The following is a 44,235-nucleotide window of genomic DNA, read 5'->3' as shown; positions in this document are numbered from 1 at the left end:
ACGCTCGCGTGGCCGAGCCCGCCGGGGCCATGGGTGTCGTCGGCGTACATCGCCTCCTGCACCAGCGGATGCTCCGCACCCCGGGCGATCGGCGCGTCGAGGCCGAGCGACTCGGCGAGGACCAGGGCGTTGCGATGCACGAGGCCCACCTCGACGTTGCCGCCGGTGGCGATGAGGCCGGCGACCTCGACGTCCGGATGCGCGGCGAGATAGCTCAGCGCGATCGCGTCGTCGATGCCGGGATCGAAGTCGACCAGGAGGGGGAGCGATGCCATGCCTCCAGCGTACGGCCGCCGGGGGTGGCGCTCTCCACGACGCTGCAGGAGGATCGGGGCATGGCGCATCCGAAGATGTTCGACGACGACGACCCGGTGCTCGCGCAGGTGCGGGCGATCGCGCTGGCCTTGCCCGGGGCGCAGGAGAAGATCAGCCACGGCCGTCCCGCCTTCTTCACCACCAGGGTCCACTGCTACTACGGAGGCTCGGTGAGGATCGAGGGAGAGTGGCAGGCGCACGATCAGGCCGTGGTGCTCCACCTGCCGCCTGCCGAGACCGAGGCGCTGCGGCAGGACCCGCGCTGCTTCGTCCCGGCCTACCTCGGCCCCTCCGGCTGGATCGGCGTGGATCTGGACCAGCGCACGGACGCCCGGGAGCTCGGCGAGCTGATCGAGGAGTCCCATCGCATGGTGGCGCCGAAGCGACGTGTCGCCCGGCTCGGCGGCACCGGCTGAGGACGTCGCTCGGATCCACCGGGTGCTGGTCCACCGGGAGCTCGGTCTGGCGCTCGCGCAGATCGGAGGGATCCTCGATGACCCCCGAGGAGCAGGCCCGCAGCGTCGGCACCGACGGGGACCCCGCCTGCCAGGACGAGGCCCGCGAGCGCTGGGGCGGAACCGATGCCTGGACGCAGTCCGCCGCCCGGGGTCGGCAGTGGGACGCCGAGCAGTGGCAGGAGAAGAAGGACGGGCTCGAGGAGCTCGAGGCCGCGCTCGCCGAGGCGCTCGGACGGGGTGCCCTGCCGGGCGGTGAGGAGGCGAACCTGCTCGCCGAACGCCGCCGCGCCTCCATCGACCGTCACGACGACTGCAGCCGGGACGGCTCCTGCCCGGCGTGACCAGAGGTGCCGGGAAACCGGCACCTCTGGTCAGGGTGCGGGTCGATGGGTCACGGGCCGGTCGGCCCACCCGGGTCGAGCTCTCCGTACGCCTCGAGCAACGGCATGATCCTGCCGCCCATCTCGACCTGGGTGAGCAGCAGGCCGAGCGTCCCGTCGGGGTCGACGAAGAAGTCGGTGCCGGCCCCGCCGGACCACCCCCAGCGGCCGCGGTGCGTCCCGTCGGCGACCACGCAGACGCCGAATCCCCAGCCGGTGTGCTCCCAGAACCCCGGGAAGAACGCGTCGGGGGCCTTCGCGGCGGCGGGCACCTGATCGCGGCGCAGCATCGCCAGGTGCTCCGGTCCCAGCAGGTCCCCGTCGCGCAGGGCGCGCAGGAACCGGAGGTAGTCGTCGGCGGTCGAGAGCAGCTCCCCGTGCTCCATCGGGAACGGCGGCGGGCCCACGTGGAAGCCGCCGCCGGCGGGCTCCCGCTCGACGAGCTCGTCGCCCTCGACCGCGTAGGAGGCCGGGAGCCGGTGGGCCTTCTCCCGCGGCACGGAGTATCCGGTGTCGGTCATGCCGAGCGGGGCGAACAGCGACTGCTCGAGGAGCTCCCCGGTCGTCGCCGGGCCGAGCCGGGACAGCAGGATCCCCAGCACACCGAAGGAGTGGTGGTATCGCCAGACCTCCCCGGGCTGCCCGACCAGGGGGAGGGAGGCGAGCGCGCCGAGCCAGTCGTCCGCCCCGAGCGTCTGCGGCAGGGGACCGGCATCGGTGGCGCTGTCCCGCATCGCCCGCTGCAGGGGCGAGTCCGCGAGGATCATGCCGTACCCGGAGGTGTTGGTCAGCAGGTGGCGCAGGGTGATCGGACGGCGAGCCGGCACCGTGTCCGAGAGCTCCGCCGACGGGTGCGCGAGCACGCGCGGCTCGGCGAGCTCGGGCAGCCAGTGCGCCACGGGGGAGTCGAGGCCGAGCTCGTCCTGCTCCACCAGCTGCAGGACCGCGACGGTGGTGACCAGCTTGGTCATCGACTGGATGCGGAAGATCGCGTCGGTCCTCAGAGGATCTCCTCCCACCGCCATCGCGCCGGCCGCGTACGGGCGCGGGTCGTGCCCGACGGCGATGACTCCGCCGGGGATGCGGCCCGACGCGACGAAGCGATCGAGCAGGTCGTCAGGGGCGGAGGTCGGCGTCGACATGCGGCCAGCGTACGGGCGCGGCCCGCTCCGGAGAAGAGCGACGACCTACACTCGGGCCATGAGCTCCTTCGACGATTTCGTGCGGCTGGAGCCGCGGGAGGTGCCGCTCGGCGGGCCGCGCGGGATGACCGTCCACCGCACCCTGCCCGCCCGGGCGACCTCGCTGATCGGAGCCTGGTGCTTCGTGGACCATTTCGGGCCCGACGACGTCTCCGCCGGTGACGGCATGCGGGTGGCGCGCCATCCGCACACCGGGCTCTCGACGGTGTCCTGGCTGTTCGACGGCGCGATCACCCACCGCGACTCGATCGGCAGCCATGCCCTGGTGCGCCCCGGGGACGTGGACATGATGGTCGCCGGTGCCGGCATCACCCATTCGGAGTACTCCGCCGCGGACACCACGATCCTGCACGGAGTCCAGCTCTGGTATGCCCTGCCGGATCGCACGCGCTTCGGGGCGCAGCGCTTCGAGGTCTCCACCCCGCCGGTGATCGGGAACGACGAGGCCCGCGCCCGGGTGGGCCTGGGCAGCTTCCGCGCCGAGCTCGCGGACGGCACCGTGCTCGAGGACCGCAGCGGCGTCGCCACGGACACCGCGCTGAGCATGGTCCAGCTCGACCTGCGCGCCGGCAGCACCCTGCTCATCGCGCTGGACCCCGGCCACGAGTACGGGCTGCTCGTGGACCGCGGCGGCGCGCAGCTCACCGCCGGGCGTCCCTCAGGCTGCGGGGCGGCGGACGGGCTGCTCGGCGAGAGCCGCGGCCTCCGCGCCGCCGAGCGGGAACTGCTGGTGCTGCCCGACGGCGCCGCCGCGCTCGAGATCCGGGCCGAGGAGGGGGAGGACCTCCGCGCGATGCTCCTCGGCGGCGAGCCGCTGGGCGAGGACATCCTGATGTGGTGGAACTTCGTGGGCCGCAGCCACGAGGAGATCGTGGAGTTCCGGGCCCGCTACCAGGCGGAGATCGGCGCGGAGGGTACGCTCGCCGAGGCTCCGATCAACCCGGACGCCCGCTCGCGGGGCGGCCTGGCGGCCGATGCCGAGCAGTTCGGCCCCTTCGCCCCGCAGACTCCCGCGGCACTGCCCGCTCCCACGCTCCCGAACGGCCGCTTGCGATCGCGCGGCCGCGTCGGCCTCCCGAAGGATTGAACACTGTGCCCCAGAACCCCGCCGCAGCGCCAGATGACGCGGACCCCTTCGAGGACCCCTTCTCCCTGGAACCGCTCGACGGCGTCGACGCGCCGCCGGTCGCCCAGACGCCCCAGGGCCCGGATCAGACGGACCGCGTGATCATCGCCGCGGCCGAGGAGCTCGGCACCGGCTGCCCCTGCGACCTGATCGTGGTCGACGACTCGACCGGTGAGCTCACCGCCTTCGCCCTCGCCTCCGTCGCCGAGCATCCGGACGCGGTGGTGCTGAGCTGGACCTCCACCCTCCCGCTCGCGACCGCGCTGCGGGAGCGCTTCGCCGAGCAGATCGAGGCCGGCCGTCTGCACGTCCCCGCAGGTCCTGACATCCTCCCGCTCGAGCAGGCCGCCGCGGAGGTCGAGGGGCACCTGCTGGTGCTCATGCGGCTGCCCAAGGCCGTCCACGCCCTCGAGGACCGCGCCCGACGGCTCGCCGCGGCGGTCCGCACGAGCGGTCAGAGCGGTCTCGAGATCATCGCGGGCGGGCGCGTGAAGCACATGACGCGCACGCAGAACGATGCGCTCGCCACGGTCTTCTCCGAGGTCCGCGCAAGCCGCGGCATCGGCAAGTCCCGAGCGCTCATCGCGACCGGGCTGCGGGAGTCCGTCGCGGCCCCGGCCGCACTCGAGAGCTCGGCACGGGTCACTGTGCGCGGGCAGCAGCGCACGATCGCGCTGCGCGGGCTGGGCGCCGTCTTCGGCGGAGCATCGGCCGACGCCGGCAGCCGCCTGCTCCTGGACACCCTCGACCGCTCGCTGGCCGCGGGAGAGCTCGCCGCGCCCGACGCGAACGCCGCTCCCGACGCGAACGCCGCTCCGGACGCCCCGGTCGCCGCCTCCGTGCCCGGCGCTCCGGTCGCCGCCTCCGCGGTCAGCGCCGCCGCCGCCGCCCCGGTCGCCGCCGCCGCAGATCTCGGATGCGGCAACGGGCTGATGACTGCCTACCTCGCCGCGGCCCTGCCCGAAACGCGGGTCCTGGGCAGCGACGCGGACGCGGATGCCGTCGCCTCCACCCGTGCGACTCTCGCGGCGAACGGCCTCGAGCGGGATGGCGTCGAGGTGAGCTGGGACGACGCCCTCTCGCAGGTCGCCGATTCGAGCGTGGACCTGGTGCTGCTGAACCCGCCCTTCCACGAGGGCACGGCCGTCGACGCGACCCTCGTCCAGGGCCTTCTCGACACCGTCGCGCGAGTGCTGCGTCCCGGCGGGCAGCTGTGGTTCGTGCACAACTCGCATCTGCGCTACCGCACCGAGGTGGAGCGCCGCGTCGGCACCGTCCGCCAGCGCGCCCGCGACCGGCGCTTCACCGTGCTCAGCGCGGTGCGCTGAGGACGCGGCGACGATCCACTGACCGCGCTTCACAGCGCCCACCGACGCGCGCGCCCACGGCCGTGACGCCGTGCCTGCAGCCGTGACACCGAGTCGGTGGCCGTGACACCGAGTCCGCGGCCGAGGATTGCTTCGTTCTGAACCAGAATCCTCACGAATACGGTTCAGAACGAAGCAATCCTCAGCCGTCGTGGCGCAGCATAGTGCGGTGCGGTGCGGTGCGGTGCGGTGCGGTGCGGTGCGGTGCGGTGCGGTGCGGTGCAGCGTGGCGCGACGTCAGGCGCCGCGGCGCAGCTCACCAGGCGGCGCCGCAGGTGGCGCCGAGCTGTGGTCAGCTCACCATGCTGCGCAGGACCGAGGTGAACATGGCCAGGCCGTCGATGCCGGTCCGGGTGCCCTCGCCGGGCCGGTCCGGGCCGAAGCCGGCCTCGATCGCGTGCTCCGGGTGCGGCATCAGGCCCACCACGTTGCCCTCGGCGTTGGTGATGCCGGCGATGTCATGGCGCGAGCCGTTGGGGTTCGCCTCGAAACCGGCCGGCCCGTGGGTGGCTCCGGCGGCGTAGCGGAACACCACGCGGCCCTCGCCCTCGAGCTCGGCGAGGGTGCGCTCGTCGGCGACGTACTGGCCGTCCTGGTTCTTCAGCGGGATCCGGATGACCTGCCCGGCCTCGTACCCGGTGGTCCAGGCGGTGCGGTTGTTCTCGACCGCGAGCGGCTGGTCGCGGCACAGGAACGAGCGGTGCGCGTTCTTGATCATCGCTCCGGGGAGCAGATGGGTCTCGCAGAGGATCTGGAACCCGTTGCAGATGCCCAGCACCGGCATCCCGCCCTTCGCGGCGTCCACGACCTTCTCCATCACGGGGGCGAAACCGCTGATGGCACCGGCACGCAGGTAGTCACCGTAGGAGAAGCCGCCGGGCAGCACGACCGCCTCGACGTCCTTCAGATCGTCCTCGCCGTGCCACAGCGCGACGGGCTCGGCGCCGGCGATCCGCACGGCACGCAGCGCGTCCCGGTCATCCAGCGTGCCCGGGAAGGTCACCACACCGATGCGCATCAGGCCTGCGCCTTCCCGTCGGCCGCGTCCTCCACGTCGATCGAGACGACGTCCTCGATCACGGGGTTGGACAGCAGGGTCTCCGCAGCCTCGCGCAGGGAGGTGAGCACCTGTTCGGTGACCTCGCCCTCGACCTCGAGCTCGAACCGCTTGCCCTGGCGCACGGAGGCGATGCCCTCGAAGCCCAGGCGCGGCAGCGCGGCGGCGACGGCCTTGCCCTGCGGGTCGAGGATCTCCGGCTTGGGCATGACGTGGACCACGACACGTGGCATGGGTGCTCTCCTGGGGACGATGGCCGCGGGGCGGGCCGGACGGGTGGATGCGGCAGGCCGGCCCGGGGTCGGCGCACGGAGCGGCCGACGGGGCGGACCCGACCGGGACATCGTACCGAGAACCGGCGGGGCAGCGCGGGAGTGCCCATCGTCGGGAGACGCGGGCAGGAGGCCCGCCACCGGGTGCGCGGAGGTGCTGCCGCCGTGGACCGGGTGGTCCGCGTCGCTGGGCAGGAGCCGCCTCCGGCGATAGGTTCGAGGCATGCCCCTCTCCCGACCTCGGAGGAACCGATGAAGATCCGCCACCTCGTCCATTCCTGCCTGCTCGTCGAGATCGCCGGCCGCCGCCTGCTGATCGATCCGGGGGGCTTCAGCGTCGAGGCGGTGCGAGGCCTCGGCCCCGAGGTGCTCGCCGGGATCGACGCGGTGCTGCTCACCCACCAGCATCCCGACCACCTGGACCGGTCGCTGCTGGAGGAGGTGCTCGGCCACGCCCCTGGCGCCGAGGTGATCGCCGAACCGGAGACCGCCGCGCTGCTCGCCGAGCCCTCGGACGACGCCGCTCCGCTGCCCGCCGAGAAGGTGCTGACGCTGAGCGCAGGCCACGAGCACGAGCTGCCCGCGCTCGACGGGGAGTCGCCGGTCCGTCTCCGCGCCGTCGGCGGCCGCCACGCGATCATCCACCCCGACATCCCCCGGGTGGGCAACTGCGGGCTCACGATCACCGCCGGGGACGGCCCGCGGCTCGGCGTCACCGGGGACTCGCTCGAGCCGGTCCAGGAGTTCCACGGCATCGACGTGCTCGCCTTCGCCGTGGCCGCGCCCTGGTCGAAGATGCTCGAGACCATCGACTTCCTGCGCGCCGTGAACCCGGTGCTCGCGCTGCCGGTGCACGATGCGATCGCGAGCGATGCGGGCCGTCCGATCTTCCTGCGCCAGTCCACGCACCTCGCCCCCGAGGGCACCGAGGTGAGGGACTGGCCGGCCGATGGACTGGTCGAGATCACCGAGGGCTGAGACGCCCGGTCACCCCTGGACCGGGAGCCGGTTAGGGTGGTCTCGTGCACGGGAGTCCGGTAGGCCGGGCTGAGAGGGAGTACTCGAACTCCGACCGTAGAACCTGATCCGGATCATGCCGGCGCAGGGAGCTCCGCCGAGCGATCGTCGCCGCGCGCCCGTGCCCTTCGTGAAAGGCACGGCTCGTGAACCCTCCGCTTCCAGGCACCTCCGCACCCGTCATCACCCCTGTTCAGGTCCCTGATCCCGCTGCGACCCCGCTCGGCTTCGGCGTCGGCGCGAGGGTGACGGCGGCCGTCATGACCGAGGACTACGCCCGTGTGCTCGTCGGCATCCTCTCCCGCCTGGACGAGACCGGCCTGGTGCGCGAGGTCGGTGACGTCTCCACCTACGTCGGCGGCCATGAGACGCACCTGCAGCGGTATCTCGTCGACCTCGCCGAGGACCTCGCCCGCACCGAGCACCACGCGAGCCTCTCGGTGACCTTCTCCCGCGGCTGCCCCGGCGAGGTGGTGTGCGAGCGGCCGGACGGCGCCGGCCCGCGCCGCACCGAGGTCCCTGCGCCCCGCCGCACCGGCCGGTACGCCTCGGCGGAGTGGGCGCTGTACCCCCTGGCGGACCAGGTCGCCGCGGACGGCACCGCCCCCGACCACATGCGCGACATCTACGCCGCCATCGATCATGCCCGTGACCTGGGAACCTTTCGCGGCTCCTCCCATTTCGTCACCCGCCTCGAGGGTGACATCGGCGAGGTGATCGCGACCGCCGTCGCCGGCTGGCTGCTGGTGGGACGTGGAGTCCAGCATGTCACCAGCCACCTCACGCTCTCGCTGAACAGCCCCTCCCACGACGTGCGAGAGCTGGGGCGGCCGGAGCGGCCAGCGCAGCCGGGGCGGCCGGAGCGGCCGGAGCAGCCGGGGCAGGACACGCAGCCCGTGAGCACGGGGGAGTCCCGATGAACGCTGTGCAGACCGCCCCCGCTCCCTCCCGCCCCCGCCTGGGCCTGCGCGAGATCGTGCTGATCGTGGTGCTCGGCGTGGTGTTCGGTTTCCTGTACTGGGTGTTCGTGCAGGCCTGGAACGGCCTCGCGATCGCGATGGGACCGGCCGGGGATCTCGCGCAGCACGTGCTGTTCGGATCGTGGCTGCTGGTGGGCCCGATCGCGATCGCGATCCTGCGCCGCCCCGGCGTGGGCATCCTCGCCGAGATGCTCGCCGCGATCATCGAGGTGGTGTTCCTGGGCAGCCCCGTCGGCCCGCTGCTCGTGCTCGCCGCCGCTCTGCAGGGCATCGGCAGCGAGCTGCCTTTCGCCCTGACCCGTTACCGCCGCTACGGCTGGGGCGTCTTCGCCGCCTCGGGAGCGCTGGGCGCGGGGCTGGTGTTCTTCTGGACCGCGTATCGGATGGGCTGGTACGGCCAGGATCTGCTCACCCTCCGCCTCGGGATGCAGGTGCTCTCCGGGATCCTGCTCGGCGGCCTGCTGGCCCTGGTGATCGTCCGGGCGCTGGAGCGCACCGGGGTGCTCGCGAACTTCGCGATCGGGATGGCGCAGGGCGCGAGCATCCCGGAGCGTCGTGTCCGCTGAGCTTCGCGGGGCCCGGGCCGACGCATCGAGCGCCACGGCGACCGCCGCTCCCGTCCTCGAGGCGAGGGAGCTCGAGGTGGTGCTGCCCTCGGGCGCCGGCGTCGGCCCCTGGACCGGCACCGTGCACGCGGGGGAGCAGGTGCTGCTGCTGGGCCCCAGCGGCAGCGGCAAGTCCACGCTGCTGCGCGCGCTCGCCGGCGCGATCCCCTCCCACCAGCGCGGCCGCGTGACCGGGACGCTGCAGGTGGACGGCCTCGATCCTGTCGCCGGCGGCGTCCTCGCCGCTTCGGCGGCGGTCGGGTTCCTCGGGCAGGATCCGGTCGACGGGGTGTGCCTCCCGCAGGTGGCGGACGACGTCGCCCTGCCGCTCGAGAGCCGCTGCGTTCCGCCGGCGCAGATCGGCCGGCGCGTGCAGGGCGCCCTGGACCGCGCCGGGATCGGCGGCCTGGGGGAGCGCTCCGCCGCGACGCTGTCGGGCGGACAGCTGCAACGTGCAGGTCTGGCCGCAGCACTGGTCGCCCGTCCGCGCCTGCTGCTGCTGGACGAGCCCACCGCGATGCTCGATGCCGACGGGGTCCAGGCGGTGCGCGAGGCCGTCGCCGCGGCGACCGCGGGCGGCGAGATCGCCGTGGTGCTGGTCGAGCATCGGCTCGACGACTGGGCGGGGGAGCGCGGCGTGGCGGGACTGCCGCCGCGCACCATCGCACTGGACTCCTCCGGTCGGGTGCTCGCCGACGGACCGACCCAGGTCGTCCTCGGGCAGCACGGCGCCGCACTGCGCGAGGCCGGCTGCTGGCTGCCGAGGGAGCTCGAGCAGCGTCTCGGCGACGGATCCGAGAACGCGCTGGCGAGGCCGACGACCCCGGAGGAGGGCGAGCAGCTGCTCCGAGTGGAAGGAGCCGATCTCGGGCACGCGGGCCGCGCCGTGCTCACCGGAGTGGACCTCGCCGTGCAGGCGGGGCGGATGCTCGCCGTGGTCGGTCGCAACGGCGCGGGGAAGTCCACGCTGCTGGGCGCCCTCTCCCGGCTGGACCCGCCGCTGCGCGGGCGGGTCGACGGCGCCGCGACGGGCCTGGTGTTCCAGCGCCCCGAGTCCCAGTTCATCGCTGACACCGTCCACGACGAGCTCGCGGCCTCCGGCGCGGAACCCGCGGCGGTCGACGCGATGCTGCAGCGGCTGGGCCTCCAGGAACAGCGGGAGGCGAGCCCGTTCTCGCTCTCCGGCGGTCAGCAGCGCAGGCTCTCGATCGGGGCCATGCTGCTGGCGCCGCGGCCGGTGCTGCTGGCGGATGAGCCCGGATACGGCCTGGACCGGGCGGCCTGCCGCACCGTCCTCGCGCAGCTGCGCGAAGCGGCCGAGGAGGGGCGAGGGGTGGTCGTCGCGACCCACGACCTGCGCACGGTGCAGGCGGCGGACGAGGTGGTGGTGATCGCCGACGGACATCTGCACGGCCCGATGTCGCCGGCCGCGCTGCGGGGGGACGAGGAGCTGCTGCGCCGGTCCGGTCTCGTCGCCGACCCCCGTGCCGCTCCTGGTGCCGACCCCGGTGCCGCTCCCCTCGCCGATCACGGTGCAGATACTGGTGCAGAGACTGGTGCCGATCCCGGGTCCGATCCCGATCCCGATCCCGGGCCCGGCTCGATCGGCGGAACGGAGACCGGGCCCCGTGGCCCGCTCTCCCGGCGGAATCCCACCGTGCTGCTGGCCCTGCTGACCGGCCTGAGCATCGTGTGCATCGCCCTGACCGATCCGGCGCCGCTGCTGGTGCTCTACCTCCTGCTCGGTGCCGGCGCGATGCTGGGCTGCCGGAACGGGCCGCTGCAGCTGCTGCGCGCGCAGCTGCCCTTCGCGGTGTTCGCGAGCGGGGTCTTCCTGGTCAACGTGCTCAGCCGGCCCGGCCACGAGCCCTGGCCGGAGCTGCCGGTGCGGGTCACTGAGGAGGGGATCGTGCTCGGCGCGGCTCTGGCCCTGCGAGCCCTGGTCATCGGTCTCGGTGCCCTTGCCGTGGCACGGGCCACCGATCCGAGGAGCACGATGGTGAGCCTGCACCAGCACGCTCGTCTGCCCGCGAGGTACGCCAGCGCCCTGCTCGCCGGGCGGCGACTGCTCGATGACCTCCCGCGGCGGTGGGAGACGATCAGCCGCGCCCAACGGGTGCGTCTGCCGCTGAGGGCCGACGGCCAGGTGGCTCGGCTGCGGCCACGTCACCTGCTGCGCTGTGCCTTCGCTCTGCTCGTGGATGCCGTGCGCAGCGCCGACCGGATCTCCTTCGCGCTCGAGTCACGAGGGCTGGGCGACGGGCCCCGCACGCTGTGGCGGCCGGTCCCGCTCACCCGGAGCGATGCGGTGCTGGCCCTCGGCGTCGCCGCGGCCATCACGCTCGTGCTGATGCTGTCCTGAGGTCAGAAGCTCTGGCCGGTGAGACGCTCGTAGGCCGTGACGTACCGTGCGCGGGTCTGCTCGACCACCTCGGCCGGGAGCGTCGGCGGCGCCGTCGTGGAGCCCTTGGACCAGCCGGAGGCGGCGGAGGTGAGCCAGTCGCGCACGAACTGCTTGTCCAGGCTCGGCGGAGTGCGCCCCGCCTCGTAGGTGTCGGCGGACCAGAAGCGGCTGGAGTCCGGGGTGAGCACCTCGTCACCGAGGGTGAGGGTGCCGTCCACGCGGGAGCGGCCGAACTCGAGCTTCGTGTCGGCGAGGATGATGCCGCGCTCGTCCGCGATCCGCCGGGCCCGCTCGAACACGGCGAGGGTCAGGGACTCGAGCTGATCGGCGAGCTCCTCGCCCACGAGCTCTCGGGCCTGGGCGACGGTGATGTTCTCATCGTGCTCGCCCGGACCGGCCTTCGTGGAGGGGGTGAAGATCGCCGGCTGCAGGCGTGAGGCCTCGACCAGCCCGGCGGGCAGCACGTGACCGCCCACGGAGCCGCCGGCGCGGTAGTCGGCCAGACCCGAGCCGGTGAGGTGGCCGCGGGCGATGCACTCCAGCTCCACCATGTCCAGGCCGCGGCAGCGCAGGGCCCGCCCCGCCACCTCGGTCGGCACGTCGGTGGCCGAGAGCACGTGGTGGGGGACGATGTCCGCCAGCTGCTCGAACCAGAACAGGCTGATCCCCGTGAGCAGACGGCCCTTGTCGGGGATGCCGGGATTCAGGGAGTGGTCGTAGGCGCTGACGCGGTCGGTGGCCAGCACCAGCACCTCGTCCGCGGTCGAGGGGTCCACGCCGGCGGGGACGTACAGCTCGCGGACCTTGCCGGAGACGACGTGGTCCCAGCCCGGCAGCTCCGGGGCCTGGATCAGAGGGGTCGTGGCGGTGCTCATGCGGTCTCCTCCGGTGCCCCATGGGTGGTGGGCGCGGTGGCTGCGTCGGGCGCTGGGTCGGGGGTGGCGTCGGGCGCTAGTTCCGCAGCGCGGGGCGCCTCGGCGGCGCGGGCTGCCTCGGCCGCGGCGCGGCGGGCGATGTCGGTGCGGTGGTGGCTGCCCGGGAGGTCGATCTCCTCGGTGGCCGCGAGCGCCCGGGAACGGGCCTGCTCGAGATCGGCGCCCGTGGCGACGACCGACAGGACGCGGCCGCCGGCGCTGACCAGGGTTCCGTCCGCGCTGGCGGTGCCGGCGTGGATGACGTGAGCGCCGAGCGCCTCGCACGCCTCGATGCCGGTGATCGGGTCACCCGAGCGGGCGGAGGAGGGATAGCCGGCGGAGGCGACGACCACGGTCACCGCGGAGTCCTCGCTCCAGGTCGGTGCGGAGTCCTCTGCCAGCTCGCCGCGCGCCGCGGCCAGCAGCAGCGGAGCGAAGGGGGAGGTGAGCCGTTCGAGGACCACCTGGGTCTCGGGATCGCCGAAGCGGGCGTTGAACTCCACCACCCGCATTCCGCGGGAGGTGAGCGCGAGGCCGCAGTAGAGAACTCCCACGAAGGGGGTGTTCCGCGCGGCGAGCTCGGCGATGGTCGGTCGGGCGACCGTCGTCAGCACCTGGTCGACCAGGCCCGCGGGGGCCCAGGGGAGGGGGGAGTAGGCGCCCATGCCGCCGGTGTTGGGGCCTTCGTCGTCATCCAGTGCGCGCTTGAAGTCCTGCGCCGGGGCGAGCGGCACCACCCGGGTGCCGTCGCTCACGCAGAACAGGGAGACCTCGGGGCCGTCGAGGTACTCCTCGAGCACCACCTGGCCGCCGGCGGTCAGCACCGACTCGGCGTGGAGGATCGCCGCCTCCCGATCGGAGGTGACCACGACGCCCTTGCCGGCGGCGAGACCGTCGGCCTTGACCACGAAGGGCACATCGCCCAGGGGGTTGACCCGGTCGAGCCCCGACGTGAGCTGGGCGAGCTCGGTGACGGTCACGGAGGCGGCGGTGGGGACCCCGGCCGCGGCCATGATCTCTTTCGCCCAGGACTTGGAGCCCTCGAGGTGCGCGGCGGCGGCCGACGGACCGAACACCACGAACCCGGCCTCTCGCAGGCGGTCCGCGGAGCCGGCGACCAGCGGGGCCTCGGGGCCGATCACGACGAGGTCGGGCCGGAGCTCCTGGGCCAGGCTCACCTGGCCGTCGAGGTCGCCGACGGGGACGTCGTGACAGGTCGCGAGCTGTGCGATGCCGGGGTTGCCGGGCGCGGCGTGCAGCTCAGGGGCGGGATGGTCTGCGGCGAGACGCCGGAGGATCGCGTGTTCGCGACCACCGGAGCCGATGACGAGGATCTTCACGCCGTCAGGGTACCGAGAGCGCCGCGGGTCCCGAGGTCCTGCCCACACTGCGGAGGGATCGGCCGGGGTCAGCCTCCGGCGTGCGACGTTACGATCGCTCCCATGCCCGTCGACCTCCCGCACGTGTCCGCGCCCGCACCGGCCTCTGCCGCGCGCAGGCGCGGCGTGACCCGGCTGCGACTGGACCTCTCCTACGACGGCACCGGCTTCCACGGCTGGGCGGACCAGCCCGGGCAGCGGACGGTCCAGGGGGAGCTCGAGAAGGCGCTGGGCAGGATCTGTCGCGTCCCCGCCCGGGTCACGGTCGCCGGCCGCACGGACGCCGGCGTCCACGCGCGCGGGCAGGTCTGCCACCTGGATCTGCCCGATGACGCGCTGGCCACCCTCCCCGGTCGCTCCGACCGCGACCCTGCCGCGGCGCTCGTCGCCCGGCTCGCCGGGGTGCTGCCCGAGGACATGGTGGTGCACATGGCGCGCGAGGTGACCGGGGACTTCGACGCCCGCTTCGGGGCGCAGTGGCGCCGCTATCGCTACCGGATCTCCGACGGCCCTGCCGCTCACGACCCTCTGCGCCGTGACGTGCTGCGTCACCGTCGTCCGCTGGACGTCGCCGCGATGTCCCGCGCCTCGACAGCGCTGCTGGGCGAGCACGACTTCCTCTCCTTCTGCAAGCCGCGCGAGGGGGCGACCACGATCCGCGAGCTGCGGGAGCTGCACTGGGGGCGGCCAGGGGAGGGGCGGGTCGACGAGGGCCTGATCGTCGCGACCGTCGTCGCCGACGCCTTCTGCCACCACATGGTCCGGTCGCTGGTCGGCGCGCTGATCGGGGTGGGGGAGGGGAGGCGCCCCGAGTCCTGGCCCGCCGAGGTGCTCGCCGCCCGCACCCGGGTCTCGCCGACCCGCGACGGCGCCGGTTCCGCGCCGCTCTGCCCGCCGCAGGGTCTCACCCTCGACCACGTCGCCTATCCGCCGGACGAGGAGCTCGCCGCCTGGGCCGCCCGTGCCCGCACACTGCGCAGCCCGTTGCCCGCGGATCCGCCTCTCCCGGCGGAGTGGGCCTGAGCCGGCCGGGTCGCGGAGCACACCGGGCCGGCATCGTGGCGATGCGACCGGGACCGGGCGCAGATCACACCGCGAACAGCCGCTTCGCGTTGACGCTCCACTCGGGCGCCCCGTAGGATGAGCGGTCGTTGTGCCTCGATGTGTGCCCGACTCCGCTGCCGTCCCTCACGGGACGGCGCGATCGGGACCTCACCCACATCCAGGGCCGCCGTCGCATCGTCTGCGGAGCGGTCCGGGCGCAGCCATAGGGGCCATGCTTTTACCCGAAGGAAGCGTGCCCACGGTCCATCGAACCGTGCCTGGTCGGCGTCCTGCCGCCCGGGCACTACTACGAGAGAAGAAGGCACGAGTGCGTACGTTCACCCCGAAGCCCGACGATGTCGAGCGTTCCTGGTACGTCATTGACGCAAACGATGTCGTCCTCGGCCGGCTCGCTTCCCAGGCTGCCCAGCTCCTGCGGGGAAAGCACAAGCCGGTCTTCGCACCCCATGTGGATGCAGGCGACTTCGTGATCATCATCAACGCTGACAAGGTCGCGCTGACCGGAAACAAGCGGGAGTCGAAGCTCGCCTACCGCCACTCCGGCTACCCCGGCGGCCTCCGCGGCGTCCCCTACTCCGAGCTGCTCGAGAAGAACCCCGAGCGCGCAGTGGAGAAGGCCATCCGCGGCATGCTCCCCAAGAACAAGCTCGCTGATCAGCAGATCAAGAAGCTGAAGATCTACTCGGGCTCCGAGCACCCGCACGCCGCTCAGCAGCCCGTTCCCTTCACCATCGATCAGGTGGCGCAGTAAGCGGGTGCCCCGCCACTCCGCCCTGCCACACGGACGACCCAAGGAGAACCGTGACTGAGACCACCCCCGATACCACCGAGAACCTCGAGGCCGTGACCGACGAGTCGGCACCCACGAGCTTCACCACCGAGTCCACCGGCGAAGCTGCCGTCGGCGCCGGCCAGTCCGCGATCGAGCCGGGCTACGGCACCGGCCGTCGCAAGCGCGCGATCGCTCGCGTGCGCCTGGTCCCCGGCTCCGGCCAGTGGACCCTGAACGGCCGCAGCCTCGAGGACTACTTCCCGAACAAGCTGCACCAGCAGGAGGTCAACGATCCGTTCACGGCTCTCGACCTCCAGGGCCGCTTCGACGTCATCGTCCGCCTCACCGGCGGCGGCCCGTCCGGACAGGCCGGGGCCGTGCGCCTCGGTGTGTCCCGCGCGCTGAACCAGATCGACGAAGAGGCCAACCGCGCGACCCTCAAGAAGGCAGGCTTCCTGCGCCGCGATGATCGCATCATCGAGCGCAAGAAGGCCGGTCTCAAGAAAGCCCGCAAGGCGCCCCAGTACTCCAAGCGCTGATCGGCCGCGGAGCACTGCTCCGCACCGTCCACGCTGTACGCGCGATGCCCTCGACCTCCGGGTCGAGGGCATCGTCGCGTTCGGGGTGCGGTGAAGGTGGGTGCGCGAAACGGTCCTGTCAGCCCTCCCGTGGGCATCCGCTCGTCGACCCCCGTCAGCGCCCTCCGCGTCGTCGGCCCTCGGGCGGAGGTCGACTGCTGGCGCGTGGGCGATGGGCAGGGCGTCATCGGCATGGTCATCGCGAAGGCGCAAGAACCTGACGGGTGTGGTGGTGCTGGCGCTACTCTCGGACCATGATGTCTTCGCCGCCGCGCTGGTGGGGCGGGCCGCTCGATGCCGAGCAGCTCGCCCGCACCGCCGTGCACCGGGTGCGGGACGCCGCCGCCGAGCTCGTGGCCGCCCGCGGCCTGACGACGGAGGTCGCGACCACGGACGCCCTGATCGCCGCCTCGTTCGCCGCGATCGAGCACCTGCGCATCGACGGCCGCTCCCCGCAGCCCTGGGGCGAGCTCTCCGGCGTCGTCCGGGCCCGCGACGGCTGGGTGCGTCTGCACGCGAACTATCCCCACCACGCCGCGGTGCTCCGCGAGGTGCTGACGGTGGAGCACCGGCCAGATCTCGAGCGGGTGATCGGCCGCTGTGACGCCGCCGAGGTCGAGGAGCGGGTCGGCGCCGCCGGGGGGATCGCGGTCGCCGTGCGCACGCCGGAGCAGTGGCGCGAGCATCCGCACGCGATAGCGACTGCGCAGGACCCCTGGTCGCAGGTGCAGGACCGCGGCGAGCGGCCGGTGCCGGGCCCCGTCGGCCGCCGCGGCGAGCGGGCGCTGGCCGGATCGGCGCCGCTGGCGGGTGTGCGGGTGCTCGACCTGACCCGAGTGATCGCCGGCCCCACCTGCACGCAGCTGCTCGCGTGCCTGGGCGCGGACGTGCTCCGCATCGATCCGCCGCACCGCCCCGAGCTCCTCGACCAGCATCTCTCCACCGGAATGGGCAAGCGCTCCGCCGTGGCGGATCTGCGCCGCCAGGAGATCGCGGGGCGGCTGCGGTCGCTGGCCGCCGGCGCCGATGTCATCCTCGATGGCTACCGTCCCGGAGCCCTCGCCCGGCACGGCCTGGGCCTCGACGACCTCGAGCAGCTCGCGCCGCAGGCCGTGATCGCCTCCCTCTCCGCCTGGGGCGAGCGTGGACCCTGGGGCGGACGCGCCGGCTTCGACTCGATCGTGCAGGCCGCGACCGGGATCGCGGTGCGCTGCGAGGCCTCGGGGAGTCCCGGGGCGCTCGCGGTGCAGGCCCTCGACCACTCCACGGGCCACCTCCTGGCCGCGCACATCCTCGAGGCGCTCGCCCACGGCCGTGCCGTGACGATGCGGGCGAGCCTGCTCGGCGCCGCCCGGACCCTGCTGGACCTGCCGACGCCGACGCCGACGGCTGAGGTCGCAGAGCCGGGCGTGACCCGCGTCCAGGTGAGGGGAGGGGCGAGCCGGCTCGAGACGGTCCCGCCGCCGCTGACGCTCGCAGGACGCACCCTCGAGCGCGACGTCGGCCGCTACGGCGCGGCCCGTGCACGATGGATCGCCTGAGCGGCGGCGCGACCGCTGACCTGAGCGGCGCCGGGCCGGTGCCGCGGTGCCCGGCGCGATGCCGCCCGGCCGTCAGCTGAGCAGCTCGCGCAGGTCCTCGGCGGTGACGGCGGAGCGGAAGGCGTCGCCGCCGTCGGTGAGGGCGTCGAACAGCTCGGCCTTGCGGCGCTGCAGAGCGAGCACCTTCTCCTCGATCGTGTCCTCGGCGATCATCCGGTACACCATCACCTGCCGTTCCTGACCGATGCGGTGGGCGCGGTCCACGGCCTGGTTCTCCGCGGCCGGGTTCCACCACGGATCCAGCAGGAACACATAGTCCGCCTCGGTGAGGGTGAGGCCGAAGCCGCCCGCCTTCAGCGAGATCAGGAACACCGGCGCGTCGCCCTCGCGGAAGCCGGTCACGGCCGCATCGCGGTCCCGTGTCGAACCGTCCAGGTGCGAGTACCGCACCCCGCGCCGGTCCAGCTCGGCCGCGACCCGGTCCAGATAGGAGGTGAACTGGCTGAACAGCAGCACCCGGTGCCCGTCGCTGATCACCTCGTCCAGCCGGTCGAACAGCGCCTCGAGCTTGGAGCCGGGCACGTCCGCGTACTCCTCGGCGTCCACCAGCGACGGGTCCAGCGCCAGCATCCGCAGCAGGGTCAGGGAGCGGAACACGATGAAGCGGCTGCGGTCCAGGTCCGTGTCGATCAGGCCCAGCACCTTCTTCCGCTCCCGCTGCAGCACCGAGTCATAGACCGCACGGTGCTCCGGCGAGAGGGTCACCGTGAGCACCTGCTCACGCTTCTCCGGCAGCTCGGCGGCGACCAGCTCCTTGGTGCGGCGCAGCAGGAACGGCCGCACTCGGCGGCGCAGCAGCTCCATCCGGGTGGGGTGATCGCCGGTCTCGATCGGCAGGGTGTACCGCTTGCGGAATCCGGTCGCGGTGCCCAGCAGGCCGGGCGCGACCAGTTCGAAGATCGCCCACAGATCATCCAGCGAGTTCTCCATCGGCGTGCCCGTGATGGCGAGGCGGAAGTCCGCGCGCACGCCCTTCGCGGCGCGATGGGTGCGGGAGCGGCGGTTCTTCACGAACTGCGCCTCATCCAGCACGAAGCCCTGGAAGCTGGTGCCGGCGAAGTCCTCCTCGTCGATCCGCAGCACCGAATAGCTGGTGATCACGATGTCCGCGCCGAGGGTCGCGGAGGCGAGGTCCGTTCCGCGGGAGGCTGCGGTGCGGTCCAGCACCGTCACCGTCAGTCCCGGGGTGAAGCGCTCGGCCTCGCGCCGCCACACCGGCAGCACGGAGGCCGGCGCGACCACGAGGAACGGTGCAGCCTGCGGATCCCGCTGCCGGGCGAGGGCGATCAGGGCGAGGGTCTGGACCGTCTTGCCCAGGCCCATGTCATCGGCGAGCACCCCGCCCAGCCGGTGGGTCAGCAGGAACGCCAGCCAGGCGAAGCCCTCCAGCTGGTAGGGACGCAGCTCCGCCTGCACGGAGCGCGGCAGCGGAGGCGGCGGGGTCTGCTCCAGATCACGCAGCGACAGGGCGGTGCGGCTCCACTCCTCGCTGGCGACGGTCTCGTCGGCGACCTCCTGCAGGTCATCCCACATGTCCACCTGGAAGCGGGAGATCTGCTGCTGCTCCGGCTCCCACTCCGCGAGCGCCTCTCCCTCGCGGATCAGCTCACGCAGCGCGTCGAAGGCCGGATGGTCAAGGGAGAAGTAGGTGCGATCCGGCATCAGCAGCTTCGCCCGACCCTGGGCGAGGGCCACGAACAGGCTCGGGAACGGGATCTGCCGCCCCTCGATGGTGATCTCGAAGCCGAGGTCGAACCAGTCGTTCTTGCCGGGGGAGGCCTGCTGGGTGACGCGCACCCGCGGTGCGCCGTCCAGCTCCCGGTAGGCGTGACGGGTGCCGGTGACCGCCACCTCGACGTGGTCCAGTGCTGCGAGGTCGTCGAGCACGTGCTCGGTGAAATGGGCGGTGTCGGTGCCGCTGAGCAGCTCGGGGGTGTCGCGCGGGGCGTGCGGCCACAGGCTCATCGCCTCGGCGATCACCGCCTCCTCGTGCGCCAGATCGCGGTGCGCGCCGTGGCGCTGATCCATCGGCAGCTGCCGATCGGGGTCGTGATACCGCCAGGCCCAGCGCAGCGAGAGCCGATCGCCGGAGGCATAGCCGGCCTCGAGATGCAGGGTGGGCCGGCGCGCCGCTGGCAGGTCGACGCTGTCGTCCTCGCTGGTGATGGTGGTCAGGGAGCGCAGCTGAGGGTAGGCGACCTCGAGGAACGCCTCCCTGTCCTCTGCCGGGATCACCAGGGGCTGCCGACGGTGCAGCAGGGACCGCAGCGCCCGCGGCACGGAGGCGCCGAGCGGCGCGATGCGGGCCAGGAGCTGCTGGTCGGCGAGCTCCTCGACATCGAGCACCCCCGACGCACCCAGCAGCCGTCCCTGCTCCCGCGGGGAGCCGTCGATGCTGAGGCGCGGGGCGACCTGCAGCTCCTGCGCGGGGCCGCCGCTGCGCAGATCCACGGTGGCCTCGGCGCGGTCCAGCAGCTCGATCGCGGCGAGCCCGGCGCCGGGCAGGAACTCGACCCCGGCGGCCCGGGCATGCTCGAGGGTCTGCCACAGCAGGGGAGAGGTGATGGAGTTCAGCCACAGGTGCTCGATCCCGCCGCTGGAATAGGAGCGCTCGACCGATGCTGCGGCGAAGATGCGGGTCAGCGCCTCACCGTGGGTCGCGTCGTAGTCGCGCCCGGCCAGCCGGTACTCGAAGGTGCGCCAGGAGAGGTCGCCCTTGACCCAGGTTCCCTTGCGGCCCCGGGTCAGCGGCCGCATCCCCAGCCACAGCTCGGCGCCCGAGGCCACAGTCGCGGCGGTCGCCGTCTCCCGGTGATGCCGGGAGGTGCCGGTCCCGGAGATGCCCGCCTCCAGGTCGAAGCGGAGGGCGAGCGGGCGCGGCGCAGCGGCGGTGCCGGTGCCGGCGCCGGCGCCGGAGCCGGGGGTCGTCGCGGTCGAGTTCAGCAGCGGCCGCAGCACGCTGCGCCACTCGGCCGGCGGGCGCTCCTGCATCGCCTGGGTGCCCAGGTCGTTGACCCGGTACAGGAGCGCGGCGACGTGCACGCATGATTCGCCGACGACGCAGCCGCAGCCCGAGCGCCGTGGCCGCCACAGCCCGCCGGGGCCCGGGGTCTGGAAGCGGCGGGAGACGGAATCGTCCTCGTACTCGGTCAGCTCCGCCTCGACGAGGTGGACGCTCCCGTCCTCGTCAGCCACTTCCGCCGACACCACCGAGGAGGCCGGATCCCAGGCGACATCGCGGACTCGGCCCGCCCGGGCCGCACCGAGGCCGCGGCTCGCGGTGCGATCACCCACGTGATGGCTGATCGCAGAGGGGAGCAGTCGGGGGAGCAGGACCGGATCGGACATCCCTCCAAAGTAACCCCCGCCTGCCCCTGATGACGAGGGAGGGGGACGGTCCGACGGCTCCCAGCGGGTAGTCTCACAGCGGAAACCGGCTCGGACGCCGCGTACGGCGCCGCCGTGCGGCGGTGCCCCCGTCGGCCCCCGACCCCCATCCCTGTGAGGAGAACCCTGTGGCACGACTCTTCGGCACCGACGGAGTGCGCGGACGCGCGAACGGCGACATCACCGCGGAGCTCGCGGTCGAGCTGAGCGTGGGCGCGGCTCACGTGCTGGGCACGCTGGGCGCCTTCGACGGCACCCGCCCTCGCGCCATCGTCGCCCGCGACACCCGCCCCTCCGGCGACTTCCTCTCCGCCGCCGTGAGCGCGGGCCTCGCCTCCGCCGGGGTCGACGTGCTCGACGCCGAGGTGCTTCCCACCCCGGGCCTGGCCTACCTGGTGCAGTCCACCGGCGCCGATCTCGGCGTGATGATCTCCGCCTCCCACAACCCCGCCCCGGACAACGGCATCAAGTTCTTCGCCCGTGGCGGCACGAAGCTGCCCGACGCGGTCGAGGACGCCATCGAGGCGCGTCTGGGCGAGGAGTGGGATCGCCCCGAGGGCACCGATGTCGGCACCATCACCCGCTACGAGGGTGCCGTCGAGGCCTATGTCGAGCATCTGGTCGCCACCCTGGACCGGCCGCTGACCGGCCTGACCGTGGTCGCGGACTGCGCCAACGGCGCCGCGAGCATCACCGGCCCCGAGGCGCTGCGACGCGCCGGTGCGACCGTGCACGTCATCGGTGATCTCAGCGACGGCGGCCTCATCAACGACGGCGTGGGCTCCACCCACCTCGGCCCGCTGCAGGCCGCCGTGCTCGAGCACGGCGCGGACATCGGCGTCGCCTTCGACGGCGACGCGGACCGCTGCCTCGCGGTCGCTGCGGACGGCCAGCTCATCGACGGGGACCAGATCATGGCGGTCCTCGCCCTGGACCTCAAGGAGCGCGGCAAGCTCCACGACGACACCCTCGTGGTGACGGTCATGAGCAACCTCGGACTGAAGCTCGCGATGAAGGAGCACGGCATCGTGCTCGGCCAGACCGGCGTGGGCGACCGCTATGTCCTCGAGGAGATGAACCTCGGCGGCTACTCCATCGGCGGCGAGCAGTCCGGCCACGTGATCATCGCCGAGCACGCCACCACCGGCGACGGCGAGCTCACCGCCCTGCACCTGCTGCAGCGCATCGCCGAGACCGGGAAGACCGCCCGCGAGCTGGCCGATGTCATGACCCGCCTCCCGCAGGCCCTGATCAACGTCAAGGACGTCGACAAGGCCAAGGCCACCATCGACCTGGGGGTGGCGAAGGCGATCGAGGCCGCCGAAGCGGAGCTGGGTGAGACCGGCCGCGTGCTGCTGCGCCCTTCGGGCACCGAGCCCGTCGTCCGCGTGATGGTCGAGGCCCCCACCGATGAGCAGGCCACCGAGATCGCCGAGCGGCTCTCCGTGGTGGTCCGCGAGCGCGTCGGGCTCTGAGCCGCGCGAGCATCCCGGGCAGGGCCGGTCGGGTCCGGGCAGGGCTGGTCGGGTCGGTCGGTCCCGAGCAGGGCTGGTCGCGCCCGGTCGCGTCCGGGCAGAGCCCGAGAGTCACAAAGCGGGGGGAATAGCTGTGCCATTCCCCCCGCTTTGTGACCCTCAGGCCGGTGCCGGTGCCGGTGCCGGTGCCGGTGCCGGTGCCGACGGCGGTGACGACGGCGGGGGAAGGGGGCTCGAACGAGCGCTCATACCTTCCGCAGCAGCACCGAGTGGACGCTGTGCTGGCCGTCCTTGCGCAGCACCAGGTCGGCGCGGCCCCGGGTGGGGACCACGTTCTCGGTGAGGTTCGGGCCGTTGATCGAGCGCCAGATCCCCAGTGCCGTCTCCTTCGCCTCCTCGTCGGTGAGCTCCGCGTAGCGGCGGAAGTAGGAGCGGGGGTTGGAGAAGGCGGTGCGCCGCAGCTGCAGGAAACGGTCCACGTACCAGCGCTGGACGTCCTCCATCCGGGCGTCGACGTAGACGGAGAAGTCGAAGAAGTCCGAGACGGCCATCCCGAGCCGGCCGTCGCGGCGCGGCCGAGCCGGCTGCAGCACGTTCAGCCCCTCGACGATGAGCACGTCCGGCTGCTCGACCACCACGCGCTCGTCCTCGAGGATGTCGTAGGTCAGGTGCGAGTAGATCGGGGCCTCGACGCGCTCGTGCCCGGCCTTCACATCGGCCACGAAGCGCAGCAGGCGCCGCCGGTCGTAGCTCTCCGGGAAGCCCTTGCGCTGCATGATGCCGCGCGACTCGAGCACGGCATTGGGGTACAGGAAGCCATCGGTGGTCACCAGCTGCACGCGAGGGGTCTCCGGCCAGCGCGCCATCAGCTCCCGCAGCAGGCGGGCGGTGGTCGACTTGCCCACCGCCACCGAGCCGGCCACCCCGATCACGTACGGGGTGCGCTGCTGGCGCTGGTCGAGGAAGTCCTCCCGGGCGCGACGCAGCGCCTGAGCGGCGGCGACCTGGATGTTCAGCAGGCGCGAGATGGGCCGGTACACAGCATCGACCTCGCTGAGATCGATCCGGTCGCCCAGGCCGCGCAGTCGGGTGACGTCCTCCTCGGACAGCGGCAGCGGGGTCTGCTGCGAGAGCCGTGCCCAGTCCTCCCGGGGGATCTCCTCGAACGGGGTGACGGTGCTCGACGTCGACGCAGACTTCATAGGTCGATTGTCCCAGCAGTCCGGCCCGATCCGGGTCAGCAGGGCGCGTGGCGGGCGTCGCAGGTGGATGCTCCGGCCGTCCCCGGGCCGTCCCCTGGCGGCTCCCGGGCCGCCTCCCGCGCATCTCCCGCGCGATCCATGCCCCCAAGCGCGCAGCACCGCGCAGTGTGCCGTGCTCATTTCTGATCACTCGCGCGGGGCCCCGGCCAGGGCTGCGCGCAGGCTCCTCCGATCGTGAGCAAGGACTCGCGGCGATGGGGCCTCGTGGCTTCCCCGCGACGCGCAGATCATTAGCGTGGTCCCCATGTGTGGAATCGTCGGATATGCAGGCCCCAAGGCCCAGAAGCTCTCCTCCCGTCCCGTGGACGTCGCCCTTCAGGGCCTCGCCCGCCTCGAGTACCGCGGCTATGACTCCGCGGGAGTCGCCGTGATCGATGACGGCGGGGTGCAGATCACCAAGCGGGCCGGCAAGCTCGCGAACCTGCGCGAGGCGCTCGAGGGCTCCCAGGAGACCACCGGCCAGGTCTCCATCGCCCACACCCGCTGGGCCACCCACGGCGCCCCCAACGACCTCAACGCCCACCCCCACCTCGGCGGACGCCAGGGCGAGCTCGCCGTGGTGCACAACGGCATCATCGAGAACTTCGCGAACCTCCGCGCCGAGCTCGAGGCCGATGGCTTCTCCTTCACCTCCGAGACCGACTCCGAGGCCGCAGCCCATCTGGTCGCCCGCGAGATGGAGCAGACCGGTGACCTCACCGAGGCGATGCGCCGCGCCGCCGCCTCCCTCGAGGGCGCCTTCACCCTGCTGGCCGTGCACCAGGACGCCCCGGACACCGTGGTCGCCGCACGCCGCAACTCGCCGCTGGTCGTGGGCCTCGGCGAGGGCGAGAACTTCCTCGGCTCCGACGTCGCCGCCTTCGTGGACTCCACCAAGGAGGCCCTCGAGATCGGGCAGGACCAGGTCGTCACGGTCACCGCCGACGAGGTGCGGATCATCGACTTCGAGGGCACCGAGATCACCGACGCCAAGCGCTACACCATCGAATGGGATGCCGCCGCCGCACAGAAGGGCGGCTACGACTCCTTCATGGCCAAGGAGATCCACGAGCAGGCCAGCGCCGTCGCCGACACTCTGCGCGGCCGCCTCGAGAACGGCGCGCTGCAGCTGGACGAGATGGACATCGACCCCTCCGTGCTGCGAAGCATCGACAAGATCGTCGTGGTCGCCTGCGGCACCGCCGCCAACGCCGGCGAGGTCGCGAAGTATGCGATCGAGCACTGGTGCCGGATCCCCACCGAGGTGGAGCTCGCTCACGAGTTCCGCTACCGCGACCCGGTCGTCACCGAGAAGACCCTGGTCGTCGCGATCTCCCAGTCCGGCGAGACCATGGACACCCTGATGGCGGTGCGCCACGCCCGCGAGCAGGGCGCGAAGGTCATCGCGATCTGCAACACCCGCGGCTCCACCATCCCGCGCGAGTCCGATGCGGCGCTGTACCTGCACGTGGGCCCCGAGATCGCGGTCGCCTCCACCAAGGCGTACCTGGGCCAGATCACCGCCTGCTACCTGCTGGGACTGTTCCTCGCCCAGACCCGCGGGAATCTCTACCCCGACGAGATCGCCGCCCTGATGACCGATCTCGAGCAGATCCCGGACCAGATCCAACAGGTGCTGGACGCCTCCTCCCAGGTGGAGAAGCTCGCCCAGGACATGAAGGACGTCTCCTCCGTGCTGTTCCTGGGGCGCCACGTCGGCTACCCGACGGCGATGGAGGGCGCGCTCAAGCTCAAGGAGATCGCCTACATCCACGCCGAGGGCTTCGCCGCCGGCGAGCTCAAGCACGGCCCGATCGCCCTGGTCGAGGAAGGGCAGCCGGTGTTCGTCATCGTCCCGTCCCCGAACGGCCGCCACTCGCTGCACTCCAAGGTGGTCTCCAACATCCAGGAGGTGCGCGCCCGCGGCGCCCGCACCCTGGTGATCGCCGAGGAGGGGGACGACGCCGTGCTGCCGTATGCGGACGAGGTGATCCGGGTGCCCGCCACCCGCACCCTCTTCGCGGCGCTGCTCACCGTGATCCCGCTGCAGATCTTCTCCTGCGAGCTGGCGACCGCGAAGGGCCTGGACGTCGACCAGCCGCGCAACCTCGCCAAGTCCGTCACCGTCGAGTGAGCGACCCTGTGTGTCGACGCTTCCCGCAGGTCTCGCCGAAGATGTGATACTGCCAAGGTGAGCATCTTCCCGACCACCGCGCCGACGCCCGGCCCCGACGAGAACTTCGGGGGCCGGGCGTTCGCGCCGCGGGACGACGGCACTGTGGTGGGCGTCGGCATCGACGTGGTGGAGATCGCGCGACTGACCGCGATGCTGGAGAGGACCCCGGCCCTGCTCGACCGCCTGCTCACCCCCACCGAGCGCGGCCTCTCCGCCGCCTCCCGTGCCGCCCGGGTCGCCGCGAAGGAAGCCGTGGGCAAGGCCCTCGGCGCCCCCGGAGACTTCTCCTGGCAGGACGTCACCGTGGAACGGACCTCGGTGCGCCGCCCCTACCTGCGCCTGCGCGGCGCCACCCTGCACGCCGCCGAGGAGCACGGGGTCGCGCATCTGCACCTGTCCCTCTCGCACGACGGGGATGTCGCCACCGCGATCGTCATCGCCGAGCGCGGGGACCGCGCGAGCGAGGGAAGTCCGGCCGACGCACGCCCCGCCGCCGGGCACGGGGCGGACGCCCCGGCACCGCCTGAGGCCCCGGCCCCGCCTGAGGCCCCGGCCCCATGATCCGCGCCTACTCCGCCCAGGCCGTCCGCGACGGCGAGTCGCCGCTGCTCGCCGCGGGGGAGCCGCTGATGGACCGTGCGGCGCGGGCTCTGGCGGATCACGTCCTCGCGCGGCTGCGCGTCGAGGAGCAGGGGACCGGACCTGCTGCCTCGGGTCCCGCCCCCGCTGGCCCTGACTCAGCAGGTCGCACCTCCGCAGCGTCCAGCTCCGCAGGCTCCGCCCCGGCCCGGGTGCTGGTGCTCGCCGGCAGCGGCGCGAACGGTGGCGACGGTCTGCACGCTGCGGCGCTCCTGCGCCGCGAGGGCGTCGATGCCCGGGCGATCGCCACCGCCACCGCTCTGCACGAGGAGGGCGCCGCCGCCCTCCGCGCGGCGGGAGGCACGATCACCGCGCTCGCGGACACCGCCCCCGGCATGCTCGAGGAGCTGCTCGCCGGCACCGCTCTGGTGCTCGATGCGATGGTCGGCCTCGGCGGTCGTCCCGAGGTTCCCGCAGCTCTCGGCCCGCTGCTGGCAGTGGTGCGCGGCAGCGGATCCGCGGTGATCGCCGTGGACACGCCGAGCTTTGTGGACGCCACCACCGGTGAGGCCGCTCCTGACGCACTGGTCGCGAACGAGACGGTGACCTTCGGCGCGGTCAAGGCGGGGCTGCTGCTGCCCGGCGGTGCCGAGCGCAGCGGCACGGTCCACCTCGTCGACATCGGCCTGGCCCCGCACCTGCACGCCGCCCCGACCGTGCTCCGGCTCGAGGACGCCGACGTCCGGCAGCTGTTCCCCCACCCCGGCCGGGACGCCACCAAGTACAGCCGCGGCGTGGTCGCGCTCGCCGCCGGCAGCGAGCAGTATCCCGGCGCCGCAGTCCTCGCCGTCTCCGGGGCGGCCCGCACCGGTGCCGGGATGGTCCGCTGTCTCGCCCCGCACGCTGTGCTGGACCTGGTGCTGCGGGAGCGGCCCGAGGTCGTCGGGCACCGCATCGAGCGGGCGGACGGCGGCCCCGGCTGCATCGACCTCGCCGCCGTCGGCCGCACCGACGCGCTGGTCGTCGGTCCGGGACTGCCGGCCGACGATCCCCGCGCCCGTGCCGGGGTGGATCGGCTGCGGAAGGACAGCGGGACCCTCACCCGCGGAGTCCTGGACGCCGGCGCACTGGCCGCGCTCACCGCCGCAGATCGCTTCGGAGCGGACGTGGTCCTCACCCCGCACCGCGGGGAGGCCGAGCGTCTCGCGCAGCTCCTCTCGCTCGACCCCGACCGGCCCGGACCTCTGCTCGCCCGGGAGATCGCCCGCGCCACCGGGGCGACAGTGCTGCTGAAGGGCGCCGTCACCCTGATCGCCCCCGGCGACGGCGGGCCGCTGCGCGCGCAGGACGATGCGACCTCGCAGCTGGCCACCGCAGGCACCGGAGATGTCCTCGCCGGCGTGCTCGGCGCCCTGCTGGCCGCCGGGCTGTCGGGCCCCGACGCCGCGGCGCTCGCTGCGATCCTCCACGGCCGTGCGGGTCGGCGCGCCTCCGGCGACGGCCTCCACCCGCTGCTCGCCCTGGACGTCGCCGCGCACCTGCCCGGGACGATCGGGACTATCCTGGCGGGCGCCCAGACGTGAACCGAGGAGCCCGATGACCATCCCGATCCCTGCCGAGGACCCTCGGCACGTGCCCAACCGCGCGGTGATCGACCCGTCGGCGATCACCGAGAACACCCGCGCCATGGGCACCCTGCTGGAGGAGCACACCGCGCTGATGGCCGTGGTCAAGGCAGACGGCTACGGGCACGGCATGCTCACCGCCGCCCGCGCCGCGATCGAGGGCGGCGCCACCTGGCTCGGCGTCGCCCATCCCGCGAGCGCGCTGGCGCTCGCCCGGGCCGGCTTCGACGCGCAGATCCTCACCTGGCTGTTCGAACCGCACACCGCGAAGATCGTGCTGCCGGAGGTGCTGTCCTCCGGGGTGGACGTCTCCGTCGGCTCCCCGGAGATGCTCGCCCTGGTCAGCGAGGCCGCCCGCGAGGCGGACCGTCGCGCCCGCGTGCACCTGAAGATCGACACCGGCATGGGCCGCAACGGTGTGCTGCCCTGGCAGATCCGCGAGCTCGGCGCCGCCATGCGGGAGGACGACTTCATCCAGGTCGCCGGGGCCTGGACCCACTTGACCACGGCCGATGATCCATCGGCCCCCGCCACGGACCAGCAGGCGGAGCTGTTCGACTCGGCCTGCGCGGCGCTGGAGGAGGAGGTCGGGCCGATCCCGCTTCAGCACCTCGCGAACTCCGCCGCGACCCTCACCCGCCCCGATCTCCACCGCGACCTGGTGCGCGTGGGGATCGCGCTGTACGGCTACCCGCCCGTCCCGACCCCCGTGCCGCTGCGCCCGGCGATGACCCTCACCAGCCGCCTCGCCCTGGTCAAGGACGTGGGGGAGGGGCACAGCATCGGCTACGGCCGGATCCGCAGCACCGACCGCCCCACCCGGCTCGGTCTGGTGCCGATCGGATACGCCGACGGACTCCACCGGGTGGGCAGCGACCAGGTCACCCTGGTGGTCCGCACCGACTCCGGTGACCGCCGCGCCCCGCAGGTGGGGCGCATCAGCATGGATCAGATCGTCATCGACCTGGGCCCGGACTCCGATGCCCGCGCCGGGGACCGGGTGTTCGTCTTCGGTGATGCCGGGGGAGCGCCCAACGAGCCCAGCGCTCCGACGGCCGATGACTGGGCGGCGGCCGCGGACACCATCCCCTACGAGATCCTCACGTCCGTCTCCGGACGGGTCAGCCGCGAGGTCCGCTCATGAGCGGCCTGCCGGTGCGCACCCGCGACGCCGAGGGCACGCGCACCGTCGCCCGGGCGCTCGCCGGTGTGCTCCGCGCCGGGGACCTGCTGGTGCTCGATGGCCCCCTCGGCGCCGGCAAGACCACCTTCACCCAGGGACTCGGGGCAGGGCTCGGGGTGCGCGGCCCGATCGCCTCCCCGACCTTCGTCATCGAGCGAGTCCACCCGAACCTCGGCGAGGGTCCGGACCTCGTGCACGTCGACGCCTACCGTCTCGGCGGCGAGGGCGAGATCGACGACCTCGACCTCGAGGCCGATCTGGACCTCGCCGTCACCGTCGTGGAGTGGGGACGCGACCGGGTCGAGCACCTGGCCGAGTCCGTGCTGCTGGTGGTGCTGGACCGTCCCGACCGGGTCGAGGACCCCGAGGACCCCGGTGAGCCGCGCACCCTGCACCTGATCCCGAGCGGCCCCCGCTGGGACGAGGCCGCGATCGACCACCTCGAGACAGCGCTCGCCGCCGTCACCGGCCCGGACGGCGCGGTCACCGGCCCGGCGCCCACCCGTGAGGAACCACCTGCTGAGGAGAGCCGCTGATGCTGCTGGGAATCGACACCTCCGGAGCCGTCAGCGTCGCGGTCGCCCGCGGAGCGCTGACCGGGCCCGTCCCCGAGATCCTGGAGGTCCGCTCCGATGAGCGCTCCCGGCACCACGACGAGGTGCTGCTCACGCTGATCGACGAGACGCTGCAGGCCGCGGGCGTGCAGCGCAGCGAGCTCACCGGAGTCGTGGTCGGCCGAGGTCCCGGACCGTTCACCGGGCTGCGGGTGGGACTGGTCTCCGCCCGGTCGATCGCCGCCGTCCTCGATGTGCCCCTGCACGGACTGAGCTCGCTGGACGCCCTCGCCCACCAGGCGCTCGCCACGGCCGGACCCGTCACCGCACGAGCCGTCACCGTCGGCGTCGCCCTCGATGCCCGTCGCCGGGAGGTCTACCACGCCCGCTACCGGCGCGAGACGGGCGGTGAGGTCACGCGGATCTCGGAGCCCGCTGTGGACGCACCCGCCGAGGTCGCCGCCGAGCTGACCGCCTGCGACCTGCTCGTCGGCTCGGGCACCGGGATCTATCCCGAGCTGCTGCCCGCGACCGCGGACCTGGTCCACGTCGACGCGGGCCACCTGCTGCTCGCCGCGGCCGCTCTGAACGCCCGCGGGGAGGATCTCTCCAGCACCGAGCCGATGTATCTGCGCGAGCCCGACGCCGCCAAGCCCACTGCGCGCAAGAGCGCCCTGGGACGCTGAGATGGGCGGCCCCGCAGAGCCCGGCGGCCCCGCAACGCCCGGCGGCGCCTCGGAGCCCGCAGGCCCCGGAGAGACCGCCTGCCCGTCGGAGCCCGAGGGGTCGTCGGCCGCGGCGCCCGGGCGCTGGGGGCTGCGCCCGGCGACCCTCGAGGACGTCGAGGAGATCGCCTTCGCCGAGCTCGAGCTGTTCCCCGACGAGGCCTGGAACGTGTTCCAGCTCGCGGCGGAGATCGAGCACCCCGATCGCCGCTACGTGGTCGCCGTCCAGCGCGAGGGGGCGGGCGGCGCACTGCTCGGATACGCCGGGATCATGCTCGCCGGGGACGTCGCCGACCTGCACACCATCGGCACCCGTCGCGAGGGTGCTGGCATCGGCCGGGCACTGCTCGCCTGGTGCGAGGACCGCGCGCGCGACGGGGGAGCGGAGCGCCTGCTGCTCGAGGTGCGGGAGGACAACGCCAGGGCGCGCGCCTTCTACACGACCGCCGGGTACCGGGAGATCGATCGCCGCCGCGGCTATTACCGGATCCGCGGCCGACGCATCGACGCGCTGGTGATGCAGCGAGTGCTCCAGGAGGACGACGGACCGACGGCCTGACGGCGCGACCTGACGGCGCGGCGTTCCGCCGGTCGACGATGTGTGGCCGTCGAGCCGCGGGCGAAGGCCCCTCAGACGTGGTCGCGGACCTTCTGGAAGACGTCCGGATAGCGGGCGTCCAGGCGCACCGCGGCGATCCGCATCCCCACCAGGAACATCACGGCGCCGGCGACCAGCGCGAGCACCCCTGCGAGGGCGGTCAGTGCGAGGCTGCCCACGATCGCGCCCCAGACGCCCACGCCGATCGCGGGAAGCAGCGGCACGAAGATCCCCACCATCGCCACGGTCATCGCGATCATCGCGTTCGAGCTCGAGGCGGACTTGTCCTTCATCGGGTTGGTGCCCGGGGCGGAGCTCGGGTACGGCAGCAGCACGCTGACCACCATCGACAGGCCCCAGCCGCAGATCATCGCGCCCAGAGCGCCCATCACCGCCATCGGGATCAGCCAGGACATCCCGTACAGCAGCGGCAGGCCCACCATCGCCACGATCACGCCCGGCACCATGAGCAGCGCCTGGGCGGCGATGCGGCCCAGCAGGTTCGCCCGCGCCGGGAGACCGGTGACGATGTTGACCCAGCCCGACGGACCGTCGAAGCCGATCTCGTTCGCGGTGCTGATCCCGGTCATGCCGCACATGAAGATCGCCATCCCCATCATCATCCCGCGCGACTCCGGGAGCATCAGCCCCATCGCCGCGAAGAACACGATGATCACGGGGTAGATCCCCAGCGCCGCGAGATAGCGGGTGTCGCGCCGCCAGTAGCGCAGCGACTTGCCGATCACTGCCCCCAGCGGGCCGGGTCGCACGAACCGCGGCACCAGCGGCGAGACCTTCGCATCTCCCGAGGAGGTGTCGCCGGTCAGCGCGGAGGTGAGGGAGAGGTCGATCGAGCGGCGCCACCACCTCCACACCAGCGCGATGGTGGCGGTCCCGATCAGGACGCGCAGCACAGCGGTCAGCACCCGCCCTTCGGCGAGGTCCATCGGCACCGCGAACAGCGCCCCCACCGGGGTCCAGGCCAGAGCCTCGACGATGCGAGGCAGCCACTCGCGCAGCAGCGACATGTCGAGGTCGTCGATGCTCTGCGCCCCGAGCGAGAACGCATAGATCACCACGAAGATCAGCAGGAAGCCGAAGATCCCGCCGACCTCCCGACCGCTGCGGGAGGAGGCGCGGGCGGCCGAGTGCGCGAACCAGGCGCGCGGCAGCAGCAGGCACAGGCCGAAGGCGGCGAGGTTCGCGGGGATCAGAGCGAGTGCCCCGAGCACGATCCACAGTGCACCCTGACCGAACAGCACCAGCCACAGCAGCTCGAAACCGGTCGCGATCGCGATGGCGGCCAGGGTGAGCAGGCTCGGCAGGCTCAGCGCCGCTGCGGCGAACATGCCCGGCTGCAGCTCCTTCGCGCTGCGGGGGAACAGCGCGAAGGCGCGGGGGTCCAGGGTGTCGTCGAGCCCGAAGGCGAGCACCGGGATGAGGAACCAGGCCAGCACGGTCACCGCGCCGAGGCCGCGCACGATCAGCGGGAAGGTCGAGCCCTCCCCGGCCCACAGAGTGGTGCCCAGGAACAGGAACACCAGCCCCACCAGGCCGCCGAGGGCATACAGCACCCCGATGATGGTGCCGATCAGCTTGCCGATGTTCTTGCGGTAGGACCGCTTCCACAGCGTCCACTTCAGGCCCAGCTGCAGGCGCAGCAGCGCCTTGGGAGAGATCTCGCCGTGGCGGACGTCGCGCGCAGAGGCGGTCGCGGCCTGCTCGCTGCTCAGGACTCCAACCACGACAGGCTCCCCTCCGCGACGTCGGCGCCGCCGACCAGGTCGATGAAGGTCTGCACCAGGCTGCCGCCCTGACGGACCTCGTCCAGGGTGCCGTCGGCCCGCAGGGTGCCGTCGGCGATGATCGCGACGTGGCTGCACAGCCCCTCGACCAGCTCCATCACGTGGCTGGAGAGGACCACGGTGCCGCCGCCGTCCACATAGGCGGTGAGGATCTTGCGGATCACCTGGGCGGAGACGGGGTCGACAGCCTCCAGCGGCTCGTCCAGCACCAGCACCCGCGGGGCGTGCAGGAGCGCGCTCGCGAGCAGGATCTTCTTGGTCATGCCGGCGGAGTAGTCCACCACCAGCTTGCCGTCCTCACCGGCCAGGTCCAGGGCCGCGAGCAGGGACCCCATGCGCTCCTCGACCATGGCGGGCTCCATGCCGCGCACCAGGCCGACATAGGTGAGCAGCTCGCGCCCGGTGAGGCGGTCGAAGGTCCGCAGACCGTCCGCGAGCACGCCGAGGCGGGCCTTGGCCTGCTGCGGAGCGACCCACATGTCGTGACCGAGCACGTGGGCGGTGCCGCCGTCGGGGCGCAGCAGCCCGGTCGCCATCGACGGGGTGGTGGTCTTGCCGGCGCCGTTGGGGCCGACGATCCCGTAGAAGGAGCCGCGCGGGACGTCCAGGGAGATCCCGTGGACCACTTCTGTCTTGTCGAAGGACTTGCGCAGCCCACGGATCGATAGGGCGGTGTGCTCGGGGGTCGCGGCGTCGGCGGAGACCGGTGCGGCGGCGGGGTCGACGTGGGCGGCGCCTGCAGCGGCGGGGCTGGTGGCGGGTGCAGCGCCCGAGCCGGCTGCTGCTGCGGAGCCGCCAGCGGGGACATCAGGGGCGGGGGAGGAGGCGGAGCTCGTGAGATCCGGGGAGGGACGCGGGTCGACGCTGTGCATGGGATCACGGTAGTGCGCGAGCAGTCGGTCCAGGGCCCTCCACTCGGTGGGACGGGGGCCGACCTTCGTCGGCCCCGACCGCCGGCATGCGGTTCCACCAGCATCACGCGACTAGGATGCGCGTGAGCCGCACCCGGCTCACGGAAGGAGCCCCATGTCCCAGCTGCGTCCCACTCCTCGGGCACAGAGCCTCGCGCCCGAGGTGGAGGAGATCCCGATCGGTGTGCGCCGGGCGGCATCGTGGTCCTGGCGTCTGATCATCGTCGTGGCAGCCGCGGCACTGGTCCTGTGGGGCCTGATGCAGATCACCACCATCGTCATCCCGGTGGTGATCGCGATCCTGATCGCCGCGCTGCTGACCCCGGTGGTCAAGGTGCTGACGCGCTACACCTTCCTGGGCCGAGGAGCGGCGAGCGGCGTCGCACTGCTGGGCCTGCTGCTGGTCATCGCCGGGATGTTCACCCTGGCGGGCAGGCAGCTGGTCGCGCAGTTCGCGGACATCCAGGAGAAGGCCGTCACCGGGTTCCAGGGCCTGGTGGGGTGGGCGACCTCGACCTTCCAGATCGACGACCCGATGATCAACTCGGCCATCGACGAGGGACTCACCCAGCTCCAGCAGTACTCCGGCGAGCTGGTCAGCGGCGCGTTGAGCACCGCGGCGGTGCTCGGCAACGTCGCCACTGGCATCCTGGTGGCCCTGTTCACCCTGTTCTTCCTGCTCTCGGGCGGGGCCGGGATCTGGCGCTGGGTGGTGGGCCTGCTGCCGCCGGCGGCGAGGGTGCCCACCCATGAGGCGTTCCGCCGCGGGTGGAAGGCGCTGTCGGCCTACATGCGCACCCAGATCCTGGTGGCCGCCGTGGACGCGACGGGCATCGCGATCGGCATGATGGCGCTGGGCCTCGGCTCCTACGCGGTGCCGATCTGGCTGCTCGTGTTCCTGTTCTCCTTCGTCCCGCTGGTCGGTGCGATCGCCTCGGGTGCGATCGCCGTGCTGCTGGTGCTGGTGCTGAACAACTGGATCGGAGCACTGATCATGCTCGCGATCGTGCTGGCCGTGCAGCAGATCGAGGGCAATGTGCTCCAGCCGTTCCTGATGGGCAAGGCCGTCGAGCTGCACCCGCTGGCGGTGTTCCTCGGCGTCGCCACCGGTGCGATGGTCGCCGGGATCGCGGGTGCGCTGTTCGCCATCCCGGTGCTGGCCTTCGTCAACGCGACGCTGCTGTACGTGGTGGGTCGTGATCCGAGCCCTGAGCTGGGCAACGACCGGACGAGTGCCGAGCACTTCGCGGCGCTGACCCGTCCTCGACCGGAGCCCGTGCAGGACGGTTCCGGGGCGCGGACGCAGGAGACGGCAGGAAAGCGCTCCGGGCTGCAGTCGACGGCCGCCGTCGGCGGGGGGACGGCCGTCGCGGTCGCCCCGGCCGCGGCCGAGGAGCCCGCTGCCGAACCTGCTGCGCCCCGCACCGACGGCGACGACGCTCCCCGTGAGGAGGGCGCCGCGCACGAGGGCGACGCTTCCCGTGAGGAGGGCGCCGCGCGCGAGGGCGACGCCTGAGTCGCGTCGCGACCCGCATCGAGAAGGGCCCCACCCCGGCGGCAGCCAGGGTGGGGCCCTTCTCATCGTGCGATGTCGTGCGAAGTGCCCATGGTGGGCGGGACCCTGCGCGAGGGTCGAGGGGTCAGGCCTTGTAGGGCGTGGCCTTGAGGATCTCGATCGGGAACGACTTCCCGTTCGGAGCCGTGTAGTCGACCGTGTCGCCCACCTTCGAGCCGTGGATCGAGCTGCCCAGCGGCGACTCCGAGGAGTACACCTCGAGGGAGTCGTCGCCGTCGGCGATCTCGCGGTTGCCCAGCAGGAAGGTGCGCTCCTTGCCGGCCATCGTGATCTCCACGACCATGCCCGGCTCGACGACGCCGTCGTCCTTCGGAGCCTCGCCGACCACGGCATTTTTGAGCAGCCGCTGGAGGTCCGAGATGCGAGCCTCCATCTTGCCCTGCTCCTCACGGGCGGCGTGATATCCGCCGTTCTCCTTGAGGTCGCCTTCGTCGCGAGCCGCGGCGATGCGCTCGGAGATCTCGGTGCGTCCGGGGCCCTCGAGCTCCGCGAGCTCCTTGGCCAGGCGGTCGTATGCGTCCTGGGTGAGCCAGGCGCCATTCGGCTGGCTGCTCATGGGTTCACTCCTGTCGTCCTCAGTTGTGCGCAGGGGAGCACAGGGCTCCGATACGCAAATCACGGGGCACATGTCCTCATGCGCCCCGTGTGCGGGTGATGATGACCGGCGTGTCGCCGGTTCCGCAGTACCTTACACGGCGCAGAACCCTTTCCCGGGTATTCAGGACTTGATTTCGCCTACCGAGTAATCGGTGCCGCGTCCGTACAGAGGGGCTGGTGGAGGCGCTGCGAGGGCGATCCCCGGTGGACCGGCGGCGAGGGCCGGCGGTGACGGTCGGAGGCGGGGCAGGGGATGGGGGCAGGGGTGAGGCTCAGAGCACGGAGCAGCTGACGACCTCCGCCGAGACCGCCTCGCCCTGGGTGGAGATCTCGACGTGATGCGCGCTGATGCGGGACTCCTGCGCCGGGATGTCGACGTCGACGAAGCCCACCTGGGCCCGCCCCGCGTTCAGCGCCTGCACCTGGCAGACCGCCTCGGAGCCGGGATCCATCGTCACCGAGAAGTCGACGGCGATCACGTCCTCCGCGACGTGGTCGTAGGAGAGCATCTCCGCGCGCACGGGAGTGTCTGCGCTCTGGAGGCCGACGTACGCCACCACCGCGAGGAACACCACCGCGGCCAGGGCGAGGAGAGTCCGCGCCGTCCGACGCCCGACCATCGGTCCCCCGTAGCGGTCCGCGCGTCGATCCGTGGCAGCGTTCATGCGCCCAGTCTCCCAGACCTGGGCCGGGAGCTTCCCCTGAGAGTGGGGCCACGTCACGAGGCTCCGATCACGTCGGCGCTCCGCGCGGTGCCCAGGCGGGGTCTCGGCGCTCCGTCGACCTTCTCGGGGGTGTCCTCACGGATCTCTCAGGGGCGGGCGCGAGCAGGTGGCGTAGGATCGTTCGGTGGTGCGCCGTGGTCGGTCCTGTACGCGACGGGCGCGCCGATCCCGGCAGGTCCCGACCGGTCTCGACCGCTCTGGACCGTTCCCGACAGGCCCGATCGGCCCAGAGGGAGCCAGCCCTTCTCCCGTCGTCTCCGAGGAGTCCCGTGACCGTCCAGCTGCCCACCCCCGATGAACCCCTGCGGATGGTGGCCGTCCATGCGCACCCGGATGACGAATCGTCCAAGGGTGCCGGGTCGACCGCACGCTATGCGCGGGAGGGCGTCCAGGTCACGGTCATCACCTGCACCGGCGGTGAGCGCGGGGACGTGCTGAACCCGCGGCTGCGCGATGACCCGAGCGTGACGCGCGAGGCGCTGCCCTCGATCCGTCGGCAGGAGATGGCTCGTGCCCAGGAGATCCTGGGCGTGGATCACGAATGGCTCGGCTTCGTCGACTCGGGCCTGCCCGAGGGCGACCCGCTGCCCCCGCTGCCGGCCGGCAGCTTCGCGACCCTCCCGATCGAGGAGGCCGCCCGACCGCTCGTCGAAGCGGTCCGTCGCCTGCGCCCGCACGTGATGACCACGTACGACGAGAACGGCGGGTACCCCCATCCGGACCACATCCAGACCAACCGGGTGAGCCTGGCGGCCTTCGACCTCGCCGCCGATCCCGACTTCGCTCCCGAGCTCGGTGAGCCGTGGGCGGTCGCGAAGCTGTACTACATCAACGGCTTCCACCGTCAGCGATTCTCGGCGGTCAGCCGACATCTGCGGGAGGAGGGCACGCCGAACGAGATGCTCGACCAGATGCTCCAGCACTACGACGAGAGCCGGGACCGGGTGCTCACCACACGCATCGACGTCCGCGAGTTCCTCCAGATCCGAGACGATGCGCTGCGCGCGCACGCCACTCAGGTCGATCCCGAGGGTCCCTTCTTCCGCATCTCCCATGAGGCCGAGATCGCGGCCTGGGGCACCGAGGACTACGAGCTGCACATCTCCCGCATCGGGGTGAAGCTCCCCGAGGACGACCTGTTCGCGGGCCTGCGCCAGCAGCCCGTCGAGGCCCGCCCATGAGCGGTGGCGGGCTCGTGCTCTCCGCCGGGGCTCTGCTGGCCGCCCCGAGCCCCTCGGACGGCCAGGAGTTCAACTCCGTCACCGTCTCCCCGGGCCTGCCCGGGTTCTTCGCGATGTTCGTGCTCGCCGTGCTGGTGGTGCTGCTGGCGGTCGACATGACGCGCCGCACCCGCCGGGTCCAGGCCCAGGAGCGCGTCCAGCAGCGGATCGAGGCCGAGGAGCGCGCAGAGCATGACCGCGGGGAGCAGGTGCGTGACCCTGGGGTGCAGGACGAGCGGCAGCCTGTCGAGCAGGAGCAGGCCGACGGCGGGGGATCCGACCCCTCGAGCGAGCCGGGTGACGCGGAGGCCGACGGCCCGAGCACCCCGCCGACCGACGACGCCCGCTGACAGAGGGGCGGTGCCCGCCGGGTCCCGCCGGGCTCCGGGGAGGCGTCAGAGCACTGCGACGGCGACCGCGGCGAAGTGGCAGCCGAAGCCGATCAGCGTGCCCGCGTGGAAGATCTCGTGGAAGCCGAACCATGCCGGTGAGGGATTCGGCCGCTTCAGCGCGTACATGACAGCGCCCGCCGTGTATGCGAGGCCACCGATGATCAGCAGCCAGACCACGGCCCACCCGCCACCGGCCTGCATCTCGGGCATGTAGAAGACCGCCACCCAGCCCAGCGCGATGTACGCGGGCACGTAGATCCAGCGCGGGGCACCGGTCCAGAACAGGCGGAAGCACACTCCGATCAGCGCCCCGCCCCAGGCGATCGCGAGCAGGGTGGCGGCCTGGCGCGTCTCCAGCAGCGTGATGGCGAGCGGGGTGTAGGTGCCGGCGATGATCAGGAAGATGTTCGAGTGATCGAAGCGGCGCAGCATGATCGCGCGCCGTGGGGTCCAGGTGCCCCGGTGGTAGACGGCGCTGACCCCGAAGAGCAGCCCGGCGGTGAGCACGAACACCGCGCAGGCCAGCCGGACCGGGAGGGTCTCTCCGACGGCGACCAGCAGCAGCCCCACCACCAGGGAGGTGGGGAAGGCGATCAGGTGCAGCACGCCGCGCAGACGCGGCTTGGGCAGCTCGAGCCCGAGCTGCAGCGCCCGTCGGGCCATCGTGCGGGTGAGGGTGCGCGGGGCGAAGGGATGCGTCGCCGCAGTGGGCAGCTCCTCGTCGGCGGGCAGCATCTCGTCGGCCAGCAGCGCCCCGTCGGCGGACCGCGTCTGGTCGGCCGGCAGCTCGGTGCCGCCGCTGTCGGCGACGGCCTCGGCGTCCTCGCGCGCAGAGCTGTCCTGGTGCATCGGTGCGGCGCCGTGGCGCGAGGCATCATCAGGCCGGTGCGCGGCGGAGGGGCGCTCGCCGTCCCGTCGGGGTCCGTTGTCCATGGGGCAACCGTAACCTACGGATGCGTAGCTTTGCGGTGAGCGGCCTGTGACCATCCGGTGTCGATTTGCGCCGATCGTCCGGCCCGGGTGAGGGCGTCATCGATAATGGATCGTGCGCGTCCGCGAGGTCTGCGGCGCACCAGTGCCCGAACGGCGGGCGTCGGGGGCGGAGTCGCGGTGGGAACCGCCGTGACCGGCACGATCAGAGGGAGGCTGCGATGGACGACGACGGTCTCCTCTACCGCGTCTACGAGCGTCGGCTCGCCAAGGAGCTCGAGGCCTTCTCGCTCCCTCAGCATCTGGGCGTGATCGTGGACGGCAACCGACGCTGGGCGAAGGAAGCGGGCGAGAGCACCGAGCACGGGCATCGTGCCGGGGCCGCGAAGATCCTCGAGTTCCTCTCCTGGTGCGAAGGCCTGGACATCCCGCTGGTGACCGTGTGGATGCTCTCCACCGACAACCTGCGCCGCCCGCCGGAGGAGCTCACCGTCCTCTACGAGATCATCGGCACCACGATCGGTCAGTTCCTCGAGGCGGGCTTCTGCGTGCGGGTCACGGGCAATGCGGAGGCGCTGCCCGCGGAGATGCGTGCCGAGATCGCCCGCATGCAGGAGCGGGCCACGCCCGAGTCCCCCCTCACCGTCAACGTCGCCATCGGGTACGGCGGGCGCGAGGAGATCGTCGACGCCGTGCGGGAGCTGGTGCGCGACCTCTCCGCCCAGGGCAAGGATGCGGACGGCATCGCCGAGGCGATCAGCGTCGACTCCATCGCCGAGCACCTCTACACGCGCGGCCAGCCCGATCCCGACCTCATCATCCGCACCTCCGGCGAGCAGAGGCTCTCCGGCTTCCTGCTGTGGCAGTCCGTGCACTCCGAGTACTGGTTCTGCGAGACCTACTGGCCCGGCTTCCGCCGCATCGACCTGCTGCGGGCCCTGCGCGACTTCTGCCGACGCGAGCGCCGCTTCGGGGCCTGAGGGCGGAGAGGTCTCGGGGTCCGAGCGGTCGGGTCCCCGGGCCTGAGCGGGCGTCGTCGATCCGGTGATCCCGAGCCGGGAGCGATCTCCCGTCGGTCGGTCGAACACTCCCGGCGGCCTCCCCGACGAGCCCTGTGACCGGTGGCACACTGGAGTCATCGGGAGAGCCGCAGAACTCCCGATGACGATCGGGTGAACTCGTCCCCGCACCCTGCGGGACGCACCCGGCGGCTGGTGCCGACGCGGCTAGGGTCCAGGCATCCGCTCGATCTCGGGAGGCTCCCATGGAAGAGACCACCACTGCACGCGAGACGATGCCCGCCACCGACGGCACGGCATCGTTCGGCACCCGCTCCGGGACGGCGGTGATCGAGGCCGCGAACCCCGACGGCGCTCCCGTGGTGCCCTCGCTCCTCCCCGGCGCTGCGCAGCAGATGCTCGCCGAGGTGGAGACCGGTGTGATCACCTACGTGCTGGACACCTCGGTGCTGCTCTCGGACCCGTTGTCCCTGCACCGCTTCGCCGAGCACGACATCGTGCTGCCGATCGTGGTCATCACCGAGCTCGAGGCCAAGCGACACCACCCGGACCTGGGGTACTTCGCCCGCCAGGCCCTGCGGATCCTCGACGACCTGCGCGAACAGCACGGGAACCTGTCCAAGCCGCTGCCGATCGGCAAGGACGGCGGGCACGTGCACGTCGAGCTGAACCACATGAGCACCGCCTCCCTCCCGGACGGCTTCCGGCTCGGCGACAACGACACCCGGATCCTCGCCGTCGCGAAGAACCTCCAGCTCGAGGGCAAGAACGTGGTGCTGGTGTCCAAGGATCTGCCGATGCGGATCAAGGCCTCCGCCTCCGGCATCCACGCCGAGGAGTACCGGGCCGAGCTCGCCCGCGATCGCGGCTACACCGGCATGGTCACCACTGCGGTCGACGAACAGACGATGAGCGACCTCTACGACGGTCAGACCGTCCAGATCCCCGAGATCGCCCACCACCCCGTGCACACCGGGCTCACGATCACCAGCCCGCGCGGCTCCGCGCTGGGGCGCGTCACCCGTGGCAAGGAGGTGACGCTGGTCCAGGGCGATCAGACCGTCTTCGGCGTCGCAGGCCGTTCCGCCGAGCAGCGGGTGGCGATCGATCTGCTGCAGGACGAGTCCATCGGGATCGTCTCCCTCGGCGGGCGCGCCGGCACCGGAAAGAGCGCTCTGGCTCTGTGCGCGGGCCTCGAGGCGGTGCTCGAGCGTCGCACCCAGCGCAAGATCATGGTGTTCCGGCCCCTGTTCGCCGTGGGCGGCCAGGAGCTCGGCTACCTCCCCGGCGACCAGGGCGAGAAGATGGGGCCCTGGGGCCAGGCCGTCTTCGACACGCTGGGCTCGATGGTCTCCCAGAACGTGATCGACGAGGTCGCCTCCCGCGGCATGCTCGAGGTGCTGCCGCTGACCCACATCCGCGGCCGCTCCCTGCATGACGCCTTCGTGATCGTCGACGAGGCGCAGTCGCTCGAGCGCAACGTGCTGCTGACGATGCTCTCGCGGATCGGACAGAACTCCCGAGTGGTGCTCACCCACGACGTCGCCCAGCGCGACAACCTTCGCATCGGCCGCTATGACGGGATCGCCTCCGTGGTGGAAGCGCTCAAGGAGAAGGAGCTGTTCGCCCACGTCACCCTGCAGCGCTCCGAGCGTTCGAAGGTCGCCGAGCTGGTCACCCACGTGCTGGACGAGCCGATCCCCTGATCCGCCGGGCGCGTCGGGGAGCGGGTGCTGGTGCTGGTGCTGGCGGGGCCAGGGCCGACCCGGCGGGCGGAGCCCGGGGCCGGCGCGGTGGGGCGCTGGTGCGGTGCGGTGCTGTGCGGGCCGGGGTGGGGTGGGGGCAGACCCGGGTCGGGGTTGCTCAGGCATCCAGTGGCGCTGTGCCAGCATGCGGGAGCCGTATACGGGGTCGTGTGCTGGCTGAGCGCCACTGGGTGCAGCAGGCCGCGCTCGGTCTGCCCCCACCATCGTTCCTCCACAGCGCTCGGCGGTCCACAGGATCAGGGCCGCACCGACCCTGCGACGGCAGCCGTGGTTGCCTCACCGGTATGGAGATCCAGGGGGTTCGGCACCGGTCACGTCTGCGCGCGGACGGGGTGTCCCAGGCCGCGGTACGCCGCCGACTGAAGAACGGCTCGATGAGCAGCGAGCAGCCGTGGTATCTCACGACGGCAGCCCCGCCGGGGATCGTGCAGATGCTCCTGTTCGGCGTGCGGCCCACCTGCCTGGACGGCGCGTCGCTGCATGGAGTGTGGACGCCGCCGCACACCGGCGCCCACGTCTTCCGGCCGCGGGTGCTGCGCGTCGATGCGGAGCTGGAGGACGCCCGCACCCACCCCGTCCGGCGCAAAGCCGGAGAGGTCATCACGCTGTCGGAGGAGGCGGAGCTCGTCCTGCACGCTCCCGCGCTGCGCGCCTGGCCCGGCCATGACCCGGTCCCCGATCTCGCCCTCGTCCTCACCCATGCCGCACATTGCCTGCCCGTGGAGAAGGCGGCCGTGCTCTTCGAATCCGGCCTCCAGCGGAGGCTGCTCACGCGACGGGGTGCGGAGCAGATCCTCGCCTCGCTCCCGCAGCGGATCCGTCGTCCGCTCTCCCGGATCCGCGCGGACGCGGAGTCCGGGACGGAGACCATCGTGCGGTGGTGGATGGAGTCCCGGCACTTCCCCGTGCGCCCGCAGGTCCTGTTCCCTGACCGCAGACGCCGGATGGATCTGCTGGTGGGCAGGAGCTGGGTGATCGAATGCGACAGCCGCGAGTTTCACGACGATCCGCTCAGCTACGACGCGGACCGGGCGCGGGACCTCTACCTGGCATCGCGCGGGTACCGGGTCACGCGGCTGTCGTGGGAACAGGTTTTCCTGCGATGGAAGGAGACGCAGACAATGCTGCTCGCGATCCTCCGTCGCGGGGAGCATCTCGACCGGCCGCGTACGTGAGTGGCTCCGGGAGTGGTGGCAGTAGTCGCGGGACCGGTGGGGAGGTGGGCGGAAGGCGTCAACAGGGGAGTGGGTCATCCGGCCACGGCTCGCCGGAATCCAGCTCGGCTCGCCATTCGCCGAACAGGTCGCGAGCCTGCTGCTGTGCCCGCTCCTTCTCGTCCAGCAGACCCTCGAGCCGATCGATGCTCGAGTGGGCCGCACCGATTCGCGCCCTCACCGAACGGGTCGAGCTCTTGGCGGCGAGCAGGTCCCTGACCTGCTTGAGCCCGAATCCTAGACGCCGCAGAGTGGAGATCACCCGGAGCTGATCGAGCACGGCGGGGTCGTAGCGCCGCGCGACGCCGCCTGTGCGATCGGGGACGGGAAGGAGCTTCTCGCGTTCGTAGAAGCGCAGGGTATCCGGGCTCAGCCCGCTCAGGCGGGAGACCTCACCGATGGGCAATGACATAGAACGAGCACAGCACGAGGCAGCCCGCCACGATCGCCGCCCGCACCAGATGGTGGCTGAGGTGGAACTCGCCGGTGGTCGAGCCCCATAGCAGTGGAGCCGCGCAGATCAACACTCCGGACAGCGCCGCGAGGGCGAGAAGGGGCCCCGGAGGGCCGGGCTCGGTGACCCGGGCCGGGACGGCGGTCAGGCCCACGGCGCCGAGGCTCAGCAGCGCCGCCGCGATGTAGGCGAGCAGCGGCACGCCCAGCGCCGCCGCGTCCACCCCTGTGGACGGCGTTGCCTGGGCGAAGGCGACGAGGGCGAGCAGCTGGGGGAGGGCCAGGAGCAGGGAGGGGATGAGCAGCAGGATCCACATGGTCCGAGCCAAGACCATGGAGTGCACTCCAGGTCAAGCGCGAGGCACCGCTGCATCCGATGGCGCCGCGAGGCACCGCTGCATCCGATGGCGCTCAGCCAGCACTCGCCCCCGTATACGGCGACGCATGCTGGCTGAGCGCCAGTAGATGCATCCTCGCGGTGCGGTGCGGTGCGGTGCGGTGCGGCCTGGTCCGGTGCGCTCGTGTCGGGCCGTGCCCAGCCCGGCACTGGCCTTCCCGGCACGCGCGAGGGGCGACCCACCACGTGGTGGGT

Annotated in this window: 41 protein-coding genes and 1 riboswitch; of the genes, 26 read left to right on the top strand and 15 right to left on the bottom strand. The window is 72.5% G+C overall.

Annotated features, from left to right (window positions below; translation table 11 throughout):
• A partial coding sequence (locus tag VF289_RS13850; protein ID WP_330884487.1) for a nucleoside hydrolase occupies positions 1-275 on the bottom strand: 275 nt, incomplete at its 3' end.
• Between the two features lie 60 nt (positions 276-335).
• Here VF289_RS13850 and VF289_RS13845 point away from each other — a divergent pair.
• The gene (locus VF289_RS13845) at positions 336-731 is read left to right on the top strand and encodes an MmcQ/YjbR family DNA-binding protein (RefSeq protein WP_330884486.1); all 396 of its coding nucleotides are present in this window, start codon (positions 336-338) and stop codon (positions 729-731) included.
• A 77-nt stretch (positions 732-808) separates the two neighbouring features.
• Entirely contained in the window at positions 809-1,114 is a 306-nt protein-coding gene (locus VF289_RS13840) for a TipAS antibiotic-recognition domain-containing protein (RefSeq protein ID WP_330884485.1), read from the top strand.
• Positions 1,115-1,164: 50 nt separating this feature from the next.
• On the opposite strand, the gene VF289_RS13835 is transcribed toward VF289_RS13840, so the two are convergent.
• Entirely contained in the window at positions 1,165-2,295 is a 1,131-nt protein-coding gene (locus VF289_RS13835; RefSeq protein WP_330884484.1) for a serine hydrolase domain-containing protein, read from the bottom strand.
• 58 nt (positions 2,296-2,353) lie between these two features.
• Between VF289_RS13835 and VF289_RS13830 the strand changes: the two genes are divergently transcribed.
• Complete coding sequence (locus VF289_RS13830) at positions 2,354-3,442, top strand: pirin family protein (protein ID WP_330884483.1); 1,089 nt, start codon at positions 2,354-2,356, stop codon at positions 3,440-3,442.
• Between the two features lie 5 nt (positions 3,443-3,447).
• Complete coding sequence (locus VF289_RS13825; protein WP_330884482.1) at positions 3,448-4,809, top strand: class I SAM-dependent methyltransferase; 1,362 nt, start codon at positions 3,448-3,450, stop codon at positions 4,807-4,809.
• 331 nt (positions 4,810-5,140) lie between these two features.
• Here VF289_RS13825 and purQ read toward each other — a convergent pair whose 3' ends face one another.
• Both purQ and purS read right to left on the bottom strand, forming a co-directional pair.
• Positions 5,141-5,866: a phosphoribosylformylglycinamidine synthase subunit PurQ gene (gene purQ / locus VF289_RS13820; RefSeq protein WP_330884481.1), complete on the bottom strand. Its 726-nt coding sequence runs from the start codon at positions 5,864-5,866 to the stop codon at positions 5,141-5,143.
• Positions 5,866-6,138 carry a phosphoribosylformylglycinamidine synthase subunit PurS gene (purS, locus tag VF289_RS13815; RefSeq protein ID WP_330884480.1) on the bottom strand — a complete coding sequence of 91 codons (273 nt, stop codon included), beginning with the start codon at positions 6,136-6,138 and terminating at the stop codon, positions 5,866-5,868. The genes purQ and purS overlap by 1 nt, the downstream gene beginning before the upstream one ends.
• Positions 6,139-6,429: 291 nt before the next feature.
• Here purS and VF289_RS13810 point away from each other — a divergent pair, with 291 nt between their 5' ends.
• The 4 genes from VF289_RS13810 to VF289_RS13795 all read left to right on the top strand — a co-directional run bounded on the left by VF289_RS13810 (position 6,430) and on the right by VF289_RS13795 (position 11,141).
• Positions 6,430-7,155, top strand: a complete 726-nt coding sequence (locus VF289_RS13810) for an MBL fold metallo-hydrolase (protein WP_330884479.1) — start codon at positions 6,430-6,432, stop codon at positions 7,153-7,155.
• Between the two features lie 38 nt (positions 7,156-7,193).
• A riboswitch (TPP riboswitch) is annotated at positions 7,194-7,302 on the top strand.
• A 38-nt stretch (positions 7,303-7,340) separates the two neighbouring features.
• On the top strand, positions 7,341-8,114 hold the full coding sequence (locus VF289_RS13805) for a YkoF family thiamine/hydroxymethylpyrimidine-binding protein (RefSeq protein WP_330884478.1): 774 nt from the start codon (positions 7,341-7,343) through the stop codon (positions 8,112-8,114).
• Entirely contained in the window at positions 8,111-8,740 is a 630-nt protein-coding gene (locus tag VF289_RS13800) for an ECF transporter S component (protein ID WP_330884477.1), read from the top strand. The genes VF289_RS13805 and VF289_RS13800 overlap by 4 nt, the downstream gene beginning before the upstream one ends.
• Positions 8,730-11,141 carry an ATP-binding cassette domain-containing protein gene (locus tag VF289_RS13795; RefSeq protein WP_330884476.1) on the top strand — a complete coding sequence of 804 codons (2,412 nt, stop codon included), beginning with the start codon at positions 8,730-8,732 and terminating at the stop codon, positions 11,139-11,141. The genes VF289_RS13800 and VF289_RS13795 overlap by 11 nt, the downstream gene beginning before the upstream one ends.
• A gap of 2 nt (positions 11,142-11,143) precedes the next feature.
• Here VF289_RS13795 and VF289_RS13790 read toward each other — a convergent pair whose 3' ends face one another.
• Together VF289_RS13790 and purD are read right to left on the bottom strand one after the other, a co-directional pair.
• The gene (locus tag VF289_RS13790) at positions 11,144-12,058 is read right to left on the bottom strand and encodes a phosphoribosylaminoimidazolesuccinocarboxamide synthase (RefSeq protein WP_330884475.1); all 915 of its coding nucleotides are present in this window, start codon (positions 12,056-12,058) and stop codon (positions 11,144-11,146) included.
• Positions 12,055-13,437, bottom strand: coding sequence for a phosphoribosylamine--glycine ligase (gene purD, locus VF289_RS13785; RefSeq protein WP_330884474.1), 1,383 nt, complete (start codon positions 13,435-13,437; stop codon positions 12,055-12,057). The genes VF289_RS13790 and purD overlap by 4 nt, the downstream gene beginning before the upstream one ends.
• Positions 13,438-13,539: 102 nt before the next feature.
• Here purD and truA point away from each other — a divergent pair, with 102 nt between their 5' ends.
• From truA to VF289_RS13765, 4 genes are all read left to right on the top strand, one after another.
• On the top strand, positions 13,540-14,499 hold the full coding sequence (gene truA / locus VF289_RS13780; RefSeq protein WP_330884473.1) for a tRNA pseudouridine(38-40) synthase TruA: 960 nt from the start codon (positions 13,540-13,542) through the stop codon (positions 14,497-14,499).
• 349 nt (positions 14,500-14,848) lie between these two features.
• Entirely contained in the window at positions 14,849-15,292 is a 444-nt protein-coding gene (rplM, locus tag VF289_RS13775) for a 50S ribosomal protein L13 (protein WP_330884472.1), read from the top strand.
• A 50-nt stretch (positions 15,293-15,342) separates the two neighbouring features.
• Positions 15,343-15,852 carry a 30S ribosomal protein S9 gene (rpsI, locus tag VF289_RS13770; RefSeq protein WP_330884471.1) on the top strand — a complete coding sequence of 170 codons (510 nt, stop codon included), beginning with the start codon at positions 15,343-15,345 and terminating at the stop codon, positions 15,850-15,852.
• A 293-nt stretch (positions 15,853-16,145) separates the two neighbouring features.
• A complete protein-coding gene (locus VF289_RS13765) occupies positions 16,146-17,432 on the top strand; it encodes a CoA transferase (protein ID WP_330884470.1) in 1,287 nt (428 codons plus the stop codon).
• A 72-nt stretch (positions 17,433-17,504) separates the two neighbouring features.
• Here the strand turns inward: VF289_RS13765 and VF289_RS13760 are convergent, their stop codons facing one another.
• Positions 17,505-20,840: a DEAD/DEAH box helicase gene (locus tag VF289_RS13760; protein ID WP_330884469.1), complete on the bottom strand. Its 3,336-nt coding sequence runs from the start codon at positions 20,838-20,840 to the stop codon at positions 17,505-17,507.
• 167 nt (positions 20,841-21,007) lie between these two features.
• On the opposite strand from VF289_RS13760, the gene glmM reads away from it, so the two are divergent.
• Complete coding sequence (glmM, locus tag VF289_RS13755; RefSeq protein WP_330884468.1) at positions 21,008-22,354, top strand: phosphoglucosamine mutase; 1,347 nt, start codon at positions 21,008-21,010, stop codon at positions 22,352-22,354.
• Positions 22,355-22,599: 245 nt separating this feature from the next.
• Here glmM and coaA read toward each other — a convergent pair whose 3' ends face one another.
• Positions 22,600-23,556, bottom strand: a complete 957-nt coding sequence (coaA, locus tag VF289_RS13750) for a type I pantothenate kinase (protein WP_330884467.1) — start codon at positions 23,554-23,556, stop codon at positions 22,600-22,602.
• Positions 23,557-23,860: 304 nt separating this feature from the next.
• Here coaA and glmS point away from each other — a divergent pair, with 304 nt between their 5' ends.
• The 7 genes from glmS to VF289_RS13715 are packed head-to-tail and all read left to right on the top strand — an operon-like array spanning position 23,861 to position 30,996.
• A complete protein-coding gene (gene glmS, locus VF289_RS13745) occupies positions 23,861-25,729 on the top strand; it encodes a glutamine--fructose-6-phosphate transaminase (isomerizing) (RefSeq protein WP_330884466.1) in 1,869 nt (622 codons plus the stop codon).
• Positions 25,730-25,786: 57 nt separating this feature from the next.
• Positions 25,787-26,332, top strand: coding sequence for a holo-ACP synthase (locus VF289_RS13740; RefSeq protein ID WP_330884465.1), 546 nt, complete (start codon positions 25,787-25,789; stop codon positions 26,330-26,332).
• Positions 26,329-27,933 carry an NAD(P)H-hydrate dehydratase gene (locus tag VF289_RS13735; RefSeq protein ID WP_330884464.1) on the top strand — a complete coding sequence of 535 codons (1,605 nt, stop codon included), beginning with the start codon at positions 26,329-26,331 and terminating at the stop codon, positions 27,931-27,933. The genes VF289_RS13740 and VF289_RS13735 overlap by 4 nt, the downstream gene beginning before the upstream one ends.
• A gap of 13 nt (positions 27,934-27,946) precedes the next feature.
• The gene (gene alr / locus VF289_RS13730) at positions 27,947-29,119 is read left to right on the top strand and encodes an alanine racemase (protein ID WP_330884463.1); all 1,173 of its coding nucleotides are present in this window, start codon (positions 27,947-27,949) and stop codon (positions 29,117-29,119) included.
• The gene (tsaE, locus tag VF289_RS13725; protein WP_330884462.1) at positions 29,116-29,694 is read left to right on the top strand and encodes a tRNA (adenosine(37)-N6)-threonylcarbamoyltransferase complex ATPase subunit type 1 TsaE; all 579 of its coding nucleotides are present in this window, start codon (positions 29,116-29,118) and stop codon (positions 29,692-29,694) included. Before alr ends, tsaE begins: the two co-directional genes overlap by 4 nt.
• The gene (tsaB, locus tag VF289_RS13720; RefSeq protein ID WP_330884461.1) at positions 29,694-30,398 is read left to right on the top strand and encodes a tRNA (adenosine(37)-N6)-threonylcarbamoyltransferase complex dimerization subunit type 1 TsaB; all 705 of its coding nucleotides are present in this window, start codon (positions 29,694-29,696) and stop codon (positions 30,396-30,398) included. The genes tsaE and tsaB overlap by 1 nt, the downstream gene beginning before the upstream one ends.
• A gap of 1 nt (position 30,399) precedes the next feature.
• The gene (locus tag VF289_RS13715) at positions 30,400-30,996 is read left to right on the top strand and encodes a GNAT family N-acetyltransferase (RefSeq protein ID WP_330884460.1); all 597 of its coding nucleotides are present in this window, start codon (positions 30,400-30,402) and stop codon (positions 30,994-30,996) included.
• Between the two features lie 71 nt (positions 30,997-31,067).
• On the opposite strand, the gene VF289_RS13710 is transcribed toward VF289_RS13715, so the two are convergent.
• Both VF289_RS13710 and VF289_RS13705 read right to left on the bottom strand, forming a co-directional pair.
• Positions 31,068-32,780, bottom strand: coding sequence for a hypothetical protein (locus tag VF289_RS13710; protein ID WP_330884459.1), 1,713 nt, complete (start codon positions 32,778-32,780; stop codon positions 31,068-31,070).
• The gene (locus tag VF289_RS13705; RefSeq protein WP_330884458.1) at positions 32,765-33,712 is read right to left on the bottom strand and encodes an ABC transporter ATP-binding protein; all 948 of its coding nucleotides are present in this window, start codon (positions 33,710-33,712) and stop codon (positions 32,765-32,767) included. Before VF289_RS13705 ends, VF289_RS13710 begins: the two co-directional genes overlap by 16 nt.
• Before the next feature lie 154 nt (positions 33,713-33,866).
• Between VF289_RS13705 and VF289_RS13700 the strand changes: the two genes are divergently transcribed.
• A complete protein-coding gene (locus tag VF289_RS13700; RefSeq protein WP_330884457.1) occupies positions 33,867-35,267 on the top strand; it encodes an AI-2E family transporter in 1,401 nt (466 codons plus the stop codon).
• Positions 35,268-35,391: 124 nt separating this feature from the next.
• Here the strand turns inward: VF289_RS13700 and greA are convergent, their stop codons facing one another.
• Complete coding sequence (gene greA, locus VF289_RS13695) at positions 35,392-35,883, bottom strand: transcription elongation factor GreA (protein WP_330884456.1); 492 nt, start codon at positions 35,881-35,883, stop codon at positions 35,392-35,394.
• Positions 35,884-36,196: 313 nt separating this feature from the next.
• Positions 36,197-36,589, bottom strand: a complete 393-nt coding sequence (locus VF289_RS13690; protein WP_330884455.1) for a DUF4307 domain-containing protein — start codon at positions 36,587-36,589, stop codon at positions 36,197-36,199.
• 329 nt (positions 36,590-36,918) lie between these two features.
• Here VF289_RS13690 and mca point away from each other — a divergent pair, with 329 nt between their 5' ends.
• Both mca and VF289_RS13680 read left to right on the top strand, forming a co-directional pair.
• On the top strand, positions 36,919-37,830 hold the full coding sequence (gene mca, locus VF289_RS13685) for a mycothiol conjugate amidase Mca (RefSeq protein WP_330884454.1): 912 nt from the start codon (positions 36,919-36,921) through the stop codon (positions 37,828-37,830).
• The gene (locus VF289_RS13680; RefSeq protein ID WP_330884453.1) at positions 37,827-38,219 is read left to right on the top strand and encodes a hypothetical protein; all 393 of its coding nucleotides are present in this window, start codon (positions 37,827-37,829) and stop codon (positions 38,217-38,219) included. Before mca ends, VF289_RS13680 begins: the two co-directional genes overlap by 4 nt.
• Before the next feature lie 45 nt (positions 38,220-38,264).
• On the opposite strand, the gene trhA is transcribed toward VF289_RS13680, so the two are convergent.
• Positions 38,265-39,194: a PAQR family membrane homeostasis protein TrhA gene (gene trhA / locus VF289_RS13675; protein WP_330884452.1), complete on the bottom strand. Its 930-nt coding sequence runs from the start codon at positions 39,192-39,194 to the stop codon at positions 38,265-38,267.
• A 218-nt stretch (positions 39,195-39,412) separates the two neighbouring features.
• On the opposite strand from trhA, the gene uppS reads away from it, so the two are divergent.
• The 3 genes from uppS (at position 39,413) to VF289_RS13660 (ending at position 43,151) form a co-directional block, all read left to right on the top strand.
• Positions 39,413-40,171, top strand: coding sequence for a polyprenyl diphosphate synthase (gene uppS, locus VF289_RS13670; RefSeq protein WP_330884451.1), 759 nt, complete (start codon positions 39,413-39,415; stop codon positions 40,169-40,171).
• A gap of 434 nt (positions 40,172-40,605) precedes the next feature.
• Positions 40,606-41,916, top strand: coding sequence for a PhoH family protein (locus VF289_RS13665; protein WP_330884488.1), 1,311 nt, complete (start codon positions 40,606-40,608; stop codon positions 41,914-41,916).
• Between the two features lie 434 nt (positions 41,917-42,350).
• On the top strand, positions 42,351-43,151 hold the full coding sequence (locus VF289_RS13660; RefSeq protein ID WP_330884450.1) for a hypothetical protein: 801 nt from the start codon (positions 42,351-42,353) through the stop codon (positions 43,149-43,151).
• Positions 43,152-43,209: 58 nt separating this feature from the next.
• Here the strand turns inward: VF289_RS13660 and VF289_RS13655 are convergent, their stop codons facing one another.
• Both VF289_RS13655 and VF289_RS13650 read right to left on the bottom strand, forming a co-directional pair.
• Positions 43,210-43,602: a MerR family transcriptional regulator gene (locus VF289_RS13655; RefSeq protein WP_330884449.1), complete on the bottom strand. Its 393-nt coding sequence runs from the start codon at positions 43,600-43,602 to the stop codon at positions 43,210-43,212.
• Positions 43,583-43,960, bottom strand: coding sequence for a hypothetical protein (locus tag VF289_RS13650; RefSeq protein WP_330884448.1), 378 nt, complete (start codon positions 43,958-43,960; stop codon positions 43,583-43,585). The genes VF289_RS13655 and VF289_RS13650 overlap by 20 nt, the downstream gene beginning before the upstream one ends.
• Positions 43,961-44,235: the final 275 nt, after the last annotated feature.

The sequence above is a fragment of the Brachybacterium sp. genome (assembly GCF_036379615.1).
Lineage (GTDB): Bacteria > Actinomycetota > Actinomycetes > Actinomycetales > Dermabacteraceae > Brachybacterium.
Note: the sequence above shows the minus strand (reverse complement) of the source record. Positions and strands in the feature narration are given on the sequence as shown.

Bases quoted from the DNA above. Each gene is read 5' to 3' on its own strand.
- VF289_RS13845 (WP_330884486.1), top strand. From the start codon at position 336: ATGGCGCATCCGAAGATGTTCGACGACGACGACCCGGTGCTCGCGCAG.
- VF289_RS13700 (WP_330884457.1), top strand. From the start codon at position 33,867: ATGTCCCAGCTGCGTCCCACTCCTCGGGCACAGAGCCTCGCGCCCGAG.
- VF289_RS13735 (WP_330884464.1), top strand. From the start codon at position 26,329: ATGATCCGCGCCTACTCCGCCCAGGCCGTCCGCGACGGCGAGTCGCCG.
- greA (WP_330884456.1), bottom strand. From the start codon at position 35,883: ATGAGCAGCCAGCCGAATGGCGCCTGGCTCACCCAGGACGCATACGAC.
- coaA (WP_330884467.1), bottom strand. From the start codon at position 23,556: ATGAAGTCTGCGTCGACGTCGAGCACCGTCACCCCGTTCGAGGAGATC.
- VF289_RS13665 (WP_330884488.1), top strand. From the start codon at position 40,606: ATGCTCGCCGAGGTGGAGACCGGTGTGATCACCTACGTGCTGGACACC.
- tsaE (WP_330884462.1), top strand. From the start codon at position 29,116: ATGAGCGGCCTGCCGGTGCGCACCCGCGACGCCGAGGGCACGCGCACC.
- VF289_RS13810 (WP_330884479.1), top strand. From the start codon at position 6,430: ATGAAGATCCGCCACCTCGTCCATTCCTGCCTGCTCGTCGAGATCGCC.
- VF289_RS13690 (WP_330884455.1), bottom strand. From the start codon at position 36,589: ATGAACGCTGCCACGGATCGACGCGCGGACCGCTACGGGGGACCGATG.
- VF289_RS13715 (WP_330884460.1), top strand. From the start codon at position 30,400: ATGGGCGGCCCCGCAGAGCCCGGCGGCCCCGCAACGCCCGGCGGCGCC.
- VF289_RS13835 (WP_330884484.1), bottom strand. From the start codon at position 2,295: ATGTCGACGCCGACCTCCGCCCCTGACGACCTGCTCGATCGCTTCGTC.
- truA (WP_330884473.1), top strand. From the start codon at position 13,540: ATGCCCGTCGACCTCCCGCACGTGTCCGCGCCCGCACCGGCCTCTGCC.
- glmS (WP_330884466.1), top strand. From the start codon at position 23,861: ATGTGTGGAATCGTCGGATATGCAGGCCCCAAGGCCCAGAAGCTCTCC.
- VF289_RS13765 (WP_330884470.1), top strand. From the start codon at position 16,146: ATGATGTCTTCGCCGCCGCGCTGGTGGGGCGGGCCGCTCGATGCCGAG.
- tsaB (WP_330884461.1), top strand. From the start codon at position 29,694: ATGCTGCTGGGAATCGACACCTCCGGAGCCGTCAGCGTCGCGGTCGCC.
- VF289_RS13655 (WP_330884449.1), bottom strand. From the start codon at position 43,602: ATGTCATTGCCCATCGGTGAGGTCTCCCGCCTGAGCGGGCTGAGCCCG.
- VF289_RS13830 (WP_330884483.1), top strand. From the start codon at position 2,354: ATGAGCTCCTTCGACGATTTCGTGCGGCTGGAGCCGCGGGAGGTGCCG.
- VF289_RS13800 (WP_330884477.1), top strand. From the start codon at position 8,111: ATGAACGCTGTGCAGACCGCCCCCGCTCCCTCCCGCCCCCGCCTGGGC.
- VF289_RS13705 (WP_330884458.1), bottom strand. From the start codon at position 33,712: ATGCACAGCGTCGACCCGCGTCCCTCCCCGGATCTCACGAGCTCCGCC.
- VF289_RS13760 (WP_330884469.1), bottom strand. From the start codon at position 20,840: ATGTCCGATCCGGTCCTGCTCCCCCGACTGCTCCCCTCTGCGATCAGC.
- VF289_RS13650 (WP_330884448.1), bottom strand. From the start codon at position 43,960: ATGTGGATCCTGCTGCTCATCCCCTCCCTGCTCCTGGCCCTCCCCCAG.
- uppS (WP_330884451.1), top strand. From the start codon at position 39,413: ATGGACGACGACGGTCTCCTCTACCGCGTCTACGAGCGTCGGCTCGCC.
- VF289_RS13660 (WP_330884450.1), top strand. From the start codon at position 42,351: ATGAGCAGCGAGCAGCCGTGGTATCTCACGACGGCAGCCCCGCCGGGG.
- VF289_RS13680 (WP_330884453.1), top strand. From the start codon at position 37,827: ATGAGCGGTGGCGGGCTCGTGCTCTCCGCCGGGGCTCTGCTGGCCGCC.
- purS (WP_330884480.1), bottom strand. From the start codon at position 6,138: ATGCCACGTGTCGTGGTCCACGTCATGCCCAAGCCGGAGATCCTCGAC.
- VF289_RS13840 (WP_330884485.1), top strand. From the start codon at position 809: ATGACCCCCGAGGAGCAGGCCCGCAGCGTCGGCACCGACGGGGACCCC.
- alr (WP_330884463.1), top strand. From the start codon at position 27,947: ATGACCATCCCGATCCCTGCCGAGGACCCTCGGCACGTGCCCAACCGC.
- VF289_RS13790 (WP_330884475.1), bottom strand. From the start codon at position 12,058: ATGAGCACCGCCACGACCCCTCTGATCCAGGCCCCGGAGCTGCCGGGC.
- trhA (WP_330884452.1), bottom strand. From the start codon at position 39,194: ATGGACAACGGACCCCGACGGGACGGCGAGCGCCCCTCCGCCGCGCAC.
- purQ (WP_330884481.1), bottom strand. From the start codon at position 5,866: ATGCGCATCGGTGTGGTGACCTTCCCGGGCACGCTGGATGACCGGGAC.